General features: G+C 39.2%; 61 protein-coding genes (2 of these 61 running past the window's edge). 45 read left to right on the top strand and 16 right to left on the bottom strand.

Annotated elements, in window-relative coordinates:
- Together EHQ24_RS18735 and EHQ24_RS18730 are read left to right on the top strand one after the other, a co-directional pair.
- A protein-coding gene (locus tag EHQ24_RS18735; RefSeq protein ID WP_425270099.1) for an RNA polymerase sigma factor crosses the window boundary here: on the top strand, nt 1-404 show its 3' portion. It extends 205 nt beyond the left edge of the window; the window shows 404 of its 609 coding nt (coding positions 206-609); the start codon falls outside the window, past its left edge; the stop codon is at nt 402-404.
- 4 nt (nt 405-408) lie between these two features.
- Complete coding sequence (locus EHQ24_RS18730) at nt 409-969, top strand: LIMLP_12425 family protein (protein WP_135603135.1); 561 nt, start codon at nt 409-411, stop codon at nt 967-969.
- Nucleotides 970-973: 4 nt separating this feature from the next.
- Here the strand turns inward: EHQ24_RS18730 and EHQ24_RS18725 are convergent, their stop codons facing one another.
- Both EHQ24_RS18725 and hpf read right to left on the bottom strand, forming a co-directional pair.
- The gene (locus EHQ24_RS18725; protein ID WP_135603105.1) at nt 974-1846 is read right to left on the bottom strand and encodes a hypothetical protein; all 873 of its coding nucleotides are present in this window, start codon (nt 1844-1846) and stop codon (nt 974-976) included.
- Between the two features lie 8 nt (nt 1847-1854).
- Nucleotides 1855-2142: a ribosome hibernation-promoting factor, HPF/YfiA family gene (hpf, locus tag EHQ24_RS18720; RefSeq protein WP_004783901.1), complete on the bottom strand. Its 288-nt coding sequence runs from the start codon at nt 2140-2142 to the stop codon at nt 1855-1857.
- 103 nt (nt 2143-2245) lie between these two features.
- On the opposite strand from hpf, the gene EHQ24_RS18715 reads away from it, so the two are divergent.
- The 3 genes from EHQ24_RS18715 (at nt 2246) to EHQ24_RS18705 (ending at nt 4865) form a co-directional block, all read left to right on the top strand.
- Nucleotides 2246-3001 (top strand): hypothetical protein, encoded by a 756-nt coding sequence (locus EHQ24_RS18715; RefSeq protein WP_135603104.1) that lies wholly within the window; start codon nt 2246-2248, stop codon nt 2999-3001.
- On the top strand, nt 3001-4590 hold the full coding sequence (locus tag EHQ24_RS18710; RefSeq protein WP_135603103.1) for a glycoside hydrolase family 57 protein: 1590 nt from the start codon (nt 3001-3003) through the stop codon (nt 4588-4590). Before EHQ24_RS18715 ends, EHQ24_RS18710 begins: the two co-directional genes overlap by 1 nt.
- Nucleotides 4591-4658: 68 nt before the next feature.
- Nucleotides 4659-4865: a hypothetical protein gene (locus tag EHQ24_RS18705; protein WP_135603102.1), complete on the top strand. Its 207-nt coding sequence runs from the start codon at nt 4659-4661 to the stop codon at nt 4863-4865.
- A 70-nt stretch (nt 4866-4935) separates the two neighbouring features.
- On the opposite strand, the gene EHQ24_RS18700 is transcribed toward EHQ24_RS18705, so the two are convergent.
- Nucleotides 4936-5373, bottom strand: a complete 438-nt coding sequence (locus EHQ24_RS18700) for an SET domain-containing protein (protein WP_135603101.1) — start codon at nt 5371-5373, stop codon at nt 4936-4938.
- Nucleotides 5374-5478: 105 nt separating this feature from the next.
- Between EHQ24_RS18700 and EHQ24_RS19275 the strand changes: the two genes are divergently transcribed.
- The 11 genes from EHQ24_RS19275 to EHQ24_RS18650 all read left to right on the top strand — a co-directional run bounded on the left by EHQ24_RS19275 (nt 5479) and on the right by EHQ24_RS18650 (nt 16331).
- Nucleotides 5479-5631, top strand: coding sequence for a hypothetical protein (locus EHQ24_RS19275; protein ID WP_165779494.1), 153 nt, complete (start codon nt 5479-5481; stop codon nt 5629-5631).
- A 23-nt stretch (nt 5632-5654) separates the two neighbouring features.
- Complete coding sequence (gene ribH, locus EHQ24_RS18695) at nt 5655-6122, top strand: 6,7-dimethyl-8-ribityllumazine synthase (protein WP_135603100.1); 468 nt, start codon at nt 5655-5657, stop codon at nt 6120-6122.
- A complete protein-coding gene (nusB, locus tag EHQ24_RS18690) occupies nt 6119-6541 on the top strand; it encodes a transcription antitermination factor NusB (protein ID WP_135603099.1) in 423 nt (140 codons plus the stop codon). The genes ribH and nusB overlap by 4 nt, the downstream gene beginning before the upstream one ends.
- A gap of 8 nt (nt 6542-6549) precedes the next feature.
- Nucleotides 6550-8652: a tetratricopeptide repeat protein gene (locus tag EHQ24_RS18685; RefSeq protein ID WP_135603098.1), complete on the top strand. Its 2103-nt coding sequence runs from the start codon at nt 6550-6552 to the stop codon at nt 8650-8652.
- Entirely contained in the window at nt 8649-9497 is an 849-nt protein-coding gene (locus tag EHQ24_RS18680; RefSeq protein WP_135603097.1) for a class I SAM-dependent methyltransferase, read from the top strand. Before EHQ24_RS18685 ends, EHQ24_RS18680 begins: the two co-directional genes overlap by 4 nt.
- Before the next feature lie 8 nt (nt 9498-9505).
- Complete coding sequence (locus EHQ24_RS18675; protein WP_135603096.1) at nt 9506-11116, top strand: DEAD/DEAH box helicase; 1611 nt, start codon at nt 9506-9508, stop codon at nt 11114-11116.
- A gap of 80 nt (nt 11117-11196) precedes the next feature.
- Nucleotides 11197-12192, top strand: coding sequence for an N-acetylmuramoyl-L-alanine amidase family protein (locus EHQ24_RS18670; protein WP_135603095.1), 996 nt, complete (start codon nt 11197-11199; stop codon nt 12190-12192).
- Nucleotides 12167-12994 (top strand): LIC_10740 family protein, encoded by an 828-nt coding sequence (locus tag EHQ24_RS18665; RefSeq protein ID WP_135603094.1) that lies wholly within the window; start codon nt 12167-12169, stop codon nt 12992-12994. The genes EHQ24_RS18670 and EHQ24_RS18665 overlap by 26 nt, the downstream gene beginning before the upstream one ends.
- 382 nt (nt 12995-13376) lie before the next feature.
- Nucleotides 13377-14222: a flagellin N-terminal helical domain-containing protein gene (locus EHQ24_RS18660; protein WP_135583140.1), complete on the top strand. Its 846-nt coding sequence runs from the start codon at nt 13377-13379 to the stop codon at nt 14220-14222.
- Between the two features lie 174 nt (nt 14223-14396).
- Entirely contained in the window at nt 14397-15245 is an 849-nt protein-coding gene (locus EHQ24_RS18655) for a flagellin N-terminal helical domain-containing protein (protein ID WP_135603093.1), read from the top strand.
- Nucleotides 15246-15452: 207 nt separating this feature from the next.
- Nucleotides 15453-16331, top strand: a complete 879-nt coding sequence (locus EHQ24_RS18650) for a hypothetical protein (RefSeq protein WP_135603092.1) — start codon at nt 15453-15455, stop codon at nt 16329-16331.
- A gap of 44 nt (nt 16332-16375) precedes the next feature.
- Here EHQ24_RS18650 and EHQ24_RS18645 read toward each other — a convergent pair whose 3' ends face one another.
- Nucleotides 16376-16819 carry a tetratricopeptide repeat protein gene (locus tag EHQ24_RS18645; protein WP_135603091.1) on the bottom strand — a complete coding sequence of 148 codons (444 nt, stop codon included), beginning with the start codon at nt 16817-16819 and terminating at the stop codon, nt 16376-16378.
- A gap of 101 nt (nt 16820-16920) precedes the next feature.
- Here EHQ24_RS18645 and EHQ24_RS18640 point away from each other — a divergent pair, with 101 nt between their 5' ends.
- The 3 genes from EHQ24_RS18640 to EHQ24_RS18630 are packed head-to-tail and all read left to right on the top strand — an operon-like array spanning nt 16921 to nt 19758.
- Nucleotides 16921-17322, top strand: a complete 402-nt coding sequence (locus EHQ24_RS18640; protein WP_135603090.1) for a DoxX family protein — start codon at nt 16921-16923, stop codon at nt 17320-17322.
- A gap of 47 nt (nt 17323-17369) precedes the next feature.
- Nucleotides 17370-17912: an NAD(P)H-dependent oxidoreductase gene (locus tag EHQ24_RS18635; protein ID WP_135603089.1), complete on the top strand. Its 543-nt coding sequence runs from the start codon at nt 17370-17372 to the stop codon at nt 17910-17912.
- The gene (locus tag EHQ24_RS18630; RefSeq protein ID WP_135603088.1) at nt 17905-19758 is read left to right on the top strand and encodes a monovalent cation:proton antiporter-2 (CPA2) family protein; all 1854 of its coding nucleotides are present in this window, start codon (nt 17905-17907) and stop codon (nt 19756-19758) included. The genes EHQ24_RS18635 and EHQ24_RS18630 overlap by 8 nt, the downstream gene beginning before the upstream one ends.
- A gap of 213 nt (nt 19759-19971) precedes the next feature.
- Here EHQ24_RS18630 and EHQ24_RS18625 read toward each other — a convergent pair whose 3' ends face one another.
- Entirely contained in the window at nt 19972-20484 is a 513-nt protein-coding gene (locus EHQ24_RS18625) for a peptidylprolyl isomerase (protein ID WP_135603087.1), read from the bottom strand.
- Between the two features lie 109 nt (nt 20485-20593).
- On the opposite strand from EHQ24_RS18625, the gene EHQ24_RS18620 reads away from it, so the two are divergent.
- The 3 genes from EHQ24_RS18620 to EHQ24_RS18610 are packed head-to-tail and all read left to right on the top strand — an operon-like array spanning nt 20594 to nt 22842.
- Nucleotides 20594-21148 carry a rhodanese-like domain-containing protein gene (locus EHQ24_RS18620; protein WP_135603086.1) on the top strand — a complete coding sequence of 185 codons (555 nt, stop codon included), beginning with the start codon at nt 20594-20596 and terminating at the stop codon, nt 21146-21148.
- 48 nt (nt 21149-21196) lie between these two features.
- Complete coding sequence (locus EHQ24_RS18615; protein WP_135603085.1) at nt 21197-22462, top strand: ATP-binding protein; 1266 nt, start codon at nt 21197-21199, stop codon at nt 22460-22462.
- Nucleotides 22462-22842 (top strand): response regulator, encoded by a 381-nt coding sequence (locus EHQ24_RS18610; RefSeq protein WP_135603084.1) that lies wholly within the window; start codon nt 22462-22464, stop codon nt 22840-22842. The genes EHQ24_RS18615 and EHQ24_RS18610 overlap by 1 nt, the downstream gene beginning before the upstream one ends.
- A 15-nt stretch (nt 22843-22857) precedes the next feature.
- Here EHQ24_RS18610 and EHQ24_RS18605 read toward each other — a convergent pair whose 3' ends face one another.
- On the bottom strand, nt 22858-24084 hold the full coding sequence (locus EHQ24_RS18605; RefSeq protein ID WP_135603083.1) for a lipoprotein LipL46: 1227 nt from the start codon (nt 24082-24084) through the stop codon (nt 22858-22860).
- 51 nt (nt 24085-24135) lie between these two features.
- On the opposite strand from EHQ24_RS18605, the gene EHQ24_RS18600 reads away from it, so the two are divergent.
- The 6 genes from EHQ24_RS18600 to ychF are packed head-to-tail and all read left to right on the top strand — an operon-like array spanning nt 24136 to nt 29186.
- Nucleotides 24136-25380, top strand: coding sequence for an exo-beta-N-acetylmuramidase NamZ family protein (locus tag EHQ24_RS18600; RefSeq protein ID WP_135603082.1), 1245 nt, complete (start codon nt 24136-24138; stop codon nt 25378-25380).
- 7 nt (nt 25381-25387) lie between these two features.
- Nucleotides 25388-25981: an LIC_11883 family protein gene (locus EHQ24_RS18595; protein ID WP_135603081.1), complete on the top strand. Its 594-nt coding sequence runs from the start codon at nt 25388-25390 to the stop codon at nt 25979-25981.
- A 6-nt stretch (nt 25982-25987) separates the two neighbouring features.
- The gene (locus tag EHQ24_RS18590) at nt 25988-26863 is read left to right on the top strand and encodes a DUF2797 domain-containing protein (RefSeq protein ID WP_135603080.1); all 876 of its coding nucleotides are present in this window, start codon (nt 25988-25990) and stop codon (nt 26861-26863) included.
- A complete protein-coding gene (locus EHQ24_RS18585; RefSeq protein ID WP_135603079.1) occupies nt 26847-27542 on the top strand; it encodes an RluA family pseudouridine synthase in 696 nt (231 codons plus the stop codon). Before EHQ24_RS18590 ends, EHQ24_RS18585 begins: the two co-directional genes overlap by 17 nt.
- 6 nt (nt 27543-27548) lie before the next feature.
- Nucleotides 27549-28040 (top strand): hypothetical protein, encoded by a 492-nt coding sequence (locus EHQ24_RS18580; RefSeq protein ID WP_135603078.1) that lies wholly within the window; start codon nt 27549-27551, stop codon nt 28038-28040.
- 48 nt (nt 28041-28088) lie between these two features.
- Nucleotides 28089-29186, top strand: a complete 1098-nt coding sequence (gene ychF / locus EHQ24_RS18575) for a redox-regulated ATPase YchF (RefSeq protein WP_135603077.1) — start codon at nt 28089-28091, stop codon at nt 29184-29186.
- A gap of 133 nt (nt 29187-29319) precedes the next feature.
- Here ychF and EHQ24_RS18570 read toward each other — a convergent pair whose 3' ends face one another.
- The 6 genes from EHQ24_RS18570 to EHQ24_RS18545 all read right to left on the bottom strand — a co-directional run bounded on the left by EHQ24_RS18570 (nt 29320) and on the right by EHQ24_RS18545 (nt 35180).
- Entirely contained in the window at nt 29320-29853 is a 534-nt protein-coding gene (locus tag EHQ24_RS18570) for a hypothetical protein (protein WP_135603076.1), read from the bottom strand.
- 18 nt (nt 29854-29871) lie between these two features.
- The gene (locus tag EHQ24_RS18565) at nt 29872-30441 is read right to left on the bottom strand and encodes an RNA polymerase sigma factor (protein WP_135603075.1); all 570 of its coding nucleotides are present in this window, start codon (nt 30439-30441) and stop codon (nt 29872-29874) included.
- The gene (locus tag EHQ24_RS18560; protein WP_135603134.1) at nt 30438-31307 is read right to left on the bottom strand and encodes a hypothetical protein; all 870 of its coding nucleotides are present in this window, start codon (nt 31305-31307) and stop codon (nt 30438-30440) included. Before EHQ24_RS18560 ends, EHQ24_RS18565 begins: the two co-directional genes overlap by 4 nt.
- Before the next feature lie 155 nt (nt 31308-31462).
- Entirely contained in the window at nt 31463-32806 is a 1344-nt protein-coding gene (locus EHQ24_RS18555) for a CHAT domain-containing protein (RefSeq protein ID WP_135603074.1), read from the bottom strand.
- 9 nt (nt 32807-32815) lie between these two features.
- Nucleotides 32816-33946, bottom strand: coding sequence for a cysteine desulfurase family protein (locus EHQ24_RS18550; protein ID WP_135603073.1), 1131 nt, complete (start codon nt 33944-33946; stop codon nt 32816-32818).
- On the bottom strand, nt 33924-35180 hold the full coding sequence (locus EHQ24_RS18545; protein ID WP_135603072.1) for a hypothetical protein: 1257 nt from the start codon (nt 35178-35180) through the stop codon (nt 33924-33926). Before EHQ24_RS18545 ends, EHQ24_RS18550 begins: the two co-directional genes overlap by 23 nt.
- A 38-nt stretch (nt 35181-35218) precedes the next feature.
- On the opposite strand from EHQ24_RS18545, the gene EHQ24_RS18540 reads away from it, so the two are divergent.
- Genes EHQ24_RS18540 through EHQ24_RS18530 form a run of 3 tightly spaced genes read left to right on the top strand, consistent with a single transcriptional unit; the run spans nt 35219 to nt 39174 of the window.
- Nucleotides 35219-37219 carry a tetratricopeptide repeat protein gene (locus EHQ24_RS18540; protein WP_135603071.1) on the top strand — a complete coding sequence of 667 codons (2001 nt, stop codon included), beginning with the start codon at nt 35219-35221 and terminating at the stop codon, nt 37217-37219.
- Complete coding sequence (locus EHQ24_RS18535; protein ID WP_135603070.1) at nt 37216-38004, top strand: hypothetical protein; 789 nt, start codon at nt 37216-37218, stop codon at nt 38002-38004. Before EHQ24_RS18540 ends, EHQ24_RS18535 begins: the two co-directional genes overlap by 4 nt.
- A 21-nt stretch (nt 38005-38025) precedes the next feature.
- Nucleotides 38026-39174: a CapA family protein gene (locus EHQ24_RS18530; protein WP_135603069.1), complete on the top strand. Its 1149-nt coding sequence runs from the start codon at nt 38026-38028 to the stop codon at nt 39172-39174.
- On the opposite strand, the gene EHQ24_RS18525 is transcribed toward EHQ24_RS18530, so the two are convergent.
- Nucleotides 39129-39911 (bottom strand): hypothetical protein, encoded by a 783-nt coding sequence (locus EHQ24_RS18525; RefSeq protein ID WP_135603068.1) that lies wholly within the window; start codon nt 39909-39911, stop codon nt 39129-39131. The two genes, EHQ24_RS18530 and EHQ24_RS18525, sit on opposite strands and share 46 nt — an antisense overlap.
- A 92-nt stretch (nt 39912-40003) precedes the next feature.
- Between EHQ24_RS18525 and rpsF the strand changes: the two genes are divergently transcribed.
- The 14 genes from rpsF to EHQ24_RS18455 all read left to right on the top strand — a co-directional run bounded on the left by rpsF (nt 40004) and on the right by EHQ24_RS18455 (nt 53663).
- Nucleotides 40004-40279 carry a 30S ribosomal protein S6 gene (rpsF, locus tag EHQ24_RS18520; protein ID WP_100743254.1) on the top strand — a complete coding sequence of 92 codons (276 nt, stop codon included), beginning with the start codon at nt 40004-40006 and terminating at the stop codon, nt 40277-40279.
- Complete coding sequence (locus tag EHQ24_RS18515) at nt 40272-40712, top strand: single-stranded DNA-binding protein (protein ID WP_100743253.1); 441 nt, start codon at nt 40272-40274, stop codon at nt 40710-40712. The genes rpsF and EHQ24_RS18515 overlap by 8 nt, the downstream gene beginning before the upstream one ends.
- 72 nt (nt 40713-40784) lie before the next feature.
- Nucleotides 40785-41069: a 30S ribosomal protein S18 gene (gene rpsR, locus EHQ24_RS18510; RefSeq protein WP_012389070.1), complete on the top strand. Its 285-nt coding sequence runs from the start codon at nt 40785-40787 to the stop codon at nt 41067-41069.
- Nucleotides 41070-41078: 9 nt separating this feature from the next.
- Nucleotides 41079-41525, top strand: coding sequence for a 50S ribosomal protein L9 (rplI, locus tag EHQ24_RS18505; protein WP_135603067.1), 447 nt, complete (start codon nt 41079-41081; stop codon nt 41523-41525).
- Between the two features lie 21 nt (nt 41526-41546).
- Nucleotides 41547-42890: a replicative DNA helicase gene (gene dnaB / locus EHQ24_RS18500; RefSeq protein ID WP_100743250.1), complete on the top strand. Its 1344-nt coding sequence runs from the start codon at nt 41547-41549 to the stop codon at nt 42888-42890.
- Between the two features lie 12 nt (nt 42891-42902).
- On the top strand, nt 42903-44708 hold the full coding sequence (gene aspS / locus EHQ24_RS18495) for an aspartate--tRNA ligase (RefSeq protein ID WP_135603066.1): 1806 nt from the start codon (nt 42903-42905) through the stop codon (nt 44706-44708).
- A 1-nt stretch (nt 44709) separates the two neighbouring features.
- Nucleotides 44710-45717: a PhoH family protein gene (locus tag EHQ24_RS18490; protein ID WP_135603065.1), complete on the top strand. Its 1008-nt coding sequence runs from the start codon at nt 44710-44712 to the stop codon at nt 45715-45717.
- A complete protein-coding gene (locus EHQ24_RS18485) occupies nt 45714-48080 on the top strand; it encodes an HD family phosphohydrolase (RefSeq protein WP_135603064.1) in 2367 nt (788 codons plus the stop codon). Before EHQ24_RS18490 ends, EHQ24_RS18485 begins: the two co-directional genes overlap by 4 nt.
- On the top strand, nt 48077-48544 hold the full coding sequence (gene ybeY / locus EHQ24_RS18480) for an rRNA maturation RNase YbeY (protein WP_135603063.1): 468 nt from the start codon (nt 48077-48079) through the stop codon (nt 48542-48544). The genes EHQ24_RS18485 and ybeY overlap by 4 nt, the downstream gene beginning before the upstream one ends.
- Entirely contained in the window at nt 48545-49294 is a 750-nt protein-coding gene (gene recO / locus EHQ24_RS18475; protein WP_135603062.1) for a DNA repair protein RecO, read from the top strand. It abuts the gene before it with no gap.
- On the top strand, nt 49291-49545 hold the full coding sequence (locus EHQ24_RS18470) for a hypothetical protein (RefSeq protein WP_167483105.1): 255 nt from the start codon (nt 49291-49293) through the stop codon (nt 49543-49545). The genes recO and EHQ24_RS18470 overlap by 4 nt, the downstream gene beginning before the upstream one ends.
- Before the next feature lie 2 nt (nt 49546-49547).
- Nucleotides 49548-51323: an arginine--tRNA ligase gene (gene argS, locus EHQ24_RS18465; protein ID WP_135603061.1), complete on the top strand. Its 1776-nt coding sequence runs from the start codon at nt 49548-49550 to the stop codon at nt 51321-51323.
- Nucleotides 51324-51331: 8 nt separating this feature from the next.
- Nucleotides 51332-52588, top strand: a complete 1257-nt coding sequence (locus EHQ24_RS18460) for a nicotinamide-nucleotide amidohydrolase family protein (protein ID WP_135603060.1) — start codon at nt 51332-51334, stop codon at nt 52586-52588.
- A 7-nt stretch (nt 52589-52595) separates the two neighbouring features.
- On the top strand, nt 52596-53663 hold the full coding sequence (locus EHQ24_RS18455) for a hypothetical protein (protein ID WP_135603059.1): 1068 nt from the start codon (nt 52596-52598) through the stop codon (nt 53661-53663).
- A gap of 86 nt (nt 53664-53749) precedes the next feature.
- Here the strand turns inward: EHQ24_RS18455 and EHQ24_RS18450 are convergent, their stop codons facing one another.
- The 3 genes in view from EHQ24_RS18450 to EHQ24_RS18440 are tightly spaced (at most 8 nt apart) and all read right to left on the bottom strand, a layout consistent with a single transcriptional unit that may run on beyond the window.
- Nucleotides 53750-54763: a response regulator transcription factor gene (locus EHQ24_RS18450; protein ID WP_135603058.1), complete on the bottom strand. Its 1014-nt coding sequence runs from the start codon at nt 54761-54763 to the stop codon at nt 53750-53752.
- The gene (locus EHQ24_RS18445) at nt 54760-55911 is read right to left on the bottom strand and encodes an LIC_12097 family sensor histidine kinase (RefSeq protein WP_135603057.1); all 1152 of its coding nucleotides are present in this window, start codon (nt 55909-55911) and stop codon (nt 54760-54762) included. Before EHQ24_RS18445 ends, EHQ24_RS18450 begins: the two co-directional genes overlap by 4 nt.
- Nucleotides 55912-55919: 8 nt before the next feature.
- On the bottom strand, nt 55920-56476 hold the 3' portion of the coding sequence (locus EHQ24_RS18440; protein ID WP_135603056.1) for an LIC_12096 family protein. Its footprint extends 112 nt past the window's final position; the window shows 557 of its 669 coding nt (coding positions 113-669); the start codon falls outside the window, past its right edge — the gene reads right to left on this strand; it ends in the stop codon at nt 55920-55922.

Raw genomic sequence — 56476 nt, 5'->3', positions numbered from 1 at the left:
ATAAATCCATCCAAAACTTTCGAGCCGAGGCCGGAGTTTATACCTGGCTCTACCGAATCGTGGTGAATAAGTCCAAGGATTTACTTGCTAAGAAGAAAAGAGGTAGGGAAAAACCCATGGATGACTCGGGAGATAACCAATTTGTGGATTCTCGTGTCGGATATGAAAAAAAATTGGAACTTTCTGAAGAGTCTCGTTATCTAATGGATAAGATTGCACTCTTAGAAGATTCCTACAAACAGGTTTTGGAACTTCGTTATTTCGAAAATCTTTCGTATAACGAAATTGCTGAGATCATGGAATGTAATGTAGGTACGGTTAAGAGTCGTCTCTTCAAGGCCAAGGAGTTTTTGAAGCACCTCATCCAGAAAGACGAAAAGGGAGAAGGGTTCTTTGAAAAATAAGTTTATGAGTTTAAAAGATTGGTTTCGTTCACAATATCCGGGTCTCTTTCCTGAAGAGACAGACAACGTGGTTTTGGAAAATAAGATTTGTTCTCTTTTCCAAAGAGTAAAGGAAAAGGAAGATACCATCCTTCCGCGAATGTCCAAAGACTTCGACACCCGCCTTTTCAATCTTCTTGAATCCGTCACCATCGACAAACCCAACCAAAAGATTTCCTTCACTTTCCGAGACCTTGTAGAAAACAGAACCGTTCAGTATTCCTTTTCTGCTGTGATGGCTCTTAGTTTAGTGTTTGTGCTTGCCACTCGTAATTCCCAAGAACCAACAACTCTTGCGGGAACGAATGACACGGCAGGTGTTGTGATTGAACAAAACAACTACCAATACGAACCAACTAGCCTCGATCTAAATGAATCCTACCAAAAACGCATGTTACTCGATCGTTTGCGATCGGCTCCTGGTTCTGTTTACGGTCTTCGTGAACTGGAATTGTATTATGAAAAAACAGGAAGAGAATCTTCTGCTGATGAGTTAAGACTTCTTATCGAATCGATCGAAAGATAAATCTTTAAACAAATCCTTTGGCAAATTGGACGGCATCCCGAGAACGGATGTCGTCAGCCGAATGCAAAATGGCAAGGGCAAATTGTTCAATCCTTGCTTCTAAACGAAACGACCCACCACTCCTTTCTTTACTATCTGCCAGTCTCTTTAATTCCGAAAACCAAATTTGGATTGTGGATTCGTCCTTTTTCGTATAAGGATGAAAAATACCTTCGCGCCAAGCAAGGACGGGAACGAGTTCCTTCATCTCTTCTTCTTTTGTGGTGATTTCACTTGCCTTTTGGATGAGGGTGAGGAGGGGCGGCCAACGAACGATGGTATGAGGAAAAAGTTGCGGGTCATTTAAAAAGGCATTTCGATAGGTTTCGATTCCTTCTCTTTCATTTCCTGTCATGACTTGTGTTTCTGCTAAAAAGTAGAGTAGGACGGGAGATTGTTTGTTCCCACCATACAGTAGGACTTCGAGTGCCATTCCATAGTCTTTGATTTTGATGAGACAGGCCGCAAGATCACGTAACAAGTCTTTGTCGAGGGCATTGGCTCCTTCCCACTGGTAAGCTAGTTTTAAATGGTCACGTGCTTCTTTTAAAATACAATCTTGGGTGGCAAAAAAACTGTCAGTGTTATGATACCCACGTTTTCGAATTTCGGATTCAAAATCGGCAAAGAGAGAAAGGAGGAGTTTGCCTCTATCTTTACCTTCCCTTGTTTTTAGAATTAGATCAAGTCTATGATCCCAAAAACTGGCTATATAAAATCCGCTGATGGAAGCAAGATCAAGTGGATCCCTGTCCAGAAGTACGGAATAAAGTGATTTTGCAGTTTCAAACTCACCATTAGAAAGATAGGTGAGTGCTTCTTCCGACTTCTGAATCATTCTAGAGATTAGTGTTGGCTTTTTTTATCGTGGTGTTTGCTTGTTTGGGATAGAATTTTATCTTCTAATCCATCGATACAAACATATACATCTTTGTCTTGGTTGTGAGCGTTGAAATTGTTACCATCAGCATGTAACTTCATGTTAGAGTGGATTTCTCCATGAATGGCTTCAAATGATACTTCACAGGATACGATTTTTTGAACGTATTTTGATACTCGTTCTAATTTTTCGTCCGCGTATTTTTCAGCCGCTTCGGAGCGGTCTAAATGTTTCCAGGTATAATTGATTTTCATAGTTTGTCCCAATTTGGTATGGATAGATTGTATTTTGGAAAAAAAGCAAACGTCAAATAAAAAAGAATTGAAGGTGAGTGTTTCTCGTCTTTAAGCTTGGAGGATGGCAAATGAAGAAAAAAAAGATGGTGCAAAGAAAAAATCTGCCCCAAAAAAGAAAACCACAGTTGCCACTGCCAATGAGAAGTCAGTAAAAACTGCTGCGAAGAAAGTTGCCAAAAAAACAGCAAAACAAAAGGAAATATCTTCGCAAGAACCAGCGCTAAAATCCATTTACAACGATTCCAAGTTTACCAAACACCCTGAATTTCCTAGTGAGGATCTCATTCGAGTTCTTGTGCGAACACCAAAAGAGGCCTTTGTGTTTTGGAAATTTTCTGAAACAACCTTAAAGAATCTGCTCGTTGATTTGGACTCTCCAACTACCGATGGATTTCGATTCCGTTTGAAGGTTGAATATAAAAATATCTTTGGAAGCGAACGAACCGAAATTTATGATCTCGCTCCCTTTACAGAATCTTATTATTTAAAGTTTATGTTTCCTGTCAGAGAGATCCAAACTTCTATCCTTGTTTCTTCCGAAAAAAAAGAAGTTTCGACTCTCCATTCTTCTGGAAAGGATCTCCCTGGCGGAACCGAATCCTTTCGTTTGGATAAGGAATGGATCCACCCCCAATGGATTACGATGGGACTTGTCGCCAAATCTGTGGGCAGTGATGAATACTATGTGAAAGATGGAGACGCCTCTGAATTCTATGTGAACCCTCGTTCTAAAGAACAAATGGAAAAAAGCCGAGACCAAAACCAGCCACATTCAGGTTTTGCCAATGGATCGGGATCAGGCAAAGGACTTTTGTGATGAACCATTTTTTAAAAGGGCATTTGGTTTTCGTATTACACGCTCACCTACCATTTGTTAGACACCCTGGCTACTCCACTCCTTTTATCGAAGAAAACTGGTTAAACGAAGCCATTCTAGAAACCTATATCCCTCTCATCCGAGTCTTTCGGAATCTAAAAAAAGAATCCGTTCCCTTTCGGATCACCATGTCTTTCACTCCCACATTATCCCTTATGCTGACAGATCCCTATTTACAAAATGGATTTCGAAAGTACATAAAGAATTTAATCACTCTGGCAAAACAGGAAACCAAACGAAATGCCAAAGACCCGCATCTGCATTACCTCGCCACAAGATACTTAGAACATTTTTTAGATACAGAGTCTATCTTTGAAGAAACGAAGGGAGATTTAACCAAAAGTTTTTTGCCTTTTGTGGAGTCAGGGGAATTGGAAATCATGACAAGTCCTGCGACTCATGCCTTCCTTCCTTTTTATGATTCGGAACCTTCTATCTTTCGTTCTCAATTGAAAAATGGAAGGAGGACCTTCCGGCGCATTTGGGGAAGGGACCCGAAAGGAATTTGGCTTTCGGAATGTGGTTACACTCAAAAACTAGAAGAGGAGTTAGACCGAGAAGGGTTTCGGTACTTTTTTGTGGATACCCATGGGGTTACACATGCGAGTCCCAGACCAAAATTCGGTGTCTATGCCCCGGTCGAAGTAGGGTATGGGGTGTTTGCTTTTGGGAGAGATCCTGAAAGTAGCAAACAAGTCTGGAGTTCCATTGATGGGTATCCCGGAGATTTTCGGTACAGAGAATACTATAGAGACATTGGCCACGACCTTCCTTGGGAAGAAATTTCTCCTTATTTAGATTCCAATGGAGTTAGGATCAATACTGGTATCAAATACTTTCGGATCACTGGCAAAACTTCCGACAAGGGCTATTACCATCCGGACTGGGCGATGGAAGCGGCCGGAAACCATGCGGAAGATTTTTTACGAAACCGCATCCGGCAAGCGGAAGAATTGTTTGAGACTAACAAACAACAAGCGGTAATCGTTTCTCCCTATGATGCGGAATTGTATGGCCACTGGTGGTATGAAGGCCCACAGTTTATCGAATTTCTATTTAAAAAAATCCACTTCAACCAAAACACCATCAAACTTTCCCATCCCTTAGAAGCAGCAAGGGCCCTCCCTCGGGTGCAGTCAGTGGAAATGAAAATGTCCAGTTGGGGAGAAAATGGATATGGAGAGGTTTGGCTAAATCCCACAAACGATTGGATTTATCCGCTCATTCATGGTCTTAGCATCCGAATGCACCAGAGGGCCCATGAATTTGGGTCCAATGGAAGCGAATTACAAAAACGAATTTTGAAACAAATGGGTAGGGAGCTCCTTCTCTTACAAAGTAGCGACTGGGCCTTCATTATGAAAACGGGAACCATGGTGGATTATGCTGTTCGGCGTACCAATGTGCACACCAATCTCTTTCTAACTTTGGAGGAAATGCTCACAGGGACTGTCGATGAGGGAATTCTTTTAGCGGCCGAATCAGAGAACAATGTGTTCCCGGACATTCGGGTGGAAGATTTCTATTAGAATTCTTCTAAAAAATTTCTTGCCTGGAGAGAGCCGGGTAAGAGGCTTTACTTAAATCGGAGGGTTTTATGTCGAATTCGTATCGTTTTCCCTTGGTTCTCGCGGTTCTCTTTTTTGCTGCAAATTTACTGGTTTGTCGGTTTGTGCATAGAGAAACGACAGAAGGAGTGTTTCGTATGGATGATTCAGTCATTCGGTATACGGAAGCTTTGGAAGCTTCTGATGCTCTCAAAACCTCCACGAAATCCTCTTTTGGAAATAACGGTCTCCTTTAGGAGATCTTTTCCAAAAAATTTACTTTTGTCTAAGGCCAGATGATTCTGGCCCTTTAAAATTCAATTCTTCTTACTTCGGTTTGAAGTCCACATTGTCCCAGTAGTCCTTTCCATAATCAAAAAATATTTCTGATCCTTCTGGGATTGTTTTTAATACTTTAAACCTAGCTGTTTTCCATCTGACAGATGTGATGAGTTCTGCATTGGGTTTTGAAGAGTGGTTAATGTAACGGGTGTAATTCGACTCGCGTCCTTCCCCATAAATCCACCAGTCTTTACAGATCCAAAGTAGGTATTTTGAGTCTACGTATTTGTTCGATTCCGCTTGTTCATCGGTAATGATTTTACCCATGTAATAACCAACGGTATCTCCCTTATATAATGTTTGTTTGGTGAATAGTCCCATTCCAATATTGGGAACAGAGGAAGGTTTTACAATAAAGTCACTCTCGGTATACACTACCGGCTTCCTTTTTTTGGCCTTCTTTACGGATTTCTTTTTCTTCATTTTCTTCCTATATGACATAAGAGGAAAACAATTCTACCTTGTAAAGCCATTGGCATTTAAGATTGGCTAGTATCTCATCCGACCTTTAACCATAAGAGGGGATCTATGAACCGGGAATCAGAAAAACTGCAGGATGAAAAAACCAATGTTGTGAATCTGGCAATCTACCGAGCCAAAAAAGCACTCGAACGAGATGGGTTCGAAGTGGTAGAAAATCCAGACGGAAAGATTACCCTTGTCATTCGTCTTGCGAAATAACCACCCCCTAGGATTTTGGATACATGACAGCTACACTGGAAGGCACACGCATCGGAAACGGACAAAAACATTGTGTCATCGTTTCTAAGTTCAACGAATTCATCACTGAGTCTCTACTCAAAGGGGCAAAAGATGCTTATAGACAACATGGGATTGTGGAGAGTGATGTCACAGTCATTTATGTTCCGGGTGCCTTCGAACTCCCTCAAACCGTAAAACGTGTTTTATTATCTAAAAAATACCAATTCTCTGCCATCGTTTGTTTGGGTGCAGTCATCCGTGGGGCGACTTCTCATTATGATTTGGTTTCTGGGGAAGCCGCTAAAGTAGGGTCAGTGGCGGATGGATCTGTTCCTGTGATTTTTGGGGTCATCACCACAGAATCCATCGAACAAGCCATTGAAAGGGCAGGAACCAAAGCAGGAAACAAAGGATACGAGGCAGCCACCACAGCCATTGAAATGGCAAATCTTTTCAAAGAGATCGGATGAGTTCTAGACACCGCGGGCGAAGTCTCGCCTTAATGTGCCTCTACCAAATTGACCTGGTGGGAACCGACCCGAACCGGGCCATGAAATTCGATTGGTATGACAAAAAAATCACTCGTGAAGAAAAGGATTATGCTGTCTTTCTTGTGAAAGGAGTGGTCGAAAATCGAAAAGCGATCGATACTCTAATCAAGAAGTATTCGGAGAATTGGGAACTTTCGCGTATTTCCGTGGTCAACCGTTGTATTTTACGTTTGTCAATTCTTAGTTTGCAAAAGGAACCTTTCCTTGCGGCCCCCGTTGTCATCAATGAAGCGGTCGAACTCACAAAAGAATTTGAAACTGACGAATCGGCACAGTTCATCAACGGATTACTTGATGCCTTCTACAAGAAGGAGATCGTAGCGAACAAACCCCAGTAAGATAAAAAATGGATCCCATCCAAAAAAACCGGTTTCGTATTGAGGAACAATCCTCTCAGCCAAGTTATTACCAGGAAGATCCATACTTACGGAACCTGGGCCGAGAAAAAGAAACCACATACGAATCGGAAACAACGGCGCGCCGTCCTGTTTTATCCTTTTTATTTTGGTCTTTCCTAGTTGCCCTTGTTCTTGGATTTTTAACTGCCGGGTATTGGTGGTATTTACAAAAAAAACAAAACCCGGAAGAGATCGCAAAAGCATTAAAAAATCTCCCGACAGACAAAAAGGCGCTGAACCTACTTGTTGATAAACCGTATCTTCCTGATGATTCCGTAAATCCGAAACTCGCAGCCTGTTTGAATGCATATCACAACCGTTATGTGAACCGAGTCGGAAATGTTTGTGAAGAATTTTTAAATTCACCAGGATCAGACGAAGACAAATCCATTGCTCTCACTGTTCTTGGTGTGATGTATGATGAAGCCGGTCGTTATATCAATGCCATTGAACGATTGGAAAAAGCCATCCAATACGATTCCAAAAACTATTTTGCTTATTATAATTTATCTCTCGCATTCAAACATGCGGGAAAATTTGAAGAAGCTAGACGGGCTGCAGCAAGGGCCAAAGAAATTGCTCCAAATGATTACCGAGTTTCTTTATTACAAGGGAATTTATTCCAAGAGATTGGAGATCCTGCTAGTGCCATCGAAGCTTACAAAGAAGGGCAGTCTCTTGCCCCCACAGATGTCACTCTGACTTATAACCTTGCCATTAGTTATTTAAAACAAGGAAATATCGCAGAAGCAATTTCCGAATTCCAAAAGGTAATTCAAACGGCTCCGAATTCCCAAACCGCTGTTTTGTCTTATGGCCATCTTGGAACTATCTTTTACCAAAGAGAAGATTATGACAGGGCCGAGTTCTATTTTCGAGAAGTGATTCGTTTGAAAACAAACGATGCCAAGTCATACTATAATCTAGGTTTGGTGTATTTAAAGAAGAAAGTTCCAGAAGAAGCGGCCAAATACTTCCAGAAAGCCCTCGATTCCAATGCGAATGAACCAGAGGTGTATCGTTACATTGCAGACGCCTTTCTTTCTATGGGCCAAACCAATATGGCCATCACTGCCTTAAAAAAAGCTTTGTTACTGAAACCCAGTGACGTGGATTCCCTTTTTGCTTTATCAGAACTTTATTATAAAAAAGGGGAACTGGTAGAAGCAGAGAGTTTGTTTCGCCGGATCATTCGCCTCACTCCGGGAGATACGTATTCGGAAACTGCTTATGTAAACCTCGGAATCATTTTGGATGAGATGGAACGGTATTCGGAAAGTATTACTGCTTTCGAAGGGGCTCTGTCCTTAAATCCGAAAAACCAATCAGCCTATTACAACTTGGGACTAACCTATTTGCATGCGGGAAAACCTACGATGGCCATTGAGTCCCTTCGTAAATCGCAGGCCCTGGATCCGAACCATACACAGTCACGACTTGCCATTGCTGATTATTATTTAGAAAACCGTTTTTATTCAGAAGCCATCGCCGAATACGAAGAAGCCATTGCTTGGAAACCGGAACTTTATGAAGCAAGATTAAAACTGGCAGATGTGTACATCCAAACCAAAAACTATCCAGCCGCAGAAAAGGTGTTAGTTTATGTTTTGGAAAATTCTAAAGATCCAAAAGAAATCAAACTCGCACATCGAAAACTAGCACTTAGTTATGCAAATAGTGGGAACTCTGGGTTATCAAAAAAAGCCAAAGAGGAAGCATTTCGTGCCACTCATATTGATCCAGAAGATATGGAATCAAGGCTTGTCCTTTCCAAAATTCTCATTGATTCAGGTTCTCTTGTGGACCGGGAAAAAGCGATTGAGGAACTAACTGTCATCACTCGTTCTGATGTCACACCCTCTGTTTCTTCCAAGGCCCATAATTATTTGGGAGTGTGTTATTTTAAAAATGGGGAATTTAAACGGGCACTTTCCAGCTTTCAAACAGCGATTGATCTCAACCCAAGCCTAACGGAAGCCTATGAAAACAAAAGGGCGGCAAGGGCTCAGTATGAAAAATCTCTCGAATCCAAAAAGAGAACGTATTTTTGAGTTTATTCGAATTTATCCCACATAAAAAATTCCCAGAGTATTATGAAGAATGCCAACATACAGGCGTTCTTCGGTATCTACCTGCAAAACATAGAGAGTATGGGGACAGTTACTTTATGGAAGAATACAAGTCCCAATACAAAAAATCTTATTACGAGGATGAGCCAAACCTTCGGGTTATGGCAAAACGTAGGTTAGGGAATTTAAAAAATTTGGCGGAAGGCCAGAGAGAGGTAGGAAATTCCACTTTTACTTCCAATTCAAATTCCTATTCTAAAAAATCACTTTTGGAAATTGGATCGGCGGCAGGATTTTTTTTGGATGAAGCAAGAATTGTCGGCTACCGAACAAAAGGCCTCGAACTTTCTCCTAAAGAAGTGGAATATGCAAAATCCACACTCGGGCTCGATGTAGAAAAAACTTCGGTTTTGTCGGTGGGAGAAGGGGATTGGAAAGAAGAGTTTGATGTGGTCTCTGCCTTTTTTGTCATCGAACACATTGAGGAAATTGAAGGGATTTGGAAACGACTCGCAGCTTGGATTCGGCCAGGCGGCCATCTGTATCTAGCAGTTCCCTCCAGTTTTGGTCCGAGTTTCCAAACCAATCCCAAGGAATGGTTTTCGACCCATCCCGCTGACCACTTTTTCGACTACTCTGTTCACTCCCTGAAAAAACTCTTGTCAATCCTTGGCTTCGAGGTGAACTATGTTAGACCTATGTCGTATCACTCCTACCGGGACTTAGGGCCTCGAGGCAAACTCCCTGAATGGCTGTATCGACTGTATGCAAACCAATTTGCCTATGGTGATACCATCGAACTAATCGCCAGAAAATTAAAACACTGAAATCCATTATGAAATTTAACGAATTACCCTTTCATGAGTCTCTTGTAAAAGCCCTAGATAAAATCGGCTACACAGAGCTCACACCCATCCAAGCCAAGTCCATTCCTTTCGCCATGGAAGGAAACGACCTCACTGGTCTTGCACAAACTGGAACAGGAAAGACTATGGCTTTCCTTCTTCCCACTCTCCACAGACTTTTGTCAGCGGAGGAAGAGGAGGCATTACCTTATGCCCTCGTCCTTGCTCCTACAAGAGAACTGACCATACAAATCGCAGAAGAAGCCAAAAAACTTTTGGAGTTCACAGACTTCGGTGTGGCAACCATCATCGGTGGGACCGATTATAAGTCCCAAGAACAGGCATTAGGCAACAAAGCTTGTATCATTGTGGCAACCCCAGGACGGCTCATTGACTTTGTCAAAAACCACGGCCTCTCTTTGGAAAACATCAAAGTTGTGATTTTAGATGAAGCAGACAGAATGTTCGATATGGGATTTGTCCAAGATCTCAAATACATTTTTCACAAATGTAAAAACAGAAAACAGTCGCTTCTTTTTAGTGCTACTCTCAGTTACGAAGTGGTTCGACTTGCAAGTAAATACTTAAACGATCCAATTGAAGTACATATCAATCCAGAGAAAGTCATCACAGAACGGATTGACCAGTCTTTACTCCATTTAGGTCGGGAAGAAAAACTTCCTTACCTCGTAAACTCGTTGTTACACAATGAGATAGAAGGTCTTGGAATCATTTTTACTAACTATAAAATGAATATCCCAAAAATTGTCTCCACCCTTCGTAAGTTTGGAATTACGGCGACAGGACTTTCTTCCGAACTCGATCAAAAAAAACGAATTCGACTTCTTCGGGATTTTAAAGAAGGAAAGTATAAATACCTAATTGCAACGGATGTTGCTTCTCGTGGGATCGATATTGAAAATATTGATGTGGTTTATAATTATGACCTACCGCAAGATGCAGAAAACTATGTGCACCGAATTGGACGTACTGCCCGTGCGGGAAGAAAGGGAATGTCCATTGGATTGTGTTCTGAGACAGATTATACCGAACTGGAACGAATTGAACGTTACCTAAATTCCAAAATTCCCATGGGAGAAATCCGAGAAGAGTATTTGGAATTTCCGAAGGGAGAGTTTACTCCTGTATTTGCCGATGAATCCATTCCTGGTGAAAAAAAATACCAAGACCGGGAACGGGGAGAACGCGGCGGTCGTGGTGGGAAACCAAGGCGCGGGGGAGAACATAGAGGCGGCGAACACCGGTCAGGTGACCGCAATGAGAACCGTTCAGGAGACCGTGGACGTGGAAAAGGCAAAGGGGAGAAACACCATCCACCTGCTAAGATGTCTCACCCGCACCAACATGATGGAGAAGGCGATCATAAACACCCGGCCAAAATGACTCACCATGAAATGAAACATGGCCATCATTCCAAAGAGGGAAAGGGCAAAGGGCAACATAGGAAGAATCATTCCGGAAAACACCACCAAAAGAATGATCCAAGACGGAATCTCTTCGATATCAACGAAGTGAAAAAATCTAAAAAACAGAAACAATCGATTTGGCAGCGAATTCTTTCTATCTTCAAAAAAGATTAGTTCTCCTTAGTTTTTGTTTTTTCCCGAGTATCCTTGGAGCAGAGGTCGCCAAACTTCCGCTCTACGGGAAAGGGAACTACGTGGCATTTTCGGATTTAAAATCGATTATGCCTGAACTTTCCACCAAACTAAAAAAGTTCACAAGGGTGGGATCGGTTTATACTCCTCAAGGCAATTTACAATTTCGCTTAGGATCCAGTTTTTATACCCTGGATGGAAAAATTTACAAAATCCCCAAAGCCATTTTAAAAAAGGAAGAAGATGTATATCTTCCTTTAGATCTTGTAGAAGCGGTTCTACTAAACTTAATTTCTTATGATGTTCGTTACCAGTTCAAAGAAACAGAACTTTGGGTTCTTATCCCCAAAGAACCAACTCCCAAACGAAACATCAATGTGAAAGCCATCGTGATTGATGCCGGCCACGGAGGAAAGGATCCAGGGACTTCCGATCCAAGCGGTAATTTTGAAAAGGATGTGAGTCTTGGTGTGGCCCGTTATACTTATTTGTACTTACGGAAATACTACCCGGAAATTCGGGTGCAGATGATTCGTAAGAATGATAGTTTTGTGGAACTAGAAGACCGGTCGAAACTAGCAAATCAAATGTTGAATGATACAAGGGACGTCGTGTTTATTAGTTTTCATTGTAATGCTTCCCTTTCCGATAAAGCTGCTGGTTTTGAAGTGTATTACCTGTCCCAAAGTCCAAGTACAGAGGCGGCTCGTGAAACAGCCCTTTTGGAAAATCGGTATGTGGGAAAACATAAGAACCCGGTTGTCTCCCAAATCCAATCCCAGATGTTGTCCAGTGTCACCCAAAGGCGGTCAAAGAAATTGGCGGCGGCTGTGGCGGAACAATATGAAAAGGGTTTAGGCCCAGACATCCCCTCTCGCGGAGTGAAAAAGGCAGATTTTTCCGTCTTGCGAGGAAGCCTTATGCCTGCAGTACTTGTGGAAATGGGGTATCTGACAAACCCTGAGGAAAGTAGGAAACTACGGGATAAATCCTACCAGAAGAAAATTGCCCGGAGTGTCATCAAAGGAATTCATGAATACGCATCTTCAAAAGATTAAAGAACAACTTCGTAAGCTCAGCGAAATCGTCAAAATACTCATCATTCGATTTTACAAAATAGGAACGGGAGAAACCAAACTCACTCGCGATTTTATCTTTTTGTTTGCCTCTTGGTTTTCTCTCCTTATTTTTTTTAGTTTTTTTATTTTAGCAGAACAAAATCCATTTAGGTTGCTTGTTCCTTTCCAACTTTATTCCTATCCCTCACTTGACCATAGAGAACCCATTGTGATTTATATTTCCAATGGAGAAGGGGAACAAATTCCTATCCATCGAAAGGTTTTGAAACAGGAAGAAACAGAGGCCTTCATTTACCAATTGGTAGGGGAGGTTGGTTCACCACCTTACTTTGATTCGGTGGAAGCATTGGCTAAAGATGGAAAACTTTTTTCTCCCAAAAAACTTTTGGACATTCGATTCGCTTTGAAACAAACCTGGTTTGTGGAAAATGGAAACAAACTTGTGATCGATTGGAATGTTCAAATTTTACAAGATGTGATGGAGAAATATAGACTGCCTCGCACAAAGTCTGATGAAACTGGTGACACAGAAGATGAAAATCCAAATGCACCAGTGGATACCATCACTTATTATACGGGTGGTACAGAAACCGGCCCTAAAGAATCGGAAGAGGTCATTCAGAAACGTAGATCTCTTGCAATGGAGTCCACCATACGTGCGTTAAATGCAAGTTTATTTGAAAACTTTAAAGACCTAAAAACAATCGAACATAAATTTTCTGGAGAGGGGAGTCCTGTTTACCACTGGGATTCGATTTCTCCACTTGCCATTCGCCCTTAAATTCGCAACCACTCCCAGTTTCCTACTTTTTCCACCCTCTCCTGGCCTAAAACCAGGGGAATTCCTAAACTTTTCTCCCATTTTTCAAAATTTGCTTATGGAAAATGGGGATTTGCCGATCATCCTATTGGAGAAATTAGAAATTTTTTTTAAAAAAAATAAAACGCTAAAGTCGTTAAAAAATCTCCAAAAAACGCAAAAAACATCTAAAACATTCAAAAATACCTCCAAATCTTCAGATTAATTTCTTCTACCCAATCACCGACGTACAAAGGGAACAAATATAGATTTTAGGCACCATAGGGGCCTGAAAGCCAGACACAAAAACCAAAGAGAGAAGGGATTCTCTCTTTTGCCGGATCAAGTTTCAAGGAGGAAACCAATGATCATAAACCACAATTTAGCCGCGATCAACTCACATCGCGTTCTCAAGTTCCAAAACGAGGAAGTCTCCAAAAATATGGAGAAACTATCCTCTGGTATGCGAATCAACCGAGCAGGTGATGATGCATCAGGCCTAGCCGTTTCGGAAAAAATGAGAACGCAAGTGAATGGTCTTAGACAAGCAGAGAGAAATACCGAAGACGGTATGAGCCTTATCCAAACAACGGAAGGTTTTTTGCAAGAATCGAATGATATCATTCAAAGAATTCGAACTCTTGCAATTCAGTCGTCTAACGGTATTTACACTGACGAAGATAGACAAATGATCCAAGTCGAAGTTTCACAACTTATCGACGAAGTGGACAGAATTGCTTCACAAGCGGAATTCAATAAAATGAATTTGCTTCAAGGTGATTTTGCTCGTGGATCTAGAGCAACTTCCATGTGGTTCCATATTGGACCAAACCAACACCAAAGAGAAAGAGTGTTCATTGCAACAATGACTGCACGTGCGCTTAATCTTAAAGGTCAAAGTGGAGATCTCTTGTCTTTGTCAACAGCTGACAAGTCAAACGATGCGATCGGAACTTTGGATGCTGCGTTAACTCGCATTAGCAAACAAAGAGCAAACTTAGGTGCTTACTTTAATCGTCTTGAGCATGCTGCAAAAGGGCTCATGAACGCTTATGAGAATACCCAAGCCTCCGAGTCTAGGATCCGTGATGCGGATATGGCAGAAGAAACTGTGGCTTTCACAAAGAACCAGATTTTAGTTCAATCTGGAACTGCTATGTTAGCTCAGGCGAATGTTCGTCCACAAGGAGTTCTTTCTCTCCTTCGTTAACATTGGTTAACTGAGAGAGTGGTTAGTGTAACTGACGAGTTGTAATTAGATAATCAGCCGGCTTTCCCCTGCCAGGTGGCAAAATGAAAGCTCATCCTTGACACCGGACAGGGATTGTCCGGCTAAGAACGCAATATATATCGTTCTTGGTAATACACAAAGGAGTGTAGGCCAATGATTATCAATCACAACATGAGTGCGATCCAATCACATCGTGCTCTCAAGTTTACACAATGGGATGTAGATAAGACCATGAGGAACCTCTCCACTGGGCAAAGGATTAACCTTGCCGGTGATGATGCTTCTGGTCTTGCTGTTTCGGAAAAACTACGAACACAAATTCGTGGTTTACGTCAGGCCGAAAGGAATACGGAAGATGGACTCAGTTTCATCCAGACTGCAGAGGGTTACCTTGATCAGTCGGCTGAAATCGTCCAAAGAATCCGAACCCTAGCGATCCAGACTTCGAACGGAATCTACACACCGGAGGACAGGCAGCTCGTGCAGGTAGAAGTATCTGCGCTGGTGGATGAGATCGATCGAATTGCTTCACAAGCAGAGTTCAATAAAATGAAACTGTTTGAAGGAGACTTCGCTCGAAAGTCAACGAAGGCATCGATGTGGTTTCACATGGGAGCAAACGCAAAGCAAAGAGAGCGTTTCTACATTGGAACTATGACTTCGAAAGCTCTAAAGATGTCAGAAGGTGCAAATAAAATTGCTCTTTCTACACCTGGAAAAGCAGATGAAGCGATTGCTAAAGCGGACTTCGCCTTGAACAAGATCATGAAGCAGAGAGCAGACATGGGAGCTTATCAAAATAGGCTCGAAAGTACTGCAAAAGGCCTCATGGGTGCATACGAAAATATGCAAGCATCCGAATCAAGGATTAGGGACGCAGATATGGCTGAAGAAATGGTAGCGCTCACGACGAAACAAATTCTCGTGCAAAGCGGTACGGCAATGCTAGCGCAAGCCAGTGTTCGGTCAAATTCTGTATTACGACTTTTGAATAACGCTTAAGTCGTAGTAAGGCAAGAGTTGCCTTAAGACGGTTGCCTCTTTTCGAAGAATTCTTCGGGAAGAGGCTTTTTTTATTTTTTGGTCGATTCTGTTTGCTGAAATTAAAGGGTGTAGAATATTAATATATAATATTGTATTGAATTATTCTGCATATTCACCTAACGGTAAATGATTGACTAAATAACTGGCGAAATGCGATTCTGCTTTATGTCGAAAAAAAATCTTTTATTTTTCTCTACTTTGTTATATGTCATAGGTTGTACGAATGTTTATTCGCCTATGGGAATCAAAGGAGAAAAGGCCAAAAAACAACTCGAAGAACTTCGAAGTGGTTTGAGTGCTGTTAGTTTGTTTACTTATCTACCTTCTATCATAAACATTACTAGTAATTCGACTAATACTACTTATGCTTGTCCTACCGAAGATACTGCCATTTCTGGTTTTACTAATCCTACTTCGGGATCAAATTTTGATTTACAGTCGCCGATCAATTATATTGATTTATCTGTGACTGCGGGTGGAACTCATTATTTTCGTTCCAATGAATCTTCATCGAATTTAGCGATTACTGGGAAAATTTTAAAAACAAATGATACCTCTGCTGCAGCAAGCTGTTCTTATGTTACAGGTTCTGTTTGTGGGACTACCGATTTATCTGGTATTTCGATTTCTTCTTCAATCTCAACAATGATGTTCGTTCCTCTGGGTTCTTGTCTGGCAATTCGTTGTACAACTCCTGCTTATATACGATTTAAACAGTACAACTTCGAATTGATTAGTATGGCAGGTATCGAAACTATACTTTCTGCTACAAGTTCACCATATATATTTGAATCGGTTTCCAAAATTGGAGACGATACATATTATACAAAGGAATCTTTTGAGAAGTGTAGGAAAGAAATTGTTAATTACTCATTAATAGAAATGCAATATTCTAAATTTTTGTCAACACTCATCACAGAAGTGAGTACTTGTAATAAACCACAATCTCTCTTCCAAGGAGCCGCAACTTCTGCATCCAGACTCACTGCAGCGCTCCAAGGAAATGCCTGTGATTTGGAGCCTGTCAATTTTTTTGGGTTTTGATAAAAATGGGCAGTAGGCTGAAAAGCAATTTTACGTGATTGTGTTTATTTATAATGGTAGTAGTGGTTCGGATCGTCCCATTTCGCCTTTTCCATAGCATTATAATCTTCAATGGTTTTTTTATCTTTTAGCGCTTCTTCCCACCTGTCTAATTTTTTAAAAATGCTGATCCTTAGTTCCAATCCAGGAATGTAATCATTTTTCAGCCTTAGGGCTTCATTACAATGTTCCATTGCTTCTTTTATTTTTCCTTCCTGGAAATATAGATCAGCAATAAAATACCAGGAGTAGTGGGTAAAAGAAGGATGCACCAAACTCAAATACTCTTTCATAAGTGAGATGGCTATTGTATATTTACCTTCCTTTTTGGCAATTTCGGCTTGGTCTCGAATTTCTATGATTTTTTGTGCATCCATGGTTCTACAGGTGTATCTGATTCTATCAGAAAGAGTAAAAACTTCCAAGTTTATTACTTTACGAATGGGCATGAGTCCTTAAAAAATAAGATTCGAAATCTAGGTAAAAAAGTTTCTTAACTTTTGACTTTTTATCTCCAGATAGCAAATAAAAATCCTTGGAGGGTTTTTCGTTGGAGTCTCTGAAACTAGGAACCATTTTTTTTCACGGGGCACGTGTGATTGCCATTTTGATTTTAGGACAAACCTTGTATTTTAAATTCACTGGATCCGAAGAAACCAAGTTTATTTTTTCTGTCATGGGGATGGAACCTTGGGGTAGGTATGGCCTTGCCGTTTTGGAAACCTTTTGTATTCTTTTTTTACTAATCCCTCGTTTGGTTTGGTTCGGGGCTCTCCTTGGATTCAATTTAATGTTAGGTGCAGTGTTGTCTCATTTTGTGTTTTTAGGAATTGTGGTAAAAGATGATGGTGGTTTTCTTTTTATTTTAGCCCTCGTTGTTTTTGCCTTATCTACATATATACTATATATTGAGCGGAAAAAGATTCCTTATCTTTCTGAATATTTTAGTTAGAGATTCTTTGTTTTTGTCCCATCCAATTCTATTGTGAGTGATTCGGCATGCCCAAAATTTTAGTTTATCTAGTCCACCCCAGTTTGGAAAAATCTAAGGCAAACCAAATGCTTTTGGATTCAATTCCAAATTCGGAGTCCATCACCTTGCGGGATTTATACGAAGAGTATCCTGATTTTTCGATCCAAATCAAAGCAGAACAAAACCTAATTCAAAACCATGATATCCTTTTGTTCCAACACCCCTTGTATTGGTATAGCTGTCCTCCACTGATGAAATTATGGATAGATTTGGTTTTGGAAGATGGGTGGGCCTATGGAAAAGATGGAAACCAACTATTAGGTAAAAAATGGATTCAAGTCATTACTTCTGGCGGGTCGAAGGAGGCTTACACAAAAACTGGATTTCATGGATACACAACGGATGAGTTTCTCCTTCCTTTTCGTCGGACAGCGGAGTTGTGCGGAATGGACTATTTGAATCCTTTTCTTGTCCAAGGAACCTTCCAGTTGAACGAATTGGACTTACAAAAAGAATCCAATCGGTATCGTCAATTTATAAATCAATTGTTAGGTGGTATTTATGGGTGAATCTAGTTTTTTCATTCAGGCTTTGATTTATCTTACCAGTGCCATCATTATGGTTCCCCTTGCCAATCGATTGGGGTTAGGTTCTGTTTTAGGATATTTAATTGCAGGGATTGTGATTGGGCCTTTTGTTTTTGGTTTTGTTGGCACAGAAGGCAAGGACATGTTACATTTTGCCGAATTTGGTGTTGTGATGATGTTATTTGCCATTGGTTTGGAATTGGAACTTGACCTACTTCTTAGGTTAAAGTTTTGGTTACTTGGCCTCGGAGGTTTACAACTTGTATTAACCACTGTCATTACTGCTTTTTTTTCCTATCTCTTCGGGTTTTCTTGGAAATCTTCCCTTGCCCTTGGTCTCATCCTTTCTCTTTCTTCTACGGCCATTGTTTTACAAACCTTAAAAGAAAAGGGACTGATGAAGTCCATTTCTGGCCAAGCTTCCTTTTCTGTATTATTGTTTCAGGATATGGCAGTAATTCCCATACTTGCCATCTTTCCAATGTTAAGTGATTCTGACAATGTACCTGTGGCAAACCATCATTCATTAGTGGAAAACTTTCCTGGGTATTTAAAAACCTTAGTGGTTTTGTCTGTAGTGATTGGAATTATCCTTGTTGGGAAATATTTACTCAGTCCCTTCTTTCGATTGTTAGCCAAGTCAGGAAATCGTGAAATTTTTACGGGAGCCAGTCTGTTACTTGTGATTGCGATTTCTGTACTTATGGGAGCAGTGGGTGTGTCGGCAGCACTCGGAACCTTTCTTGGTGGTGTGGTTCTTGCCAGTAGTGAATTTCGTCATGAGTTAGAAAGTAATATTGAACCATTCAAAGGACTTCTCCTGGGTTTGTTTTTTTTAAGTGTTGGTGCTTCGATGGACATTCCTGTGGTGATGGCAAATCCAACAAAAGTTTTAGGAATTGTTTTTGGAATCATCTTTCTTAAGGCCTTTGTTTTATTTATTTTAGGTCTAATTTTTCGACTTCCCTTAAACCAAAATTTATATTTTTCCTTAGCCTTATGCCAAGTAGGTGAATTCTCTTTTGTTCTTTTTGGATATTCAGAAAATCTTGGGATTTTAGAAGGAGATATTATTATTATTTTAGTGGCAGCTGTGGCTGTGAGTATGGCACTTACGCCCGTACTTCTTTTGTTATATGAAAAAACTATTTTTGGATTTTTAGAATCAAAAGCTCCCCAAAAAACAACGGAACAAGACATCCATAAACAAGAAAACCCTGTGATCATTTGTGGGTTTGGTAAGTTTGGGAACATGCTCGGTCGATTCCTTCGTTCCAATGGAATTGGAATTACCATTTTAGATTTTGATGCGGATCGTGTAGAGATGCTCGGTCGGTTTGGATTTAAGGTTTATTTTGGGGATGCAACAAGATTGGAACTATTGGAATCGGCTGGCCTGGAACATGCGAAAGTAGTGGTTGCCGCACTCGACAGTCCAGAAAAACAAGCAGAACTCATTCGCAATGTAAACCTCCATTATCCCAATATCAAAATTGTGGCAAGGGCTGGAGATAGAGAAGAGGCTTACGATTTAAAGGAAATCGGAGTTAAGTATATCTACCGCGAAACCAGAGAAACCGCAGTCCTTATGGGAAGAGATGTTTTGAGGTTACTTGGAACAAGATCCTATACTGCGGAGAAAGCTAGAAATTTATTTCTAAAACACGATGATGAAACCTTTCACGAATTGTTTGATCTAAGGAAAGATCGTGTTCAGTACATGAGTCTTGCAAAACAAAGAAATGCTGAGTTAGAAAGATTGATGTTTGTGGATTTGGGCCAGGAAGAGGAATTGGAAAGGGATTCTTGGAGTGAGATGGAGAGGTAAAATTCTTGTTTAGAAAAAAAGAGAAGGTAGAAACTCTATTCCCGAATGGTCTTCTTTCTTTTTTCGAGAATAGAGTTTTTTTGACTGTTTGATTTTAGTTGGCTTCATAGTAAAAATCAACCGAGAAGCCGCTTTGATATGGGAGACTTGTTTTTGTTTTCCTTTTGTTTTCATAGTGGTTAGACTTATGAATCCAAAAGGAAAAAACAATCTTTATTTTTTAGAATCTAGAATTTGGTTCCAATCATCCAAAAACGGTTTTGCCACTTCTAGAACCGAAGTTACATCACCTTCGATGGTAACCGATTCCATAATATCCCCTTGGCTGATGGCATTGACTACTTTTTGGTCTGTGTCGTCCACAACGGCACCAAATACAGAATGTTTTCCGTCGAGCCATGGAGTTGGGACATGGGTAATAAAAAATTGACTACCGTTAGTTCCTGGACCTGCATTGGCCATGGAAAGAATCCCTGGTTTGTTGTGTTTCAAACTGGAATCAAATTCATCTCGAAATTTATATCCCGGACCACCAGTTCCTGTTCCTTGTGGGCAACCCCCTTGGATCATAAAATCTGCAATGACTCGGTGGAACTTAAGTCCATTGTAAAAATTCCTTTGTGCGAGGTTTACGAAGTTAGCTACGGTATTGGGTGTTTTGTCTGGAAACAAATCGATGCGAATGTCGCCTTTGTTTGTTTTGATAATTGCTCTCAAAGTGCTCATTCATGTATCACAATTTCTTCAATTCCCATGGCAAGTCGAAAAAAGGTTTGAGTTTCCTTCGCTTTCAATAGTATACTCTTTAGGTGCTTAGAAGAAGGAAGATTCCCTTATGAAACAGTTTCTACTCATTCTACTGGTTCTTGTCACAATTCCCCTCGTTTCGGAATCTTCTAAAAAAAAGAAGAAAGTCAAAACGAAACCAACCCCGATTGAAAATAAACTCATCGATTATAGTGAATTTAAAAGGATCGTAAATCGGTCTGAAGGAGAAAGAGAAACACATCGCCTAACAGAGGGTCAGTTTTTAAAATTGATGTCTGAGGAAGGAGTGGTTCTTCTGGACGCGCGGAGTGAAAATCGGTTTCGACTTTTACATATCAAAGGCGCCAAAAATCTTCCTTTTACCGAATTTACTAAAGAATCGTTAGCAGACCTAATCCCAGAGAAAAAATCAAAAATTCTAATTTACTGTAACAATAACTTCGAAGGAAACCAAGAAGCCTTTGCTGCCAAAAGTCCCGCGGCGTCACTCAATCTTTCCACATACAACTCACTGAAAGCCTATGGATATGAATCTATCTTTGAACTTGGCCCACTTCTGGATGTAAACACAACTGTCCTTCCTTTGGTAACAGAAAAACCGGATAAGGTGGAAACTCCTTAAGATGATGTACAAGTTAATCAGTTTGGAGATCCTTCGAAAAATAATCTCATGATCCAAGGGGAACTTTTATCCGATATCATTGAAGCTGTTTCCAATACCTATGGAAATGAGTTTTTAAACCGGCTCACTCTTAAGTTAGCTTCGACTATCAAGGCAGACTATACATTCATCGCCATTATTGATAAAGAAAAATATGAATCCCAAACGATCTCCCTAGTAGTGAAAGGAGCGATTGCAGAAAATATTTCTTACTCACTGAAAGACACACCTTGTGCAGATGTCTTCGATGATAGTGTATGTTATTATCCGAGTGAAGTTCAAAAATATTTTCCCGATGACCAGTTACTAATGGAAATGAAAATTGAGGGATACATTGGAACACCCCTCATCAATTCTAAAAAAGAAGTGATGGGGCTAATCGTTGGCCTTTATGAAACTAAAATCGAAAACAAAGAAGATATCCTGACTTTGTTCCAAATTTTTTCGGGTAGGATTGCTGCTGAACTCGAAAGATCTGATTACGAATTACGACTGGAAAAATACAATCACGAGTTGGAATCTCTTGTCGATGCACGGACTCACGAATTAAAACAAACCTTAGAGGAACTGAAGGAACGACAAAACCAACTGATAGAATCAGAAAAAATGGCAAGCCTTGGTCTTTTGTCTGCAGGCATTGCTCATGAAATCAATAATCCATTAAACTTCATCTTAGGCGGTTATTTTGGGGTTCGGGAGATTTTAGAAGGTTCTAATTTAGTTTCTGAAAAAACGGAACTCTATTTAGAGGCCATCAAAGAAGGGGTGGATCGAACTTCTAAAATTGTCAAAGGCCTCAATCAATTCACTCGCAGCGGTGATTCTTTTGAGGAACATTTTGACCTGCATGATATTTTGGAAAATTGTTTAACGGTTCTAGTGCATTCCCTCCGGGATCGAATTTTGGTGGTGAAGGATTATTACCCCCACCCACTAATTGTGAAAGGAAACTCTGGTAAAATCCACCAAGTATTTTTAAACATACTGACCAACGCCATCCAAGCTATGGATGGGGACTCAGGAATTTTGGGTTTAAAGAGTAAGGTAAGTTCCGGATTTGATGTGATTGAAATTTCGGATACAGGTGGTGGTATCCCAGAGGAATTCCAAAACCAAATTCGAAATCCTTTTTTTACCACGAAGGATCCTGGAAAAGGTATTGGTCTTGGACTTCCCATTGCTTATAAAATTATAGAAGATCATAAAGGTTTCATCGAAATGGAATCCGTATGGGGGAAAGGAAGTATTTTTCGAATCAAACTTCCCTTACAATAATGAACCAAGGGATCACTAAACGTAAGTTACTTTATGTTGATGACGAAATTTTGAATTTATATTTATTTCGCGACTATTTCAAAAATGATTTTGATGTGATCGTTGCTAAATCTGGAGAAGAAGCCATTGAGGAATTAATGGAAAACCCGGATGTGCAGTATGTGATCAGTGATATGCGGATGCCAGAGATGACTGGACTTGAGTTCATTACGAAAGCAAAATCAATTCACCCTAAGATTACCTATTGTATTTTAACGGGTTATGATCTAACACCAGAAATCCAAACAGCAATCATTGAAAAAAAAGTGGCACGTTATTTTTCAAAACCATTTGATCCTACAGAGATTGGTTTATTTCTCTCTGCAGGAAATGGTCAATGAAGGCAAATTTAAATTCTATTTCCCTCTAAACTCAGCTTCCACAACACCACGTTTGGAGCTATTGATACTCAAAGTTTTGCTACTTAAGAAACGGAAACTTGAATCTTTTTTATACATCAATTCTTCTGCAAACATAGATTCTTTTCCAGGATAAGTCAGCTCCCATTCCGATCCGTTCATTTCTGTTTTACGATCATTGATTTGTTTGACCGAAGTGTATTCCATCAAATCGTTTTTGAAATTGATGGCATCTTCCAATCCAAGTCCTTTGAATTTTAAGATGACAGTGTTTTGTTCGGTGAGTTTGAACCACTCGTCTTTGATTTGTTTTCCCACTTTGCCTGAGACAAGATTTGCCCAATCTTTGACAGCTTGTTCTCTGGAAACTTCTTGGGTGATATCTGCCCCACGTCCTTCTAAACTTCCCGATCCAAATATTTTTCCATCACCCCAAAGTTGAATGATACGATAAGGTCCTGTTGCTGCTGAACTGAGGAAATCGGTTTTTTTCCCACCAGGCAAAACCACTGGTTTTTGGTCTGTTGTTGTCACCTTGGCAATGATCAAAACTTCTGCCCCGGAATCTTGTGCGAGTGTGAGTAAGGGACTTCCTTCTTCCACAGATGTCAGATCCAGTTTGGCAAGGCTTGGATTTTTTTTGAGTAGAGCGGTGAGTTGGGAACTATCCACAACCTTGTTTCCTTTGGCTCGGAGTTTTTCAATGAGTTCTGCTTCTGCAATGTTTGTTGCCGATCCAATCGGATAGGATTTTCCGTTTACGACTGTTTGGACAAGCACTGCAATTCTTGGATTTCCTACATCATCCAGGAGGGCATCTACTGCCGTGGAAAGTTTGGTTGCTTCCACTTCACAGCGAACATTCAAACGGATCATGTCTTGGGTATCCAATTTCCATTGTTCTTCGCTGATGATGTCGTATTTTTTTACGAAACTATCTGTTTTTCCGTAGAGTTTGGAGCCAAGAGATTGGCCATCAGAGACTCCCGATTTTTCTGTGATTTGTTCTCCGACGAGTTTGCGAATGGCATTGAGTTTGGCGTCTTTCAAGGCTTTGTTTCGTGCGAGAGCCAAGTCTCCTTGGTAGATAGGTGCCTCTCCCATAGCTGTGACCACATTATCTGGCAGCGTAGGTTGTTTCTGGGCTGAATTGGATCCGGCACATGCCAAAATGGTTAGGATGAGAACTCCGGTTAAGGGAGCCAAACGAAGTCGGTTGAACATGAAGGACATTTCTCCTTGAAGATTTGCTATATTATAGAAACATATACTTACATGACCAATTACTTTTTTAGGTTTTCTCTCTGCTTTCTAGTCCTTGCTTGCCAAGGGAACACAGTTCCCCAATTCCGCGTCCACCCACTTGATTCCAAGATGCGGATTTCGCAGGACATTTTTTATGAAAAAGTCCTCCCCACCATGACGGGAAAAAAATTGATGCTTGCGACAAACCCTTCGGGAATTGGAACGAATCCAAAAAAAATCATCACATCTTTAGAAAAACACAAAATCACACTCGAACATTTAATTGGGCTTGAACATGGGTTTCTTGGATTAGAGGAAGAGTTTAGCCAAACGCCTGTTACTATGGATTCCACCTTTAATCGTCCTTTGTATCATATTTATCGAATCAAAGATTCCGAATTACGAGATTTAGTTAGAGAAGTGGATTATGTTGTTTTTGATGTGCAAGATGTAGGAATGCGTTGTTATACATACCTCAGTGTATTAAAAAGACTGATGGATGCCATGAAGAATACAAAAACAAAACTCATTGTTTTAGATCATATTCATGTTGCCATGCACCTTCCGCCAATGGGTGAAAAAATGAATCCACGCAATTTGAATTTTGCCGGAGAATTTCCATCACTTCTCATCACAGGGATGACCATTGGTGAGGCATCCAGATTTTATAACAAAGAATATTTAAAAGACAGTGTGGATGTGATGGTGGTTCCTGTAGAAGGATATCGCCGAGGAATGTATTTTGAAGATACAGGAATCCCGTGGACCACTCCTTCACCAAACTTACCGATGGTGGACTCGGCTAGAAACTATCTTTCTTTGGTATTACTTGAGGGAGTGAATGTTTCTGTGGGACGAGGCACCCAAGCTCCGTTTGTGTATTTCGGGGCACCTTGGATGACAAACGCAGAGGAATTTGCATCAAAACTTGCTGCTCTAGGAAACAAATCCTATTATTTCTCTCCTGTATATTTTAAACCAACTTTTGGCCCACATAAAGGAAAAATTTGTTCTGGCCTTCGTATGAATTTGGTTCGTCCCGATTATGATCCTATTCAATTAGCTTATGATTTGATAAAACTCATGAAAGAAACCTATCCCAATGATTTTAAGTGGAGCAAAGGTTCTACCAACCATTGGGTAGACCAACTTTGGGGGAATGAACATTTTCGAACTTCCATTAATGAAGGAAAGTCTTTTGCCGACTTTCACAAAACATATTTGGCAGAAGAAGAAAATGAACGGAGTAAAATTGCTCCTTATTTGATCTATTGAGGTGAAAATGAAACGATCTTTAATATTATTTCTTATCTTTCTTGTTACATTCAGTAACTTTGCAACTGAGAAGGAATTAAAAACAATTCCTAAAAGTAAAACAGCCAAAGTATTAAAATCAGTGGCTTATGCGACCATTCGTTCTACTCTCCTTATCTCTTATGTGGAAGGAGAGGAAAAAGAATCTGTTTATACTTCTTGTTCTGAAAATTTTCCAAGTATGCCTGGGGACTTTCCTTGTAATTATTTGGATTATGAAGGCACAACCATGGAAGTGGCTCCGAGTTCTGGTGTGAATGAAGGGGAAGCCACCGAAGGATCAGATCCAGAAGATGTAAATCCTGGCGGAAAGGTAACCATCAAACAGATCAAACAAAAATCTCCGAACCTCAATGGAAAGGTTGTTTTACTTGGAGAAGGCGAAGACCAATTAAAACTATTTTATCAGCCGAAAGGTCAAATTTCCCATTATATCTTTCGCAAAACTCTCGTTATCTTTAAATGGGATGTCTCTCGCTCTGAACCGAGTCTAACAGGATTACTTTTTGTGAATGTGAATCGAGACTTTTTTCCTGAAGAAGTAAAGGAATATACTTTCTAAAATTTTATGCCACTAGTCCAAGGTTATGTTCGAAAAATGTCTCACACAGGAATTTCGCCTGTTTCTTATTTTTGGGAATCAGCGACCTATAATGAGGCGGATAAAAAAGATCTAAAAGTTATAGAGTCCACTTCGACAAGCTCAGTGAACACTTGGATTGGAAAAAAAATCACACTAGCTACGAATGATGAGATCCGTTGTTTGCACTGTGGGAAAAAAACAAAAAAGTCATTTAGCCAAGGTTATTGTTTCACTTGTTTTACAACTTTGGCGGAAAACGATCTTTGTATTTTACGACCAGAAACCTGTCATTTTCACAAAGGAACTTGTAGGGAACCTGATTGGGGTAAAACCAATTGTTTTAAAAAACATACAGTATATTTTGCGAACTCCAGTGGATTAAAAGTAGGGATCACTAAAGAAAATCCTGTATCGAACCGTTGGGTGGACCAAGGGGCAAAATTTGGGATTCCGATTTTGGAAGTAGAATCTCGTAGGGATGCTGGAATTTTGGAACATTTTTTAAGTCAGTTTTTGCCAGACAAAACCACTTGGCAGAAAATGGTAGCAGGAGACCCACCTGACCTGGATTTGGTGCGTGAAGCAAACAAGTTCCTAAACCACCTAGAAAAAAATGAATTTTTTTCTCCCCTTGAAAGTAAATCCAAACTCAATTGGAACAGGTTGGATCTCAGTGGTGGAGTGACAGAAATTAAGTATCCCATTGAAACTTATCCTACTAAAATCAAATCACTCAAACTGACAAAAGACACTGCCATCACAGATACTCTAGTCGGAATCAAAGGCCAGTATCTTCTTTTCCAATCGGGGGTGATCAATATCCGTAGTCTTTCTGGTCTTTGGATTGAAGTATCTACCTAAAAAAATCCAACTCGGTGCTAACCTCTGGACTAACATTCTTTTTGAATGTGATGAGTTTCTGTTAGCTGAAAAACCAGCCGGAATTCCTATACATGAAACCAAAGATCCAAACCGAATGGATTTTACAAGGTTACTGGCAACAAAGCTGGGTGTTTCGGAACTTCGCACTGCCAACCGTTTGGATTTAGGTACGAGTGGGATAGTCCTCCTTGGAAAATCCAATGATAAAAATAAAGAAATCGATGACTTACTGAAAGATTCGGAAAAGGAATATATATTTTTATGCCATGGAATTCCTGAATGGAAAGAGAAACGGTTTGAATGTTTTATAAAAGATGGGAATAAGGAAGTAAAAATCGTGAGGAGTGGGGGAAAAAAAGCCATCACAGAATTTCGAATTCTTTCCACTCATACGAAAGAGAACATTTCTTTTGGAATGGCAAAAATTTTAACCGGCAGAAGGCACCAAATTCGTGTTATGCTCCGTGAATTGGGTTTTCCTGTTCTCGGTGATCCTGTGTATTCATTCAGTAGTGAAACAAAGAAAGAAAAACGAATGTATTTACATTCCTTTCGATTGTGCTTTACCGACTTTCAAGGGAAAAAACAGTGGGTGGAGGCGGAGATTCCAGAGGAGTTTTTGGCCAGAGTTAAGGAACCACTCTCCATCGATATATAGAACCGAATGAAACACGAAGTTTTCCACCATTTCATCCAAGAACAAAAATTATACAAAATCCTTTCTCGTATCACTAAATATGTTTCGATTGGATTTCTCATCATTTATTTGTATTTGTTATTTAGTTCCAGTTATACGGCAAGTCCACTCATCGTGGTCATCAATTACCTAGCCATCCTTACCAGTTTTTCAGGGATCATCACTTTTAAATACTTTGAAATCCCCACTTTACTTTTGGATGTTTTTACACTAGAATCAGCGGCTCCTTTTTTCCAACTGGGTGGTGAGGAACGTCAGTTTGTTTGGAGAAAAGCGGGAAGAGAAGATGTTTTGCCAGCTTCCCCAACGCCGGAACACATCATCAAGGAACTGTATTTGTTTGATCGTTATCCTTGGAAACGAATCGGTAAAATTTACTCGGTTGGATATTTGGTCGTCATCTTAATTTCGATTTTTTACCTTACTTCGGTCTACCTCGAGAACGGATTTCAAAACTAAGAAAGCAATTTTCCTTGTCTTACCGTCTCTCGGTAAAAACCTATCCCTATGGCTTTGAATTGTGGAATTGTAGGTCTCCCGAACGTCGGTAAGTCGACTATTTTTAATGCACTCACTAAGGCAGGAGCACAGGCTGCCAACTATCCGTTTTGTACAATTGAACCCAATACGGGAGTTGTGGAAGTACCGGATGAAAGACTGAACCGTTTGGCAGAAGTGTACAAACCAAAACGTACAGTTCCCACTATGATTGAGTTTGTGGACATCGCCGGCCTTGTGAAAGGGGCAAGCCAAGGGGAAGGACTTGGAAACCAATTTTTATCTCATATCCGTGAAGTGGATGCTATCTGTCATGTGGTTCGCGCTTTTCAAGATGAAAACATAACGCATGTTCATGGGAAAGTTGACCCCATCGAAGACATCACTGTAATCAATTACGAATTAATTTTAGCTGATTTGGATAGTTTAGAAAAACAACAACAACGTGTTGCAAAAACTGCCAAAACCGGAAACAAAGAAGCAGGGGAAATTTTATCTGTGATGGATAAAATCCTCGACGCATTAAAAAAAGGTAATCGCGCCTCCACTGTAGAACTGGGTGATGAAGAAAGTAAAATTGCTAAAAAATTCAACCTGATTACCATCAAGCCAGTGTTATATGTTGCTAATATTTTAGATTCTGATGTGAAAACTAGCGAAAATCCTCTTGTCAAAACCATTATCGATTTTGCTTCGAAAGAAAATGCACCTGTTGTCGTGTTATGTGGTCGATTTGAAGAAGAAATTTCTGGATTGGAAAAAGAGGACCAACTTGCCTTTTTAGAAGAAATCGGTGAAAAAGAATCTGGCCTATCTCGAATGATTCGTGCTTCCTACAAACTTCTTGGTCTTATTACTTTTTTTACTGCTGGTGTGGAAGAGGTTCGGGCCTGGACAACACACCAGGGGAGCACGGGGCCTGTGGCCGCCAGTGTCATCCATTCTGATTTTGAAAAGGGTTATATCCGGGCAGAGGTCATGCGTTACGAAGACATCGACCGCACGGGCGACGGAGCCAAAGTCAAGGACGAGGGAAAACTTCGTGTCGAAGGAAAAGAATACATTGTCCAAGATGGGGACGTGATTTACTTCCGAGTGAATGCATAAAAAAAATCCCGACTTTCGTCGGGATTTTGGAGTGAACTAGTTTGGAAAAGAAAGTATGTTCCTAAAAGTAGGAACGTTTCTCATTTGATTAATGCCTACCGGGGGCAACTTTATTGCATCCGGCTTTAAAAAATTACGATTGTAACATAAAATGATAACGGCCGATTTCTCTGCCAGATTCAAAAATGGCTAGTTCCGGACTGGAATCCAGGGTGATCGGTGAGTCGAACATGGATTGTTTCCCCAGTTTTTGAAGGGTTTCTACCGGAGCTCCGTCCAAGAAGAGCTTTGCGGATAGCCGATCACAGTTGGATGCCTCCACGGAAAGGAAAACTTGGTTTTTTTCGGCGTTGGGTTGGAAAACAAAGTCAAAATCCCTGCCTCCCACCTGTCTGTGGACACGAAATGCGCCACCAGAATTCCCCACGCCGCGTAGAACCAGTTCTGGAGAGACCAAACTGGACTGGGCCAAATCGCTTGTGAGGAGTTTTAATCCGTCTTTGATGAATTGTAAGTAAACCTGTATGGTATTTGTGCCCGAAGGGAGAACGGTTTTTAAGATCCGATCCACCGTAGGTGAGTCCGCATCTTCCCCTTGAGACATGAGGTATAGGGCTTCTTTGAGTTTGAGTCGGTTCATAAATTCATTCGGATCTTTTGGTTCCATAGTATTTATTTCCCCCCGCTAAGGCTTTATTTCCTTTGTAAGGATTTTTTTTATCTTTTCTTTGGCTCGATTGGCCCGAGCGAGGACTGTTCCTAGGGGAACATCGAGGATTTCTGCAATTTCCTTGAATTTGTATCCTTTGAGGCGTAGGATGAGGATTTCTTTGTGAGTATCATCTAAATTTTCGATTAGGTCGTAGAACTCCTTTTTTTCTTCCCAAGCAAAATATACATCTTCTTGGGTTAACCTTTCATCCAAAATATCAATGCTCAAATCCAAAGAAATTCCCTCTCGATATTCATACCGACGAATGGATCTTGTCTGAGACATACTTATATTTTTAGAAATTTCACTTAAATAAACAATAAATGCAGGTAAACTATCTCCTTTGAACTTTCTGAGAAGATGGTAATCATTTTCCGTAAGTTTGAGATACACTTGTTGGGATGTGTCCGTAATTTCTTCTCTAGGAACATAGTGGGCACAAGTACCAATGATGAGTCTATGGAACCTTCTGATGAGCTCTTGCCAGGCCGCTCCTTTTCCGAGAAGGCAACTATCGATTAAATTACGAATCTCATCACTCATAGTTCTTTGATCGATTGGATGGAATTTTTACAGGATGTCAGTACATTTTCTAGTCTTTGGTGAAAATGGTGGGAGCGGAATAATGTTTGTCGAATGTACCTGACGCGTGTTTGGTTGGATTTTGAAAAATTTGTTTGGTCTTTAGTTGTAAACCTTCCGTAGTCACTAAAAAAACCAAAAAATCCCAATATTCTGATTTTCTGATTTGTGTTTGGTATTTCTTCCAAACAAGATTGGAATTCTTTTAGTGAGGTTAGTTTTTCCGGATCAAACTCTGGATCCATTTTCCATTCTTCAAGGAAACTTATAAAATATTTTTTCGATTCTAAATTTTCTTCATTTAAATTTGCGGAAGACCAAGGATTTTGTTTCGAATAATAAAACAATTGATAGGTGTTTTTGTTATGATTTTTCATATCTTGAAGGAGCCTTAAAATTAAGGTTTTCCTTCTGGATTCAGGCATTTCAGAATACAAAACTCGATTGATCGCAAGTGTATACTCTCTTTCTTTTCCTAAAAATAAAACTTCATTGGGTTTATACAAATTAGAAAAGATATAAATGGTTTTTTCCCATTCTTTTCGCAAATCTGTGATGATGGGAATGAGTTCTTCGTTTGAGATTTCTGTTTCTAGGATTTCTAATTTGGGTAAAACAATGAGATCAAAGATTTTTTTCTTAGTTTGTTTTTCGATCTGCACGAATTCCTCTTTGTTTGATTCGGTGCATTGTTTTACTGTGAGGATTGCATCATAAAACGAAATATAACGTAAAATTTCGGTTAGATCTTTGATTTCTACATGATTGCAATTTTTTTGGTAGTATAAAAAATCTTGTTCTTCTTCTGGAGTTTCCATTCGGATCATGTCTCGAGTTTGGATTCCATAAGCCTGGCTGATTAGATTTTGGTGGGCATCGTAAGAATTCCAAACTTCGTCAAAGGATTTTGACTGAGGAAACCACTGAGCCAAAAGTGGAAAAGAAATGCAGGTAAGTAAACTAACAACTTTTTTGAGTGGTTTCAAAAGCCACTCCTTGTTTTGAATTCATAATACATTTTTTCTTCGGAACTTTTTTGAGACAAAATGAACTCTAATAGTTCTTTTTTCTGATTATCATCTAGGAATTCGTGTTTGGTTTTTAAAAACTGCAGAGCCATTTTGCGAAATTCAGAATTTTTTAATTGAGAGATTCTTTCCAGGAGAGGATCCTTCGGTAAAACTGATACCTCTTTCCGTTTTTTTGTTGGAAACGATTTTGGTTCGGAAACCTCAAAATTCTCTACCCTGATAGGTTCTTTCTTCTCTCGTAATAAGACAATACAAAAAAATAAAACGAACAAAACAATTGTTATGGTAATTGGCCTTTTGGTATTCCGTTTTTGTTCTTCCGTTGAAAAGTGGACTAAACTAATTGCTGTTATGATTTCCTTGGAAGAACCGTCATATAAACTTTTTCGAATTTTTCCCAAGGCGCGATGGGAGTTTTTTGACTTTATATATAATTCCCAAAATTTGATTCCAATGGACTTAGCTAAATTTGTTTCTACGGGAAATAAAAAACCTATGACTTCTTTTGCTCCGGCATTTAAAAAACTAGTGGTAAGTCCTGTTTGTTCGATGGAATCAAAAGAAGAATGACAACTATTAAAAAACACCAATTCTAAATTAGAAAATGAATGTCCGGCTATTTCTTTGGTATAAAGAAAATCATTGGCACCTATTGGGATTCCTTTTTTTTCCGTGTGGCCCGCATAATGTAAATACCTTACAGAACCTATTTCTTCAAGTAAACTGACTCTTGTTAAGTGAGCGTCTTTCAGAATTCGAAGGTTTAATTTTGTTTCTAAAATGGGGAATAGTTTGGAACATTCTTCATTGACTGTTGCAATCAGATTTGATTTTACAGGATTACAGACGAGTAAAATGGAATTGTTTTTGTTTGTATTTTCTTTTTGGATGGTATCAATTCGTATCCCACGCCTATAATTTTCATCTTGGAATAAAAATCCTTTTTGTGTACGTAGAATTTCCCAAGGGATAGGAGAAAATTCTGGATCAATGAGAAGTTGGATGGAACCAGTCAGTTTTGGATTTCGCCAAAAAGGGAGTGTCCTTCCAAATACAATTTGTTCTAAATTATCTGCTTTTTTCCCCAGTTTTTCTAGGAATTCTTCTTTGGAAGGATTTTGTGCCAGTACCCTTTCTACAAACTGTGCCCAGTCTTTTTGGAATTCATTTAAAACTTTTCCAGAAAACTTCGTGGTTCGTTCCACAGTTCCCAAATCATCTTGTTTTTCTTCCCAAATGCATTCCCCATCTGTAAATTCATCTCTGGAATATTTAGCAATGATTCGTAATTTCATAAAACAGATTTACTGAAACTTTTGGATGAGTTCCCTTGAGGCCAGGAGAAGTGAGTTTATATCTTCCTCGGTTGTGAAATATCCCGTAGAGATTCTGATGGAACGTAAAGCTTCTTCTTTTGTATAACCCATATGAAGGAGAGATTTGGATGCTTCTCTAGCTCTTGATTTGCAAGAACTACCTGTGGATACCAATATTCCTTTTTCTTCCATTCCTAATAAAAAGAAGTCCACTTCCTCTATGGGTAAAATCAGAAACGTTGTATTCGGAAGTCTTTTGGAATCTTTCGCAATGATGGTGCAACCTAAGTTTTCCAATTCGTTTTCGATTTGAGATCTGTAAGTTAAGAGACGTTTGTTTTTTTCTTCTAAGTTTTCTTTTTGGAATTCAGAAACTTTGCGCATGGATTCAATCGCAAATGTATTTTCTGTTCCCGCTCTGTGGTCGTTTTCTTGGTTCCCACCACCAAACACTCGAAAGTCGGGATGGACTTTTGGTAGGTAAGTGACAGCGGCGCCCATTCCCGCTCCAATTTTATGTCCAGAAAAAGTATAACCATCAAACAAACCAAATGGTACATCGATTTTTCCAAATCCTTGCATCAGATCACTGTAAAACAATTGCCCAAATTCTTTTGTGAGTTTCTTAATTTCTTCAGCGGGTTGGATCACTCCTGTTTCATTTCCTGCATACAGGCAAATCACAGGTCTTGGATTTAATTTTAATTTTTCCTGTAAGTTTTGTAAATGGATGATCCCCGTTTTGTCAGTGGAGAGGACGTCTTGTGAAAATCCAAAAGATTCTAAAGCCGCATACAAACTGGAATGTTCAAAAGGCGAAACAATCACAGAATCTAAATTTGGGTAAAGGATTCTTAAACTTTGGATGAGTAAGTAGTTTGCTTCTGTTCCCGTTGCCGAAAAAACAAATTGTTTTTCTTCCCCATTTGTGATGGATGCAAAATACTTTCGAGATTGTTCTATTTTTCCTTGGTTTTTTAAGGAATAACGAGTGATACCCGATGGATTATAGAATCCAGAAAGATAAGTTGCCAAACAGGATTCCAAAATTTCTGCAAAAGGTGGGTGAGTGGCATTGTAATCAAAATATTTTATATCATTCGTTAAAGGGGATTTCATCGGCTTCTTCATACCGGCCCAGTTTGCGAAGGACGGATCTTGTTAGTTTGCGATACGATTTCAAAATATCGTCTTTTTTACCACCTACACTGCGTTCATCGACATTACGTAGTTTTGGTTTTAAGGCATCTAAAATCACTAAACTTTTTGAGTTTTCTTTGAGTTTGTGATAGGATTCTGCTTCTCTCATTTTCGATTCAAATTCATGAACAAGAAGTGCCGGTACATTGATGTCTTCAATTTCAGAGGCGAGTTGGATGTTTGCCGCTTCCTTAAATTCAGATGCCGCACGTTTGTAATAAATTCCTTCTTCTGATCCTAGTTGGAAAAATAACTCGGCCCTGCGGAATTTGAATTTTAAGTATTCTCTTTCATCGGCCCCGACAAAATAAAGGATCCGTTCATAAATATCATCCATTTCTCTCGGTGAAAAGTTTTTCATTCCGGTAAGTAGGATTTGTCTGAGTAGTGATTCTAAGTAGTCATTTGCAGATACTTCGGGAAAATCACTTCGTTTGATGGAAGAAAGAACCACACTTCGTTTTTGAACCGCACTGAGTCCACTCGGAACTTTTTCTAAATCGGTGAGTTTTTTTAGGACAAAGTTTTCTGTTTCCAACATATGGGTTTTATAACCAAGAAGGATCTCACTCGGCCTACAACTCGCCCAGGCCACCGATTCAATTTTTTTAGGAGCAATCAGTTCTGGCCCTGAGAAACGTAACGCGCGTTTGTAGTAGTCAAGTGCAGTGAGAACGGCGTCGATATGAGAATTCCAATAAATTTTCGGACTTGGGCCGAGGGTGAGTTCTCCTTGGGGAGCCATTTTTTGAAAGAGGGGAGATCCCCATTCACTTGCTTTTTCTCTCCAAGTGAGTTCTAAAAAATGATCCTCAACATGTTCTTTACTGCGAAAGTACAAACATGCTTTTTCCATTAGGTTTAAGTCTAACGGCAAGATGGTGCCCTTACCACCATCCTCGGAACTAAAGAATTGGCCTATGGTTTGGAGGACATCAGTTCCCCCTTCCTTTCTACCTTCGAGAACCGCATCTCCTTTGGCGATGAGTTGGTGTGCAATCCGAGGATTGGGATAACCAAAAAACGAATTGTAGGCGAGGGTGAATTTGGCTAGGAGATTGTCCTTGTTTCTCAGAATCCATGGGAAAGTGATTGCCCACACGATGAGAACAGCCAGGATGTATTTTAAATTTTCTCGGAAGATTTGGTTCAAGGATTGTCCCTGTTCCCGATCTTTGCCGGAATCTACTGATGTTTCAAGCAATTAAAACTTTAAACCGCCCCTTCGTCTTTGTTTTCTTTTGTTTTCTTTCACTTTCTCTGTTTGCCACTGAGTCTGGGTCAAGATCCAAAGAATGTTCCGCATTAGAACCGGGCGTGCCGGCAGAGTTCCTTCTTTCACGCGGCTTACGCGAACAAGTGGATGGATTTCAGGCGAGCCAACGTCGGAAACCAGAAGAATCCAAACTTTCCTTTGAACGTTCGGTTTCCTTCCTGGATTCTTACCATCTCTGTTTGAAAGAAGTGGGAAAAGAACCCAGTGCTCTCAGTGCAGAAACCTTGGCCTTAAATTATTTGGAACTTGGAAGTTTGGAGAAAGCTTGGGAATGGTCAGAAATTGCGGTAAACAAATCACAGGATGTTTCCAAAGACCAAGTCCTTTTGCAAACCAGGATTCGAATTCGCCAGGGTGAGCTTGCCAAAGCATCAGAAGTATTAGAAAACTCCCTACATCAATTTCCAAACGATCCAGACTTTTTATACTTACTTGGTAATATCAACTTTGAACGGAAACTTTGGAACCAGTCCATTTTGTATTATACTGCTCTTTCTTTTGTGATCGAAAGAAGGGACACTCATTCCAAGTACAAGTATCTTACTGCCAAAGCACTGGGTGAACTCAATTATAAATTAGACCATCCAAAAATCGCAATCAAACGATATCAGGAATACACTGTCGGTTATAAAAACGATATGGAAGTATTGTTTCGACTAGCTCAAATTTATTTTGTGTTAGGTGATTTTAAACATTGCCGGATGTATCTAGAACAAATTCGTGAAAAAAATCCAAGAGACATTGATGCTTCGCATATGCTTGCTGAAATTTATTTTATGGATTCTCGGGACATGGCCCCCGTTTACTTTGCCACTCTAAAAAAAGAGAAAAAAATTCCGAAAGAGGGAATTGTTTTTTTATTAGATAAACTGATTTCAGGATCAAAAACAGGACTGGAAACCAAACTAAGATCTTATATCCAAGAAAACCCAGGAAGACTTTCTCCTCGGATTGCTCTTTTGGAACTCGCAGAAAAAGAAAAACTCGCCGATTATGAAATTCTAAATGCAGAAACAGCCCAGTATGCTTATGAATACAGACAATACCTAACAGCAGAAAAAATTCTTAAGTCGGGACTTTCTAAACTAGAATCTAAAGAAAATGTTGGGGAAGAAAAATCTTTGTATTATGAAAAGATTTCTTCCTGCCAAGAGATGTTAGGCCTCTGGAACCATTCCATAAAGTCCACAAAAGAGTCCTTGCGACTAACAAAGGAAACGGAGAAAAGTTTTCGATTGCGATTTCGTTTGGCTTATTTGTATCTTCAAGGAAATTTAAAAAAAGAATCAGAATCTGTTTCCATTTTATCTGAAACCATAAAAGAAAATCCAAATCCAACTCATTATTATTTGAGAGGCCTTGCCTATTTCCAACTTTCTAAATACAAAGAAAGTGTGAATGATTTTACAGAAGCCATTAAAATGGATCCGAAAAATTTTAATTATTATTTTTATCGTGCCACGGCTTATGATAAATTAAAACAATTCAGTGATACAGAATCAGATTTAAAAACCACAATCTCTTTGAATCCCAATGCTTCGAATGCAATGAATTATTTGGGTTATTTGTATGCAGAAAAGGATATCAATCCAGAAGAAGCATCAAAACTTTTAAACCAAGCAATTTCCATTGAACCAGACAATCCTGCTTACCAAGATAGTTTGGGTTGGGTGTTGTATAGAAAAAAAGATTTTAATCGCGCTCTTCTCCATTTAAACTTTGCGGCCTCTTTGGCACTGGAGAGAGGGTTTGAAGATCCGGTGATCTATGAACATTTAGGTGATGTGTATTTGGCAAAAAAAGATCCCGTAAATGCATTACAGTTCTTTAAACTTTCTGAATCAAAATTAAAAGCAGAACAAAGTAAAGACCTCTTAGCAAAAATCAAAAAACTGCAAAAGGAAATTTCTGAATGAAAGAAATCGTAAGTCTCCTATTTACTTTATCATTTTTCCTTTCTTGTATTTCACAAGAAGTAGAAGATCCTAATTTTATTGGTCGTGACAAAGGAAAATACATTTCTGCAAAAGAGGGAGAATCCAAATCTCTTTTGAAAGAAATTTTAGGAAAACAAACTGATTTTCAGAGTTTTAGGTCAGAGTTTTCTATGCAAATCCAAACCTTTGTCCCTAAAAAAGACAATGTTTCTTTGGATGGAAAGATATACTTTTCCAAAGAATCCAAACAGATTAAAATCCAATTGATGGATACATTTTTTGGACTCGTGTTTACAGAACTCATTGCCGATCCAAACCAAATCCAAATCAAACCAACCAGTTCAAAAGAAATCCAAACTTTGCCTATGGGAGACATACTCATAGAGGATCCAAATACAAAGAAAAAATTTGCAATTCCTTTCCCTGTAATTTACGAATACCTTACAGGAACTTATGTGAATGAAATTCAAAATCCCAAAGCAAAATTCAATACATCAGATTCTCGGATTGCCCTGACCAAACCAGATGGGGAATATGAATATTTTTTTAAAGAAGGGAATTTAGACCGGTTGGAACTTTCTAGTACCAAACGTGGGTTAAAGGCAATTGCTCTTGTGAAAACCAAACCAGAACAAATTCATCCGCCAAAAGAAATTTTAACCAAGGTCATTAGTTTGGATACAGAAAAGGAAAATGTCCTCATTCAAATTAAGTTAAAAAAATCCCAAATGACGGAACCGCCAGCAAATACCTTTCGGTTTTAGATGGTAAAATTTTATTCTTAAATGATTCGATTTTGTTTCAGACTAACACTTATTATCGTTTTTCCGTTATGTTTGTTTTCTGCGGACATTCCTGAGTCAGAAGAACCAAAACTCGAATTACCCATTAAGGATCTTTACCATTTCCGCACGGAAACGGGTGAAACCATCCAATATCCAAAATCCACTAAACTTTGGTTTGGTGGGGATGTGATGTTCAATTGGGGTGTTCGGGATTCGATGAAAACAGAGGATCCATACTTTCCCTTTCGTAGTTTTTTTAGTTATCTAAAGAATTTTGATTTTCGGTTTCTCAATTTAGAAACCCCCATCCTCCACAAAACACCAGCCGCCGACCAAAGGAAGTCCTATGTTTTTTTTGGAGAAAGAAGGGATCTACTTGTACTTCGTATGTTTGGGATCGATGGGGTATTTCTTGGAAATAACCATACCATGGATTTTGGAGAAAGTGGGTTATTGGAAACTTTGGAACTTTTGGATGAGTTTGGAATACCACATACCGGGGCCGGTAAAAATACGGATGAGGCTTTAGTTCCCATTACTGTTTCCAAACAAAATACTGAGTACAGAATTTTTTCTTTTTCGGATACAGGAGAAACTAGGCTTTTTTCTGGAAACAAATCTCCTGGGGCCGCATACTTCCGAGTGGGAACGGCTGAGAGACTCATCAAAAAAACAAAACCAAACCAAGTGAATCTTTTGTCAGTGCATTGGGGAGTGGAATATAGTCCCTTACCGATGGATACAGAAAGAAATGCTGCCAAATATTTGGTGAATGCTGGTTATCAAGTCATCATTGGACACCATCCCCACATCCCGCAAGGGATAGAAGTATTTCCCAAGGGTGTTGTCATTTATTCCCTTGGTAACTTTTTATTTGGATCTAAAAACCAATACTTAAAACACAATATCTCAGTTGTTTTGCATTTTGATGCCGACAAACTTTTGTTTGTGGAAGTGGTTCCTGTTTTTGGAAAACACCAAACACTACCGGGAGATCATTATTTTTTCCCATTGGGACCAAAAGAGGCTGAAGGTTTTTTAAAAGAATATGCGATCCTTTGTAAACAACTGGGAACCGATCTTGTGATTTCCGGGGGAAGGGGTTATGTTTTTTTTGATAAGGAACTAAAAGCCAAACTAAAACCGTAATGGAACCAACTGCAAGTAAGTCCCACAGCAAAAAAGGGAAAACTCAGTTCGAGTAAATTGGTTTTGTAAATCGAAAAGAGCTGCAAAAAAAATCCTGTAAAAAACAGAATGGATGCCGTTCTTAAAATCCAACTTTTTTCATATAACCAAAAGTAAACGGAAACGATGGCCACATACCCAAACAAACAAAACCATTTGAGTTGGGAGGTGGGTTTTAAGTATTCTAGGGAGGGAGTCATCTCTTCTGCGGTTTTTGCATCCAAAACATTTAGGATTAAAATGTTTTCAATTAAATCGGCAAAACCGGCAATCACAAGAAGCAAAACCATTCCCATAAAGATCTTTAAAAAAATGGGTCTTACCTTTCTTCCCGCATAATGCCCGGTATACGTTAAAAATGCCAAATAACAGAAGATAAATCCAAAGTCAAAATAATGAACCTTTCTGTATTCTGCTGATAAGTTAAAAAAATCGATGGTGTCGGGAATTCCAATTAGGTCTTGGACTTGTTTGGGAGTTTCTGCCATTTCTAGACCGAGGAGGGTGGATTCAAATCCAGAGTGGTTGTCGAGGGCAGGTTCTTTCGGGGTGATGTGGTTTAAAAACCCAGCATAAAGTGCTAAAAATAGGCCAAGACCTAGGCCCCAAACCTCTGGAAAATTTGATTTTTCACCCATAAAAATGTTAGAAATTACATGGAAATGGAAGGGTTTGGGAACTCCAAGAAGAAATTCCATTGACCCAAGGCCCCATTGGCAAAACCCTAGTGGAAACTAACAAATTCTTCTACCTACAAGTGTTTCTATGTAGGTATACCCATAGGAGAAATATGAGAAACTACGAAATCACGAATATTCTTCGTGAAGGGAATGTAGAAGAGACGAAGTCTGCAGTAAAAGACTTACTCTCCAAATACAACTTCACGATCCAAGGCGAAGAGGATTGGGGTTCTAAAAGACTCTGGCATCCGGTTGGACAAGACGAACAAGGTCACTTCACACTCATCAAGTGTTCCGGCGCTCCTGCTGAAGTTGCAAAGATTGAACATGAGTTTAAACTCAATGCAAACATCTTAAAAACCCTCGTAATTAGGGCCAATGGCTAACGATCTTAACAAAATACTTATAATCGGTCGAATGACCCGTGATCCGGAATTTAAATCGGTGAACGGAAGTTCTGTTGTCAATTTTTCAATTGCGAATAACAGAGTTTATGTGACTAACGGTGAAAAAAAAGAGGAAACTCATTATTTTGACTGTGTTGCATGGGGCCGACTTGCTGACATTTTAAAACAATATGCTGGCAAAGGAAAACAAGTAGCGATTGAAGGTCGACTGCAACAACAGTCCTGGGAAACTCCTGAAGGCAAAAAAGCCTCTAAAATCCGTGTTTATGTTGAATCCGCACAATTACTGGGCGGCCAAGGACAGGGTGGTGGATCAGGTGGTGACCGTTCTGACAGTTCCAATTCTTATGATTCCGGCGTAAGTAGTGGTTATGATGATTATCCAGCCGGTGATGACGACATTCCTTTTTGATAGGTTATGACAATGAGCGAAACGACAAATATTGATGATACAAGAACAGATTCCCGCGAGAGTATGGACGGGATGGAAGACGACGAAAAAGGCGGTTTCCGTGGTAAAGACGGAGAAGGCAAATTCGGTCGTAAAAACGCAAAATATAAAAAGAAAGTATGTAAGTTCTGTGCTGACAAAGCCTTACTTGCAGGTCTTGATTACAAACGAGTAGACATCTTAGAAAGATTTGTTACCAACCGTGGTAAAATCATTCCAAGAAGAATCACTGGAACTTGTGGCAAACACCAAAGAGCCCTTGCTCGTGAAATCAGAAAATCCAGATCTATCGGTTTACTACCGTTTAAAGTTCTGTAGGAGTAACGGATGAAAGTTGTATTACAAAAAGACGTATTGAATCTTGGTGATGCTGGTGATGTAAAAGAAGTTGCAGATGGTTATGCACGTAACTTCCTCATCCCTAGAAGATTTGCTGTCCGTGCAAATGATGGAAACACTAAAGCTGCGATTCACCAAAAGAGACTTGCTGAACTTAAACGCGAAAAACGCGTGAAAGTGATGAAAGAACTTTCTACTTCGATTGATGGTAAAACATACGAAGTAAAAGTGAAAGTGGGCGAAAACGACAAACTTTTTGGTTCTGTTACAGCGAATGACATTGCACTTGCAATCAAAAACACTGGAGTAGAACTCGACAAACGTAAGTTAGATCTAGGTGAACCAATTAAATCAGTTGGTGAATTTAAAATCAAAGTTCGTTTGGCTGAAGGTGTTGTTCCAGTAATCGTAGTTAAAGTCGTCGGCCAAGCATAGTCTTACACTAAAGCTTTTTCGATGAATTCTAACCCCCTTCAGGAGATAGAGTCTGAGAAGAACTTAATCGGTTACCTACTCATGAGAGGGGTAGCCGGGCAGGAAGACTTAGGTCTAAGCCCGGACGACTTCTATATGGACAGCCACAGGCGAGTCTTTGAAGCCGTCACAGATCTCATCAATGAAGGGATCAATATCGACCTTGTTACGGTCACAAACCAAATGCGGGAAAAACGTCTTTTCAAAGATGAGTCCCGCGACTTGGAATACATCACTTCTCTTTACAAAGATACTGTTCCTTTCCAACCACTAGAATACTATGTGCGGCGTGTGAAACGTGTTTCCGACAGACGTAAGTATGTCGAAGCATTAAACCAAGCCATTGACAAAGTCAAAGTGGAACCTGGAGAAAACGATTCTATATTTAGTCTCGTAGAACAGTCGCTAATGGACATCTCTCGCCAGGAGAGATCCAAAGGTTTACGAAAAGTAAAAGACGATGCCAACGCCCTGATTGATTACATTAAAAATGTAGTCGCTGCCAGCCAAAATGGAACCGGTGGGATCAATGGATTAAAAACCCATTTTACTGGTCTTGATATGGCAACCACAGGTTTAAAATCTCACGAACTCATGATCCTTGCCGCACGTCCTGGAAACGGAAAAACAACTTTTGCTTTGAATATCGCAGCCAATGCCGCTTTGAAAGAACGTAAAACGGTTGTTATTTTCTCTCTCGAGATGAGCCGGATCGAATTACTCCTTAAACTCATCAGTGCGGATGCAAGGATTGATTCCTATGCATTAAAAGCAGGAACTTTGACTTCGGCACAGATGACACAACTGAAAGATAGTATTGGGAACATTACTTCTGCTAGTTTGTATATTGATGATTCTGGGTATTTAACCATCCAAGAGTTTTCGGCAAGACTCCGCCAACTTCGTACGACAGAAGAAGTGGGTCTTGTAATTGTGGATTATTTACAGCTCATGAGTGATCCGAAAGCCGCTATGGGAGGAAGGCAACAAGAGGTTGCCAATATTTCCAGGGGTCTCAAACAAATGGCAAGGGAAGTGGGTTGTCCCATCATCGCATTGTCGCAGATGAACCGGTCCATCGAAAACCGGTCCAAAGACCAAAGGCCACAACTTTCCGACTTACGGGAGTCAGGTGCCATTGAGCAGGATGCGGACATTGTATGTTTTATTTATCGGGAAGAAATGGTGAAACCTCCCGAGGAGCTTGACCCAAACAAAAGGGGAATGGCAGAGATCATTATCGCCAAAAACAGAGCGGGTGCTACGGCCGATTTTCCATTGATGTTCAATCCGAAGATTAGCCGTTTCGACAACGTACCATTATAAAGAGGTTTTCAATTGAATCAGTGGGTAACATCAGAATACAAAAATAGAATTAGCGCAACGAGTGTCTCAGATGCCTCTGTTGGTAAAACTTTATTCCTTTCCGGTTGGGCCTTTCGTTACCGCGACCAAGGTGGTGTGATTTTTATCGATCTTCGTGATCGTTCGGGAATTTTACAAATTGTGGCTCGTAAAGAAATTTTGGGTGATGACTTCTCCAAAGTAGAAAAAATTCGTTCCGAGTTTGTGATTGCTGTTAAAGGAAAACTTTCCCTTCGTGATGCGGAATCTGTAAACCCCAAGATGGAAACCGGTAAATATGAGTTAATTGCCGAATCAGTCGAAATTTTAAATACATCCAAAACTCCTCCTTTTACTTTAGATGAGTTTGATCCATCCGGCGAAGAAATTCGGTTGAAGTATCGTTATCTTGATATGCGAAGAGAAGAACTTCGGGATCGTTTGGTGTTACGTCACAAACTAACGTTTGCTCTCCGAGAATACTTAGATAGTAAATCTTTTTTAGAAATTGAAACTCCTATTTTGAATAAATCCACACCAGAAGGAGCACGTGATTTCCTTGTTCCTTCGCGTTTGAATGCCGGTGAGTTTTATGCTCTCCCGCAGTCTCCCCAACTTTTCAAACAAATCCTTATGATTGGGGGAATGGAAAGATATTTCCAAATCGTAAAATGTTTTCGAGATGAAGACTTACGTGCAGACCGCCAACCAGAATTCACCCAACTCGACATGGAGTTTTCTTTTGTAACAGAAGAAGACATTCGTCGTGAAATTGAAGCTATGTGGGCATTCGCTTTAAAAAAAGTTTTTAATTTAGAAGTCAGTGCTCCTTTTGCAACCATGCCATATCATGTGGCGATGGAAGAGTATGGTTCTGACAAACCAGACATTCGTTTTGGAATGAAACTTGTGAATGTATCGGAAATTGTGAAAGACGCGGACTTCCAAGTGTTTAGTGCTGCTGTTTCTGGTGGTGGGGTAGTGAAGGCGATTTGTGTTCCGGGTGGGTCTGTGATTTCTCGTAAAGAAATCGAAGACTTAACTTCTTGGTTATCTCGCGACTTCCGTGCCAAAGGCCTTGCTTATATGAAACATGGAGCAAACGGACTTGAATCTACAATCACCAAACGATTCACTCCGGAAGCACTTGCCGCCATTGCGAAGGCAGTGGGATCCAAAGAAGGGGATATGGTTTTTTTTGGGGCAGACTCCTCTAAAATTGTGAACGCTTCTCTTGGTGCCTTACGATTGAAATTATCCGAAAAATATGATCCACCTAAGGTTCCATATAGTTTCCATTGGGTTGTGGACTTCCCTATGTTTGAACTGGATGAAACCACAAAAACTTGGACCTTCCTCCACCATCCTTTCACTTCTCCCAAAGAAGAAGACTTTGACAAACTAAGAGATTGGAAAGCAGGGAAATCGGTTGACCTTTCTTCGATAGGTGCTAAAGCTTATGATCTAGTTCTGAATGGCACAGAAATTGGCGGTGGATCGATCAGGATTCACAACCCAGAAATCCAAAGCCTAGTTTTGGAAGCGATTGGAATTGGAGAAGAAGATGCTAAATCCAAATTCGGATTTTTACTCGATGCTCTTTCCTTCGGTGCTCCACCACATGGGGGGATTGCCTTTGGAGTGGATCGGATTATGATGTTACTCACTGGGGGAACTTCCATTCGTGATGTCATTGCTTTCCCAAAAACTCAGAAAGGAACCTGTATGATGAGTGAAGCACCAGGTCCTGTTGAAGCGAAACAACTAGAAGAATTAAAACTCAGGGTAGTCACTATCTAATATGGATGAAAGTTTTACATTTCAGGAAGAGTCCCTCTACCAAACGGTATGTGGGATTGGAGACAGCAAACTCCCGTTATGGGAAAGTCGCCTCAATGTAAAACTCATCCCTCGTGGAAAATCTCTCATCATCCAAGGAAGCGATGACCAAGTCCAGGTTGCCTTGGATACCTTTCAAAAGGTGGAAGAAAATTTCAAACGTAGACCCGACAAAGCCGATTATTCTTTTTTTGATATCGATTATTTAGTAAATAAGGTAAAAGATTCCAGCGGTGGTTGGCCGACCCCAGGATCTTCTGACTTCCAGAAGGAAGGAGAGACTTGGACTCCGAGAGACAAAATTTTTGTTACCTTCAAAGGAAAACCCATCTTTCCTCGCACCAAAAATCAGGAAAGTTTTGTAGATAGCCTTCATAAAAACTACATCACCATTGCTATGGGACCTGCGGGAACTGGTAAAACCTTTTTATCCATTGCTTCGGCATGTCGTATGATGCAAACGGGAGAAGTGGACAGGCTGATTCTCACAAGGCCTGCTGTGGAAGCCGGTGAAAACTTAGGATTTCTTCCGGGTGATTTAACACAAAAAGTAAACCCATACTTACGTCCCATCTATGATGCGTTACACGAATGCATAGGTTTTGAAAAAACAAGTGAATACTTACAAGTGGGAAAAATTGAAATTGCTCCCATTGCTTTTATGAGAGGACGAACTCTTTCTCATTCCTTTATCATTTTGGACGAAGCACAAAACTGTACTTTGCCTCAGCTAAAAATGTTTCTGACTCGGTTTGGAAAAAACTCCAAAATGGCAATCTCTGGAGATGCCACCCAAATTGACTTGGCTCATGGTAGGTCAGGATTAGAAAAAACGGTTTATACTTTGCGAAATCTAAACGGAATCGAAACAATTTTCTTTGGAAGAGAAGATATCACCCGTCACCCCATCGTCGAATCTATCGTCAGACGATTTGAAGAAAACGAAAGTCTATTTTCAAAAAAACCATGAAAACCTTATTAGATTCACCAATGACCCAAATCACAGATTTCCTAACGAAAGTTAGGCCAGTGTCTGTGGTTCGTAACACCCAAATTGTTTTAGTTTTTTTAACTCTCTTATTTGTTACCTATGTACTTTCTATACCATTTTTTGGACAAACAAAAGTGGATACCGATCCAGATGGGTTATTTTCGGAAGGTAAAATTGCCCCAGAGACCATTCAGTCGGTTAAAGAGTTTTCGTATGAAGATGCAGAAAAAACAAACGGGGAAAAACAAAAGGCAGTCGCTAATGTTCCTTTTGCTTTTGATAAAGATTTTGGAATTTTAGTTGCAGGGATTGATACCAATCTTTCGGAAGATGTGGAACTCTTACGTTCTATTCTTGCAGAAGGTAAGGGAACACCTGCGATTGTAAAAGATCGTATCCCCAGATGGCGCAATCGTACAAACGAAGAAATCCAAGCCATACTGGATTATCCAAGAAAAGATAAATTAAAAAACTTTATCCAACAATATACGAACTTAATATTTTCTAAGTATTGTATCGTAAAAGAAGACCTTCCTTTTGCCAAAGACTTGGACAAAGCCGGTGCCAAAATTCGTAATATTGGTACCCAAGACCAAACTTCTATCATCGATGGGAATTTGGTGATTCCCAGATCACAAATTTATAAAGAAGGGCCTGTTGCTTCCGTTTTATCAAAGTTAGCTTCCGAAAAGTTACCAAATGTTTCTGATTCCCTACTCAAAGCAGTTTCAAGAATCGGACTTTATTATGTGTATTCTTATCCTGCATGTAATTACAACCCAGAAGAAACGGAAAATGCAAGGATGCGGGCTGCAGGTTCTATTCCCATTCAGAAAAGTCGAATCCAAGCCAATGAGGTGATCGTCCGTTCTGGCGATGTCATCACTCCAGAAGTAAAATTAAAACTGGATATGATGAACCGTTATGCCACTCGTGCAAATTTGGCATCCATAATTTCTATTTTTCTCACTCAATGTGTGTTAATTGTGATCGTTGGGTTTTATTTGATTCGTTACAGGCCAAATCGACTCAATGACCTCTCGAGTAACCTCATCATCTTTTTTACCCTTTGGATTGTGATTGCATCCATTTATCTGCTTTCAAAAGTATTTTATGCAACTGACAGTGATTTGTCGGGTGTTTATTATTTTGGAATGTTTGTTCCTGTGGGAATGCTTTGTTTACTTCTTGGATTTGTTTATGATGAACAACTTTCCATTGCGATTGGGTTCTTTTTAGCATTTGCGGTCTTTTTTGCCTCAAGATACAACCCAACATCGTTTATGTTGGCTTTTACTGTAGCCGTTATGAGTTCTATTTACGGAAGACGGCTTCTCAAACGAATCGATTTTTTAAAGGCTGGTTTTCTTCTTACCTTTGTTCAGATTCTCATCACAACCGCAGGATATTTGTTTGATGGCAGAGAATTTTATGTAACAACCGGAGCTGGATTCTTTCGTGATCTAACCAATTCCAATTTATTTAGAATCACTGTGATGTGTTTTGTAAATGGTTTTGCGAGTGCTACTGCCGTTCAGTTTTTGTTACCGATGTATGAGTATATATTCAATATTCCTACGCGTTTCAAACTCATCGAACTTGCAGACACCGGCCATCCATTGTTGCAACAATTATTAACCAAAGCTCCATCTACTTATACTCATACTTTTATGGTGGCTGCACTTTCGGAAAGGGCGGCTCAAAATTTAAATTTGGATAGGCTCCTTGTGCGGGTTGGTGTTTATTTCCATGACATTGGAAAAATTCCCAATGCTGGGTTTTTTGTAGAAAACCAACATTTGATTCCAAAACCGGAACATATTGATAAAAACAATCCGGCCCTTGCTGCAAAAACAGTCATTGATCATGTGTTAGATGGAATTGAAATGGCAAAAAAAGCCAGGTTACCTAGAGAAATCATAAGTTTTATTCCTGAACATCATGGAACCTCAACAATGGCATTTTTTTATCATAAAGCCTTACAAGAGATTTCTCCTTCTGCCAGGAAAAATATCAATAAAAAGGATTTTCAGTATCCTGGTCCTAAACCACAAAGTAAAGAAACCGCAATTGTAATGATTGCCGACTCTTTAGAAGCCGCCTCTCGTTCGTTAGATGAAGTTTCCCAGGAAAGTTTAGATGAACTTATTCGTAAAATAGTAAACTCTAAACTTGCGGAGAACCAGTTGGATGAAAGTGGACTTACCATTGGGGATTTAGAAATTATCAAATCTAGCTTTAAAGAAGTTTTACTTTCTAGTTTACACCAAAGACCAAAATACCCAAAACCGGAAGATACCAAAGCTTTGGAGTCTGCCGGTTCTAAAAAAAATAAAAAATGAATTCCTCACTTATGGTTTCCACCCACTTGAATGACCAGTGGGGTGGGGACATAGAAATTAAATCAGATCTTGTGTTAAATAATTCGGAACGTATACTTAAGTTTTTAAGTCCTAAGTTTTTACAAGTATTAGAACTTTCCATTCTACTTGTGGATGATGAATTGATGAAAGAAATCAATTTAGAAAGAAGGGGACTAAGTAAAACAACAGATGTACTTTCTTTTCCATTGTATTCTGAATCTCCTCCCATACCCATTCAGATCTTAGGGGAAGTTGTGATCTCAATGGATACTTGCCGTAAACAAGCCAAAGAAGTTGGTCACTCGGTAATCGATGAGTTTTACCGACTTCTGGTTCATGGAATCTTGCACTTGTTTGGTTATGACCATGAAACAAACGAAGAAGACGCCATCCAAATGCGAAAGAAAGAAGATGAATGTTTGGAATTGGTGTTTGAATCTTAAATGGCCATTCGAAAGGAAAAAGGAATTGTGATACAGAGTCGTGATATTGGTGATAGTGACAGACTCATTAGTTTGGCGGGAGAATCCAATGTCAGGATGAATTTTCTAAGTAAGGGAATTCGTAAGTCCAAAAGGCGTGCCATCATTACAACGGAAATTGGATCTCTTGTGGAGCTTGATTTTTATGACCAAGCTGAAAAGGATTGGAAGTCCATTAAGGAGGTTCATTTAGTCAATCGTTATGATGAATTAAAATCTGATTATTTAGGGACTTTGTTTGTTTTGTATGTAACGGAACTAACATCGTTTCTTTATCCAGAGGGAGAAAGTCATCCTTTTTTGTTTCAACTTTTATCCGGGAGTTTAGAGACAAGTAACGAAAAGGGATTTCAAAAACAAATCCTTCCTTTTTTTAAATTACGTGCCCTGGCTCATATGGGCCATTTTCCTACCGAATTCTATTGTCACACCTGTGGGGAGGAAGTTCTTTCGAAAAGAGCGGCTTACTTTTCTGTGGGTGAACGTGAATTTTTGTGTTCTGATTGCCATCCTATCCCTAAAGATCATTTGCCTGTTTTGAAACTATTTCATACTATGTTATCAAAGAAATTTTCGAACGTGCTCGGGATTTTCACTGGGGAATCGGAATATAGAGATGGAGATTTGATTTTGAATCAGTTTTTGAGATCTCTATTCGGGAAAGAGTTAAAATCATACTTCGAGTTTTATAAAACAATAGGGTATTTATGAATTCAATTACAAAGACAATTTTACTTTGTATGACTCTGTCTGTTTTTTTTGCATTGTTCCAACTCCTACTAAAAGGAGAGAATTTGCGAAAGAAGGACAAAATAGGGATTGGAAAGGAAATGTCTGAACCCTTCAAAATCACCCTTAGGGAAGAAAAAGAAAGTATTCCTCATTTTATATCACGGTTCAAAATGCGAAGTTTTGAACTTTGGCAAAATTCAGACAAATTAAAGATGGAAATTAAATATTAGAAATGAATGTGAATCAATTATTAAAACAACAAGTGCTTCTTGAATTAGAGAAAGCCATAAATATTTATTTAGAAAAAAACAACCTTACTTCCATTAAAGAAAGTTTAAAAATCCGAATTGAATATTCTCGTGATGAAAAATTCGGTGATTATTCATCTCCGTTTGCTTTGGAAAACAAAAACATCCTTAACAAAAATCCAAAAGAAATTGCGGAAGGAGTTTTAGCGGAAATTCAGAACCATACTTTTTTTGAATTTGTTACTTTTTCACCACCAGGGTTTATTAATTTCCGAATTCAAACAGAGTTTCTTAATCACTATGTTGCGTCTGTTATGTTTCCGAATGTATCATTTGCCGAAACACAAAAAAAGGAAAAAATACTTCTAGAGTTTGTTTCTGCAAATCCAACAGGACCTATGAACATTGTGTCTGCAAGATCTGCGGCCTATGGGGATGCGCTTGCAAATTTATTATCAAGTCTTGGCCATACCGTAAAACGAGAGTTTTATGTGAATGATTATGGGAACCAAGTGTATTTACTTGGAGTTGCTGTTTTACTTCGTATTTTTGAATCAAAGGGCGAAACCATCAGTTTCCAAGAAGAAGAGTCCGACATACCAGTGATCGAACTCATTAAAAAGAGAATTTTACCTAAAGAAAGTTATCGTGGTGAATACATCAAAGAAATTGTTATTCAATGTTTAGAAGATGAATCCCGGACAAAATTTATTTTTGATTCTGTATCTTCGGAAAAATGGGATGAGGTAATTGATTTTCTTTCTAAGTATGCGGTAGAATACAATTTAAGTCGGCAAAAAGAAGATTTGGCTCTTTTTGGAGTGAACTTTGACTTGTTTTTTAGTGAAAGAAGTTTGCATGAATCCGGGGACGTGGAGAAAGTTCCTACTATCTTAAAAAAAGAAGATGTAACCACAATTGATGGAAAACTTCACTTTCTCTCCACACTCTATGGTGATGATAAAGATCGTGTGATAAGACGGGAAGATGGTAGGCCTACTTACTTAATGGCGGACATCGCCTACCATTATAATAAATTCACACGAGGATTTGATACTCTCATCGATATTTGGGGACCTGACCACTATGGATATATTGCACGTTTGAAAGGTGCTGTGAAATCCTTTGGGAAATCAGATGATAGTTTCCGAGTCCTCATCGCCCAACAAGTGAACTTAATCGAAAACAAAGAAAAAGTGAAAATGAGTAAACGTTTGGGAATTTTCCAAACGATGCGCGATCTTTTGTCTTATTTAGGAAAACAAGGGAAAGATGTGGGACGATATTTCTTTTTAATGAGAAGTTCTGATGCACCTCTTGATTTTGATTTGGATTTGGCGAAGGATGAATCTGACAAAAATCCAGTGTTTTATATTCAATATGCACATGCAAGGATCTGCTCTATCTTTCGAGAATTACAAGTTCCGATGGACTTAAATCTTTTAAAGGAAGGAGTATCAGTTGAATTTTTAAAACAAGAAGAGCGAACAAGGCTTCTTTTTTGGGTAGCAAGACTTCAGGAAGAAGTTTATGACACTGCAACTAGTTTTGAACCACATCGTCTTACAAACTATCTACAATCCTTAAGTAAATCTTTCACAAAGTTTTATTCACAAAAAGACAATCGGATCAAAGACAAATCTGGAAACGAAAGAGATACCCTTTTGGCACTTGTGCTGTATACAAAGTATGCTTTAGAAAGTGGACTAAAACTTCTCGGAATATCAGCACCAGAGAAGATGTCAAAAGAAGAGACTTAAAAATATCAATGGAAGCACCTTACATTGTCATTATAGCAACTGGTTCTGAGATTACCGCAGGACGAAGTTTGGATACTAACTCTGGTTGGATGGCAAATCAATTGTTTGAATTGGGTTGGAAGGTTAAAAAAATTATCGCATTACCTGATGATCCAGACCTTATTTTATCCGAACTCCAAATCCTAAAGAAACTTTCTGAATCAAGGCCAGTGCTTGCCCTTATGACAGGTGGCCTTGGTCCCACGGAAGATGATTATACCTTGGAAACGGTTTTAAAACTCAGTGGAAAAAAATCATACTCTGTGGAAAAGGCAAAGATTCGTTTACAGAGAATTTATGAATCACGTGGAAAACAATACAGCGATATTTTGCCTACAGTCATTCGCCAAACACATGTTCCGGAAGATTGTAAAACTTTGGACAATAGTGTAGGCATAGCAGTTGGATTTATGGAATCCATTGGGGTGGATTCCTATTTGGTTTGTATGCCAGGTGTTCCTTCCGAAATGAAGGAAATGTTCACAAGAAGACTCACTCCCGAACTCAAAAGAATTTACCCCAGAGAAAACTTGGTCCAAAAAACAAAATGGTTGTGGAATATTGGTGAATCCCTTTACCAAAAGGATTTTGTAGAAACCCATAGAGAGGAACTTTTTGAAGGTGTTGAATGGGGGGTTACAGCAAACAGGGGTTATATTAAGTGTATTTTTCAATCTACCGATTCAAATAAATTAGAAACCGTTGTTGCCGCTCTAGAATCGCAATACCCAAAAATTATTTCAGATGATGTATTTACCTTTGTCCATGAAGAGTTAATTTCTAAAAAGTTAACCATTGCCGTAGGAGAAAGTTGTACTGGTGGCCTTCTTGGAAAAAAACTAACAGACCCTCCCGGATCCAGTTCCTATTTTATAGGTGGGTTTTTAACCTATTCAAATGATTTAAAACAATCTTTACTTGGTGTTTCTAAAGATACCTTAGACCAGTTTGGTGCTGTCAGTAAAGAAACGGCAATTGCTATGGCAAAAGGAATATCTGAAAAAACAAAAGCAGACTATTCTATATCCATTACTGGGATTGCGGGTCCAGATGGCGGATCAGATGAGAAACCTGTAGGAACTGTTTGGATTGGAATCAAAAGTTCCGATGGTTCCATAGAAAGTCATTCCTATCTTTTTCCTGGAAACAGAGAAAGTATTCGGGAAAATGCAAGTAATACAGCTTTATTTTTAATATACCAATCTTTAAAACAAAGGAAGGTTTAAGTTTAAGATGTTACATACCATTGTTTATTTCCTCGGTTTTTTTCTTTTATTCTTTTTTAGTTGGGACGTAGATTTAAATTTAGTTCCGAATATCCGGGAAACTTGGGTTTGGAATAGCGAAGGCAGATTTGGGACGACCTCACCAAAGATAGGTGAAGATCCCTTAAAAACAATCAATGGATACAGAACTGGAGGGAAGTATTATTCTTTCCGAACAGGAAAGTTTCTAGAAACAGATCCAAAGTATCTGGTTGATTTTCCTTTGTTATCCAATGGATATTTGTTATATGAAAAGATAGGAGATGAGGTAAATTTTTTCTCCGATGCTTCGGAACTCTTCTGGAAAAAACCAATTAATTCTTATCCTAGGAGTGGTTATTTTGCTTCTCCAGTTTTGTATTTAGCAGGTGATAATAACACAGTTTTCCTTATGGACGAAAGTGGAAACCGCGTCGGCAAATCCGAGTTGAACGGAAGGTTTCTTACTGATTATCAGTTTGATTCTAAAAACAAAGGTGTGATTGTCCTTTTTTCTGGAGGGGAAATTTACCGCTTAGATGAAAAAGGAAATGTCCTTTTTGAGAGTGATCTCTCAAAAGAGAAAAAGGATTCCTTTTTTAAATCCGTTTCACTTTCGCCTGATGGTAAATATTCTTCCGTACATTATTCATTACTAGATAAAGATTTTGTATTGGTTTTGGATGAAAAAGGAGAAACAGTTGAAGAGTTTTCTCTTCCCAAATTTTATCCTCACAAACTTTATTTTGTGACAGGGAATGATGGATCTATTCTCTTTAACTTACCTGATACACTGGCCTTTTATCGAGATGGAAAATTGGTTTGGGAAAAAACCAAACAAAAGTCAGGAGGGGTATACCAGTCGGTTTTTGGAACAGATTCGGTTTATGTAGTTTTGTCTGAATCGGAAATTCAGTTTTATAATACCAAAGGAAACTTGATTCGTTCGAAACGGATCCCACCTTCCGAATTACCAATCCGATTTTTTCCTGGAAAAACTAGTTCTGTTTTTTATATGCAATCTAAATCTGATTTGATGCAATTTCAAATTTTCTGATTCATTCAAGTTTCAGATCTTTGGGTTTTTCGTAAACTGAAGGTCTGTTGTTTGTAGTGAGTCGCGCAGAACTTTTCCTTTTACATTTAAGGATTTGTTTTTTTGGGATCTACTTCATAGATGGAAAGAGATTTAAATCCAGTCCTTCCTTCTCGGTTGATCATCGCTATGGTTTCTGTACAAACTCCTGGTTCAATGTTAAAGATGAGTTGGTCAGAAATTTCGCGGCAAATATAAAGACCTCGACCATGACTGTCTTCCAAACCTTTGGGAAACCCAGTTGTATCATCAATGCTTATATGACGATCGAGTCTATGTAAAATTTCTTCTTTCCTTAGTGAGCCAAACTGATCTCGCACAACGATGAATATGGTGCTCTCTGTGGCTCCATATCCAATTAAAAAATAATCATCAGGCATAAGTTGGATATTGTCGAGTGGGACAACCATATCGTGACTAGGAATTTCGAATTGGTATTTGTATTCCCCTTCATGGGTACGAGGGGCTCGGATCATAGCGTTGGAAGTGAGTTCTTCTAACACTTGTTGGATTGCTTTTGGTGCCCCAAGTTGGATTAAGTTTTTAGAAATTTTTCCACACAAAATCGAACGGTCTTGGTCAGATTTAATTTGTTTGTAAATGATCCCGTTATTTGGTGCTTCTTCAAATTCGCTACTTATGTTTTGGTTATAAACCTTAAAATCACCGGTGAAATATTTTTCAATTCCAAAGATGTCATTGGAAAGTAACTTTTCTACCATCACTTCGATGAGGTGAATGTCTAAAAAACTGTATTTCGGAATGATATTCCAAATATGGAGATCTTTTGCATATTTAATGTATTCGTTGATATTGTAAGCAGTCATGAGTGCATACAATATATGAGGAAATTCTTTTTGTATGAGTTTGACTAAATCAATTCCTGATTTTCCAGGAAGGCGAATGTCAGTGATGGTTAAATCTATTTTTTCATTCGTTAGATACCAAACTGCTTCTTCAAAATGTTCAGCCCCAAAAACATTAAACTTTGTGCTGAGTAAATCCATAATCGCTTCGCGAATGGAATGAATGTCTTCAACGATTAGAATCGACTGCTTCATGGATTTTGCTCCGTGATATCATTGGTCAAGGGGAAGGAAATCGTAAACCTTGTTTTTTGTTCACTGGATTTCACTGAAATATTACCATCATGTTCTTTGACAATGGAGTGGCAGATAGAAAGTCCAAGACCAGTTCCCGTTCCTGATTTGTTACTTGTAAAAAATGGATCAAATATTTTTTGAATGATGGCATCAGGAATTCCACCTGCATTGTCTTCCACAATGATATGAAGCCAGTTTTTGGTTTTCCTGATTTCAATAGAAATTTCCCCAGGTCTATAATCAAAGGCTTGGAGTGAGTTTCTGAATAAATTCATAAACAAACGTTCCATCTTTCCTGGATGAAACGGAAACTGATAGTCATGGTCGCAAGAGATTCGCCAAACAATGTTTTTACTTAAGTGAGGGTAGAGGCGAATGACCGTATCTTTTGCACGGTTGATTGTTTCTACAATGTCACCCAGCGTTACTTTGACTTTATCGGTTTTTGCAAAAGAAATAATATCCGAAACAATGATTGCTGCCCGAGAGATATCATTTCTTATCATATCCAATCGTTTTTCAATTTGTTCAGGAGGTTGGTTCTGCCAATTTGCTTTTAGGTTTTGGAGAGTTAGACTAATTCCTGTCAGTGGGTTATTTAACTCGTGTGCAATCCCGGAAATTAAAATCCCAAGAGAAGCAAGGTTACGCATTCGAAAGGATTCTTCTTCTTTTTCTCTTTGTTTGGTAACATCTGAAATTTTTTCCACCATCCAAAAAAGGTCTTCTTGTTTTGGGTAAGGATAAAATTCCAAAAGTAAGGTTTGTTTTTTATCTTCGGATCGGAAAAAAATCTCTCTTGTGATAGGAGTAGAATAAGTTTGGTTTTTTTCTTTTGTTTTTACATTGATTTTGGGGCAGTAGGGACAAATGTCTGTTCGTTGGTATAAAACTTCATAACATTTACGATCAAGGAGTTCATCGTATTTATTGTTTTTGGCAAATAAGATGGTCGCAAGATTGGCTCTTTGGATATTAAAATCGGAATCAATGAGAACCAGCGGGTCTTGCACCACATCGTAAATGGCCTCAAGTTCGCGGGCTTTTTCCGCTACCTTTTCTACTGAGGCAGAGTCGTTTCCATTACTACCACTTGGGGAGTTCATAGGCAAAATTAATATCCCAAAGACTGGTTCAGTTGTTTGAACATGGACTTTTGATTTTTGTTTCCACCAGTTTTCTGTAAGGCGGTAATGGATGCCAATTGGCTGTGAAAGTCTAAAAGAAATTTGATATAAAAATCTTTTTTAAAATCGTTTCGTTCCTGTTTGATATCATCATTACGTAAAGAAGATAGTGGAAAACTATCACTGCCCTCAAGCCCAGAGAAACTAATTATCATATCATTTAAAGATTCATCCAAAGGAGAGGAGTCCGAAATTTTAGTTTTTGTTTTTTGTTCGATTTCTGTATCTTCTGTGACCACCAAAACTTCTACCTTGGAGAGAACCGAACCATTAAATTCTAAGAGAATCGATTTTTCTTCCGAATGTTTGATTCGATTTTTATTTTGTGGGTCTGGATCTACCTTGTATTTCCGAATCCGAATTCCAGTTCTATTCGGATAAGTTCCAATAAAACTGATGGTTGTATTTGTTGGAAGGGAAGTTAGGTTTTCGTAGGACAGAAGTTCCCTAGCTTTAGCGATATCTCGGTAAAGGCTAAGGATTT

Source organism: Leptospira noumeaensis (assembly GCF_004770765.1).
GTDB lineage: Bacteria > Spirochaetota > Leptospiria > Leptospirales > Leptospiraceae > Leptospira_A > Leptospira_A noumeaensis.
This window is presented reverse-complemented; position numbering and strand designations above follow the sequence as displayed.

Bases quoted from the DNA above. Each gene is read 5' to 3' on its own strand.
- EHQ24_RS18470 (WP_167483105.1), top strand. From the start codon at position 49,291: ATGAATTCAATTACAAAGACAATTTTACTTTGTATGACTCTGTCTGTT.
- ybeY (WP_135603063.1), top strand. From the start codon at position 48,077: ATGAATTCCTCACTTATGGTTTCCACCCACTTGAATGACCAGTGGGGT.
- EHQ24_RS18650 (WP_135603092.1), top strand. From the start codon at position 15,453: ATGTCGAAAAAAAATCTTTTATTTTTCTCTACTTTGTTATATGTCATA.
- EHQ24_RS18595 (WP_135603081.1), top strand. From the start codon at position 25,388: ATGAAACGATCTTTAATATTATTTCTTATCTTTCTTGTTACATTCAGT.
- EHQ24_RS18610 (WP_135603084.1), top strand. From the start codon at position 22,462: ATGAACCAAGGGATCACTAAACGTAAGTTACTTTATGTTGATGACGAA.
- EHQ24_RS18550 (WP_135603073.1), bottom strand. From the start codon at position 33,946: ATGAAATCCCCTTTAACGAATGATATAAAATATTTTGATTACAATGCC.
- rpsF (WP_100743254.1), top strand. From the start codon at position 40,004: ATGAGAAACTACGAAATCACGAATATTCTTCGTGAAGGGAATGTAGAA.
- EHQ24_RS18645 (WP_135603091.1), bottom strand. From the start codon at position 16,819: ATGCCCATTCGTAAAGTAATAAACTTGGAAGTTTTTACTCTTTCTGAT.
- EHQ24_RS18615 (WP_135603085.1), top strand. From the start codon at position 21,197: ATGATCCAAGGGGAACTTTTATCCGATATCATTGAAGCTGTTTCCAAT.
- EHQ24_RS18700 (WP_135603101.1), bottom strand. From the start codon at position 5,373: ATGAAGAAAAAGAAATCCGTAAAGAAGGCCAAAAAAAGGAAGCCGGTA.
- EHQ24_RS18560 (WP_135603134.1), bottom strand. From the start codon at position 31,307: ATGATCCGAATGGAAACTCCAGAAGAAGAACAAGATTTTTTATACTAC.
- EHQ24_RS18715 (WP_135603104.1), top strand. From the start codon at position 2,246: ATGGCAAATGAAGAAAAAAAAGATGGTGCAAAGAAAAAATCTGCCCCA.
- EHQ24_RS18535 (WP_135603070.1), top strand. From the start codon at position 37,216: ATGAAAGAAATCGTAAGTCTCCTATTTACTTTATCATTTTTCCTTTCT.
- EHQ24_RS18580 (WP_135603078.1), top strand. From the start codon at position 27,549: ATGAAACACGAAGTTTTCCACCATTTCATCCAAGAACAAAAATTATAC.
- EHQ24_RS18675 (WP_135603096.1), top strand. From the start codon at position 9,506: ATGAAATTTAACGAATTACCCTTTCATGAGTCTCTTGTAAAAGCCCTA.
- EHQ24_RS18570 (WP_135603076.1), bottom strand. From the start codon at position 29,853: ATGGAACCAAAAGATCCGAATGAATTTATGAACCGACTCAAACTCAAA.
- EHQ24_RS18685 (WP_135603098.1), top strand. From the start codon at position 6,550: ATGGATCCCATCCAAAAAAACCGGTTTCGTATTGAGGAACAATCCTCT.
- EHQ24_RS18710 (WP_135603103.1), top strand. From the start codon at position 3,001: ATGAACCATTTTTTAAAAGGGCATTTGGTTTTCGTATTACACGCTCAC.
- EHQ24_RS18530 (WP_135603069.1), top strand. From the start codon at position 38,026: ATGATTCGATTTTGTTTCAGACTAACACTTATTATCGTTTTTCCGTTA.
- nusB (WP_135603099.1), top strand. From the start codon at position 6,119: ATGAGTTCTAGACACCGCGGGCGAAGTCTCGCCTTAATGTGCCTCTAC.
- EHQ24_RS18590 (WP_135603080.1), top strand. From the start codon at position 25,988: ATGCCACTAGTCCAAGGTTATGTTCGAAAAATGTCTCACACAGGAATT.
- EHQ24_RS18625 (WP_135603087.1), bottom strand. From the start codon at position 20,484: ATGAGCACTTTGAGAGCAATTATCAAAACAAACAAAGGCGACATTCGC.
- EHQ24_RS18630 (WP_135603088.1), top strand. From the start codon at position 17,905: ATGGGTGAATCTAGTTTTTTCATTCAGGCTTTGATTTATCTTACCAGT.
- EHQ24_RS18600 (WP_135603082.1), top strand. From the start codon at position 24,136: ATGACCAATTACTTTTTTAGGTTTTCTCTCTGCTTTCTAGTCCTTGCT.
- EHQ24_RS18525 (WP_135603068.1), bottom strand. From the start codon at position 39,911: ATGGAATTTCTTCTTGGAGTTCCCAAACCCTTCCATTTCCATGTAATT.
- rpsR (WP_012389070.1), top strand. From the start codon at position 40,785: ATGGAAGACGACGAAAAAGGCGGTTTCCGTGGTAAAGACGGAGAAGGC.
- EHQ24_RS18635 (WP_135603089.1), top strand. From the start codon at position 17,370: ATGCCCAAAATTTTAGTTTATCTAGTCCACCCCAGTTTGGAAAAATCT.
- EHQ24_RS18455 (WP_135603059.1), top strand. From the start codon at position 52,596: ATGTTACATACCATTGTTTATTTCCTCGGTTTTTTTCTTTTATTCTTT.
- dnaB (WP_100743250.1), top strand. From the start codon at position 41,547: ATGAATTCTAACCCCCTTCAGGAGATAGAGTCTGAGAAGAACTTAATC.
- EHQ24_RS18620 (WP_135603086.1), top strand. From the start codon at position 20,594: ATGAAACAGTTTCTACTCATTCTACTGGTTCTTGTCACAATTCCCCTC.
- EHQ24_RS18540 (WP_135603071.1), top strand. From the start codon at position 35,219: ATGTTTCAAGCAATTAAAACTTTAAACCGCCCCTTCGTCTTTGTTTTC.
- EHQ24_RS18725 (WP_135603105.1), bottom strand. From the start codon at position 1,846: ATGATTCAGAAGTCGGAAGAAGCACTCACCTATCTTTCTAATGGTGAG.
- rplI (WP_135603067.1), top strand. From the start codon at position 41,079: ATGAAAGTTGTATTACAAAAAGACGTATTGAATCTTGGTGATGCTGGT.
- EHQ24_RS18445 (WP_135603057.1), bottom strand. From the start codon at position 55,911: ATGAACTCCCCAAGTGGTAGTAATGGAAACGACTCTGCCTCAGTAGAA.
- recO (WP_135603062.1), top strand. From the start codon at position 48,545: ATGGCCATTCGAAAGGAAAAAGGAATTGTGATACAGAGTCGTGATATT.
- EHQ24_RS18730 (WP_135603135.1), top strand. From the start codon at position 409: ATGAGTTTAAAAGATTGGTTTCGTTCACAATATCCGGGTCTCTTTCCT.
- EHQ24_RS18515 (WP_100743253.1), top strand. From the start codon at position 40,272: ATGGCTAACGATCTTAACAAAATACTTATAATCGGTCGAATGACCCGT.
- EHQ24_RS18705 (WP_135603102.1), top strand. From the start codon at position 4,659: ATGTCGAATTCGTATCGTTTTCCCTTGGTTCTCGCGGTTCTCTTTTTT.
- hpf (WP_004783901.1), bottom strand. From the start codon at position 2,142: ATGAAAATCAATTATACCTGGAAACATTTAGACCGCTCCGAAGCGGCT.
- EHQ24_RS18665 (WP_135603094.1), top strand. From the start codon at position 12,167: ATGAATACGCATCTTCAAAAGATTAAAGAACAACTTCGTAAGCTCAGC.
- EHQ24_RS18655 (WP_135603093.1), top strand. From the start codon at position 14,397: ATGATTATCAATCACAACATGAGTGCGATCCAATCACATCGTGCTCTC.
- ychF (WP_135603077.1), top strand. From the start codon at position 28,089: ATGGCTTTGAATTGTGGAATTGTAGGTCTCCCGAACGTCGGTAAGTCG.
- EHQ24_RS18555 (WP_135603074.1), bottom strand. From the start codon at position 32,806: ATGAAATTACGAATCATTGCTAAATATTCCAGAGATGAATTTACAGAT.
- EHQ24_RS18660 (WP_135583140.1), top strand. From the start codon at position 13,377: ATGATCATAAACCACAATTTAGCCGCGATCAACTCACATCGCGTTCTC.
- EHQ24_RS18460 (WP_135603060.1), top strand. From the start codon at position 51,332: ATGGAAGCACCTTACATTGTCATTATAGCAACTGGTTCTGAGATTACC.
- ribH (WP_135603100.1), top strand. From the start codon at position 5,655: ATGACAGCTACACTGGAAGGCACACGCATCGGAAACGGACAAAAACAT.
- EHQ24_RS18485 (WP_135603064.1), top strand. From the start codon at position 45,714: ATGAAAACCTTATTAGATTCACCAATGACCCAAATCACAGATTTCCTA.
- EHQ24_RS18490 (WP_135603065.1), top strand. From the start codon at position 44,710: ATGGATGAAAGTTTTACATTTCAGGAAGAGTCCCTCTACCAAACGGTA.
- EHQ24_RS18565 (WP_135603075.1), bottom strand. From the start codon at position 30,441: ATGAGTGATGAGATTCGTAATTTAATCGATAGTTGCCTTCTCGGAAAA.
- EHQ24_RS18605 (WP_135603083.1), bottom strand. From the start codon at position 24,084: ATGTTCAACCGACTTCGTTTGGCTCCCTTAACCGGAGTTCTCATCCTA.
- EHQ24_RS19275 (WP_165779494.1), top strand. From the start codon at position 5,479: ATGAACCGGGAATCAGAAAAACTGCAGGATGAAAAAACCAATGTTGTG.
- EHQ24_RS18450 (WP_135603058.1), bottom strand. From the start codon at position 54,763: ATGAAGCAGTCGATTCTAATCGTTGAAGACATTCATTCCATTCGCGAA.
- argS (WP_135603061.1), top strand. From the start codon at position 49,548: ATGAATGTGAATCAATTATTAAAACAACAAGTGCTTCTTGAATTAGAG.